Genomic DNA, 57,671 nt, shown 5'->3' on the forward strand with positions numbered 1-57,671 from the left:
CAAAGACAACCAGGATAACAAGGAAAAGCAAAAACAGAAACCTTCTCCAGGAAAAATGACTCCTGAACAAATGAAACAATTGTTGGAAAGTCTTAATAACGAAGAAAAAAAGACGCAAAAGAAAATGAACGTAAAAAAATCGAAAGGGAAAAAAGTAAAACAAGAAAAAGATTGGTAACTCTTATTCGATTTTGAAAAAATAAAGAGCTTAAACGGTCTCAAAATATTATTTTTAAATATGTTTAATACTAAAGAAAATATACATTTTTATTTCTTCTTCATCTTAAGTTGCTTCTCACTGCTGACCTATGCGCAAGAAAACGAGTTAAAGGCAAGCGTAAGTAAAAATAAACTTGGCATTAATCAGAGATTTAGAATTCAATTTACGATTAACAAACAAGGTGGTGATAATTTTAAGGCTCCAAATTTTAAAAATGTAAGTGTAATTGGAGGTCCAAGTCAATCTATAAGCCAATCTTGGATAAACGGTAAACAGACATTTTCGCAATCGTATACCTATATCCTACAACCAAAAAGAAAAGGAGAAATTACCATAGGGCCAGCCACCATCGAGATGGAGGGTAAAATACTAACTTCGAATACCGTAAAAATACTTGTTTTAGATGCAGTTGAAATACCTAAAAACCCAAACGACCCTGATTATATCGCCTCGCAAAATATTCACTTAGTTGCCGAAATATCCAAGGGACAACCCTATGTAGGGGAAGGTGTATATGTAGAGTACCGTTTGTATGTTAGTGAAAACATATCTATTTATGAAAATGGGATAACAGAATCACCGCAATATAATGGCTTCTGGAATCAAGAACTAAATAACCAAGGAGCTTCCGTAAAACAAGGTACATACAACGGTGAGAAATACCGATATGCTGTTTTACACAAAGCACTCCTCATACCAACTAAATCTGGTAAACTAACCATTGACCCCATGAAAATGGATATTATTGTAGGTGTGCCAACAGGGAGATCAGACTTTTTTGGAAATATGGTAGAAAGAAGGGTACGTAAAGAATTTTCTTCTGCAAAAAAGGTAATTAAAGCGAGAGAATTACCGACAGCTAACAAACCCATTGATTTTAGTGGAGCTGTAGGACAATTTTCCTTTGCTGTTGGACTAGATAAAGATGCTTTAAAAGCAAACGAATCTTCTCAAATTTCGGTTACTGTATCTGGTAAAGGTAACTTAAAGCTATTTGAACTGCCAAAAATTGAAACACCAAAAGAATTGGAAGTATACCAACCAGAAAGAAAAGAAAAAGTGAATATTTCCTATGGTGGAATTAGTGGAACAATATCAGACAACTATACTGTGGTTCCAGAATTTAAAGGAAAATATAAAATTCCTGCAGTGACTTTTTCTTATTTTGATCCAAAAGAAGAAAAGTACAAGACCATAACTTCAGAAGACGTATATGTTGATGTACTAGAAGGGAAAGAGATTACTGAGAGCACAAATACCACAGATACTGTTATTAAAAAGAAAGACATAGAAGTTAAAGGAACGAACTTTAGGTACATACAAACTGATTCTTCCTTGGGACCATTGGAGACTGACGATTTTTATAAATCTACATGGTATTTTGTGCTACTACTTTTACCGGTAGTCATCGTACCAATTGTTGTTTTTACACATAGAAAAAAAGAAGAAAGGAATAAAGATATACTTGGAAATAAAAGAAGAAAAGCAGATCGACTAGCTAAAAAATACTTATCGGTGGCTGCAAAACAATTAGGAGATAAAGAACGATTTTACGAATCCCTTGAACGAGCAATGCACAATTATTTGAAAGCAAAACTTAGAGTGGAAACAGCAGACATAAGTAAAGACAAAATTAAAGCAATGCTTGAGAACAAAGCAATTAGCGAGACCAGTATTACCGAATTAATGGAAGTACTAAATAACTGTGAGTTTGCAAGGTATACTCCAATTGACAATTTGATGATGCGTCAGGAATTAGAAAAGGCTCAAAAGGTAATAACCCAATTAGACAAACAATTATGATGAAGTATATTATCCTAATAGCATTAGGGATTTCGAGTATGGCAATTGGACAAGATGTAAACGCCTTGTTTGAAAAAGCAAATCAAGAGTACAAGAACGGTAAATACGAGGATGCACTTTCACTGTATGAAGAAATAGAAGCCACAGGTAAAATTTCATCGGCGCTTTATCACAATATTGGAAATTGTCTGTACAAGATGAACAATGTGCCCGGTAGCATTTATAATTTCGAAACAGCCTTAGCCATAGACCCTGCAAATGATGATGCAAGAAATAATTTAGAAATTGCAAAAAAACTAACATTAGACAGAATTGAAGAACTGCCAAAAAATATCTTCCAAAAATTTCATTCGAAATACATTGCTTCAATATCATATAATTCTTGGGCCTATATATGTATTGTTTTATCCATACTTGCAGGGATATTGTTTATCCTGTATTACTTCGCTGTAAATCCTGCACTAAAGCGATTATATTTTGTGTTGTTTAGCATTAGTGTTCTTTCTCTTTCTGGGACGCTCTACATCACCTCATCACAATTTACTAGCCATAAGAATTCTGTATACGCCATCGTATTTGAAAAGGAAACATCCATAAAAAATGAACCAACACGAAATTCTGAAGAAATATTTTTACTACATGAAGGAACGAAAGTAAAAATTATAGATACGCTTGACGAATGGAGTAAAATTAAACTTGTAGATGGAAAGATAGGGTGGTTGAAAACTTCAGAAGTCAAAGTGATTATATAAAATTTTACTTTTTTTAACAAAAAATTATAAAATAATATATATTTTCACAGAAGTTTATGCGAAAATATATAATTATACATTTTTTAATAACCTCAATTGTTCTTTCAATTGGTATTCCTTCTTATTTAATATTATCTAATATTTCCGAAGATACTACGCATGTATTAGTAGATGCAGATTCGGAAGAAAATGCCGAAGAATTTGAATTAGAAATAGTACAATTTAAAAATGTATTTCCTTTCTTTAAACAAGTGGAATTCTCAGGAGAAACTATATATGTATTTCGCTATTTTTCCTCTATAGATGTTACCCTAGAATCACCCCCGCCAGAACTGTGAGGTATTACAACCTAATTTTTTAGGTCCCATCGCAGTTTTCTATCTGCGCTTTTCGATTATTGAATAGTTATAATAATTTTTTGAATGACAGTAAAAGCTATTCAAAAGCAAGTATCAAATTTATTTAAAAACAATCAACTTTTGAGTTGATAAAACTTAATTTACATGTTTAAGACAATTAAAAATGATTTACCAGCAAGTATAGTGGTATTTTTTGTTGCACTACCCTTATGTCTTGGTATTGCATTAGCCAGTGGCGCACCTTTATTTTCAGGATTAATAGCCGGAATCGTCGGTGGTATCGTAGTAGGAGCATTGAGTGGCTCTAATATAGGAGTTAGTGGCCCTGCAGCAGGATTGGCAGCTATTGTTCTTTCTGCGATAAGTACCTTAGGTGGATATGAAAACTTCTTGGTAGCAGTAGTTATTGGAGGAGTTATTCAAATCATACTGGGCGTTGTAAAAGCCGGTGTTATTGGTTATTACTTTCCATCTTCTGTCATAAAAGGAATGTTAACAGGTATTGGTATTATCATTATCATTAAACAAGTTCCGGTGTTTTTGGATATGATAAAGCAGCTGGTAGTATTTCTATGGAGACCATTAGTCTTGGATCAACCATTGTTGGGGTAGTAGGTTTAGCGATTCTAATTTTATGGGACAGAGTTTTATCCAAAAAAGGTAAAATATTTCAATTGGTACAAGGACCACTAGTTGCAGTAGTGGTTGGAATAGTTTTTTATATGATTACTAAAGACAACGAGGCCTTAGCAATAAATGCAAGTCAATTGGTAAATGTACCCGTACCGGATAGCTTAGATTCTTTTTTAGGACAATTTAGTTTTCCTAACTTCGCAGCAATTGGTAATAAGGATATATGGATTGTTGCTTTTACCATTGCTCTAGTTGCTAGTTTAGAAACACTATTATGTGTAGAGGCAACCGATAAAATAGATCCGAACAAAAATGTAACACCGACCAATAGAGAACTACTAGCTCAGGGAACAGGAAATATACTTTCTGGTATGATCGGAGGACTACCAATTACACAAGTAATTGTTCGAAGTTCTGCTAATATTCAGTCTGGAGGCCGCAGTAAATTATCTGCAATTATCCATGGGTTTTTACTTTTAATTTCGATAATAATAATTCCAAACTTACTAAATAACATTCCGCTTTCAGCCTTAGCTGCAGTACTTTTTATCGTAGGTTATAAATTAGCAAAACCCGCCTTATTTTTTCAAATGTATAAATTGGGGTGGAAACAATTCGTTCCGTTTATTGTTACAATTCTCGGAATCGTGTTCGCAGATTTACTAATAGGAATTGGATTGGGATTATTTGTTGGCATCATCGTTATTTTATACAAAAGCTACCAAAATTCACACTTCTTACACATTGAAGATAAAAGTGATGGCGTTCATAAAATTAAAATGACCCTTGCAGAAGAAGTAACTTTCTTCAACAAAGGAGCTATACTGAAGGAACTTGATAGTCTTCCAAAGAACACTTACCTAGAATTAGACGTTAGAAAAACAAGATATCTAGACAATGATATTATTGAAATATTAGAAGATTTTGCCTTTAAGGCAAAAGAGAGAAATATTAATATAAAATTAAATTCGGAAAGGGGAGTTGTAGAAAACCCCGAAAGCTTTATCGATTTTTTTAAATTGAGACCAAAGACAGCTTAACATGAATTGTTTATGGTCATAGTATACAAAAACTGTATTGCTAGCTACGACTGACAGTACAGTTTTTGTTGATTTATAATGCTTTAAGTTTTATATTGGTAGACACAGTGTTACTCCTAAAGTATAACCTTTATTTATATTGGGTGAACATAAAAGTTAATTCGAAGCGAGAATTGGTCCAATGTTTTAAAATTCAGACACTATTTTACATGTATGCATAAAGCTATACCTAGTAATAAAAACGATAAAAGACCGCAGCTCGTCCAACACTATAAAAGATACCCATAACTTATTTAAAACGTAATCGAAACGAAAAAACAGAGACTTTACAGAGGTACTCAAAAAAATAGTAGCCTTTTCTGTTTTTCCCTGTAATAATAAAAATGAAACATCTATTCACAAATCTTAAAGGAGATTTATTTGGAGGTATTACTGCTGGAATTGTTGCTTTACCATTGGCCTTAGCTTTTGGTGTATCCTCAGGATTAGGGCCTAGTGCTGGTTTATACGGCGCGATATTTATTGCTTTTTTCGCTGCATTATTTGGCGGTACTGCCACGCAAATATCGGGTCCTACAGCACCGATGACTGCAGTAAGTATGGTTTTAATTGGCGGTCTGATCGCTAGTAATGATGGCGACGTAGCCAAAGCATTGCCCGCCATTTTAACGGTTTTTTTATTAGCTGGAATCTTTCAAATAGCCTTAGGTTTATTTGGTCTTGGAAAATACATAAAATACATACCCTATCCGGTCGTATCTGGATTTATGACTGCCATTGGGATTATTATACTTATCACACAAATACTTCCAGCTGTTGGATATTATGCAAAGGAGGATGCAGAACTCGTAGCACAATTTAAACCAAAAGCAAAAGAAATAATCCTAACGAAAATTCTAGAAAAGGAGTCCTCAGAAAACGCACTAGTTTTAGAGGATTTTGAGGCAGCTATTGAAAAAGGAAAAGTTATAACCAACGAAGAGATTCTCAAGGAAAGTAAAACCTTAGCAAACAAAAAAGCATCAGGAGTAGCAGGAACCCTGAACGTATTACCACGAGCATTACAAAATATAAATTGGTTGGAACTACTCTTAGCTATAGGTACGATAGTTATTATTTATGGATTCAAAAAAATCACCACAGCCATACCAAGCACCCTAGTTGCTTTAGTTGTAATGACTTCAATAGCCTTGCTTTTCAATTTACAATATATCCCTATTGAAGAAATACCTGGAGGGTTTCCAATGCCAAACATGAAAATTTTCTCCAGTTTTAGACTAAGCAATATCACACCATATATATTTACAGCTTTGACCTTAGCATTATTAGGAGCCATAGATTCTCTATTGACTTCGGTGGTAGCAGATAACATGACCAAAACAAAACACAAGCCAAACAAAGAACTCATAGGACAAGGTATTGGAAATAGTATTACTGCTATTTTTGGAGGGATTCCTGGAGCAGGAGCAACCATACGAACCGTAGTAAATATAAATGCGGGAGGAAAGACAAAATTATCGGGTATGATTGCAGGAATTGTATTGTTAATTATTCTGCTCGGACTAGGCCCCATAGCCTCTAAAATACCTGCGGCGGTTTTAGCAGGAATCTTGATAACCGTTGGTATTGGAGTTATGGATTACAAAGGATTAAAAGCCATTCCAAAACTACCGAAAGACCTTAAAATTGGCCCGATTCGCTTTAGTTCTGAGGTGGTTATAATGTTCATAGTTATGGTTCTTTCCACATTCTGGAATCTCGTTTATGCAGTTGGAATTGGTCTGGTTATTGCCTCTATATTTTCATGAAAAATTGGCGATATGACGGGCGAACAATCTGGAGTTAAACCACTCAAAGAAACTGCGTGGGAAGATGAAGCATCATTTCCAGAAGCATTGCTCTCAAAAGTCTTCATTAAACACATTAATGGACCATTGTTTTTTGGGTCTACCAGTGATTTTCAGCAATTGATAAAACAAATCCCTGCCACAACAACTACGATTATAATTAGACTAGACAAAATGCAATATATAGATCAATCTGGCTTATACGCCCTAGAAGATGTTCTATTAAACTTAAAAAAAGAAAATAAAACCATACTGTTTGTCAATCTGCAAAGACAACCGAGGAATATGATGGAACGAATCGGAATCCTCCCAAATCTTGTTGGGGAAGAATTCGTGTTTTCTAATTTCCAAAATTGTTTGCAATGGATACAACAGAATAATGCGTATAATTAATAACCTAAAACAATAACGATGAGAAATACAGCGATCTCAAAAGAAGTTCAAAATGCCCTTACTCCGGAGAGTGTATTGGTAGATTTATTAGAAGGAAATGCAAGATACACCAACAACAATGTATCTTCATCTGAAATTACCGAATTGGTAAAACAAACAACAGGAGGGCAATTCCCTAAGGCAGTTATTTTGTCTTGTATTGATTCTCGAGTACCCGTGGAAATGGTTTTCGATCAAACTATTGGAGATGTTTTCGTAGCGCGTGTAGCAGGAAATTTTGAAAACACAGATATTTTAGGTAGCATGGAATATTCGTGTGCCGTAGCAGGAAGCAAATTAGTTTTTGTGTTAGGACATGAAAGTTGCGGTGCTGTTAAAGCTGCCTGTGATGGTGTTCAATTGGGAAATATAACGGCGATGCTAGACAATATTATTCCTGCGGCAAAATTATCAGCAGAACAAGTAGCAGGAGTAACCGATTCTAGCAATAGTGAATTTGTTGCAAAAACAGTTGAAAACAATGTGAAATTGACCATGGACAGAATTCGTCAAAAAAGTGCTATTTTGAAAGACATGGAAAATAAAGGAGAAATCAAGATTGTAGGCGGTGTATATTCTCTAACAACCGGGAAAGTAACCATGCTTTAAAGACACTTACTTGGTAAAGAAAGCAGTATTCTACTCTAGAATACTGCTTTTTATTTATTCAGAAATCTTTACCAACTTAAGATTGGTATTTTGGAACATTACCATACTGTATTCAAAAAATTTAACTGCTACAATAAATCTAACCCTACAACGCAACCATACATTACGAGTAAAGACAAAAAATATTTGCACTGAACTAATCCGACAAACAAATTGCTTTTGAGTATTAAAATTTTCTTCTTTTAACATCGGAACTTCTTTCTTTGTTCTTTAGCCATGTAACACTTTCTATTAATTTCTCTACATAATGAAATTGCAATAATTATTTCAAAAAAGGCAAGAAACTCCTGAATTCTTTGGAGTAATAAAAATAATAGAAATATATTCTAATTACTAAAAGTAGTTGCTACACTCATATAAAATGGAGAGGGCTATTTATCTATACTAAAAGACTCCATCTTGAGCTACTACAATATGCTATACTTCATTAGACTGCATCATTTAGGCCTACTAAAAATTCAAAGCGTAAAGGCTAAGTAATATAGAAATACACTATTCTATGATGCCATGCATCCCTATTTTAAAACTTAATTAAAAAAATAAAACTAGTAACAAAGTTAATTTTAAGAAATCACACTTTTAGTACTCACGTAAAACTCTTCATAAGTTTCTAGAAGACTCATTAAGCCAGAAACTAAATCTTGGGTCTCAATTAAAATACTAAAGTATAAGGTAGTATTCTTAGGACTTGTTTCATCTGTTCGTATACGCTCTACTTGTTTTTCAATAGATTTCGATACCTCTTTTAGAAGTTCCTTTTTATCTTCGATAACTGTTACTAGGCTATCAAAGTCTTTGGTTTCAAAAATTACACCAACATCTTCGAGTATTTTTGATAATTTATTATCAATACTTTTTAAATCTTTTAACTGACCCTTTTTAAGATTTTTATGATTGTTGTTCACGTGTTTATACGTTGCTCTTGAGATATAACTAATAGATTGGGCAACGTCTTGCAAATAACCCAAAATTAATATGTAAAACCTACTTGCCTGAACAGAGGTATCGTCTAAAGATTTTATAAAGTAAAAAACGCCATCTTTCAAACTATCAATCTCTTCATTCAATTTGGTTACGTATTTATCGGTCTTTCTTAATTTAACTAAATCATGATTAGCCAAATCATTTACTACACTAGAATACAATTTATTGATTCGCTTCGCGACACTGGCAATGTGGTCTGAACTTTCATTAATTACACCATTTATAGAGATTAACTCCGCTCTTTCCATAAACACCTGGTTCTTTTCTTCTTTTGCCTTTTTACGATGTCTAATCGTATTTCTACCAATCAATAAACCAACTACAAGAAGTAATATTGGAATCATTACTTTATCAAAACTGATGAGATATGCAACGATTGCAGCCACAATAAATGCCGTAATTGCCGTTAAGAACCAACCTCCTACTACATTGATTACCCCTGCTACTCTATACACCGCACTTTCTCTACCCCAAGCTCTGTCCGCAAGTGAGGTACCCATTGCTACCATAAAAGTAACATAGGTTGTTGAAAGAGGGAGCTTCATAGACGTCGCAATAGAAATTAAAATTCCGGCTACCACCAGATTGACCGAAGCCCTTACCAAATCAAAGGCTGGCATTTCATAGGTTTTATCTTTTGGTAAAGAAATTACTGGTTTTTGAAATTTTGAATCTATGTATTGCAATGTTTCTTTGGGTAATATATATGCGAATCCGGCGTTAATTCCCATGGCCGCTCTTACTACGACTCTGGAAACTGGGTTTGGTTGAAATTTTTCATGCCCTTCTCCTTGCCTTGACAAATCAATACCTGTTTTAATTACATTCCTCGCTTTACTAGAAGTCCACAAGGTAGCAACCATAATTCCTCCTGCTAATAAAAGAAGCCAAACATTCGAAGGAACTTTGTTCGCTAAAATACCCATAGAAAATTCTGTTGCTGCAACCCCTGATACTTCCCAAGCTTGATAAGAATTCCATGCCGCAATTGGTACACCGATAAAATTAACGAGATCATTTCCTGAAAATGCCATTGCTAAAGAAAAAGTTCCTACACCTATGATAAGCTTCAAAATATTAACCTTAAAGACACCAATAAGGAATTGCGACAAGCCACTCCACAACACAAAACTTCCAAGTATAATCCAGGTGGTATTCCCTTCTACTAAATGTTTGATATCTGCATAAAAAGGGGTTCCCTTCATCCCTTTAATTATAATAAAATAGGTAATTGCTGTGATGGCAAACCCTCCAAATAAAGCATGTATATAGGTAGGTCGAGTTTCAAAATTAAAGGAATAAATTAATCGCGAAACAAATTGAACCAAGGCACCAATTGAAAACGCAACCACTACCGAAAGTAAAATTCCATTAATAATTTCTACTGCCTTCTTGTGGTTGATGTAATTCCAAATATCCGAAATGGTTTGTGCCTCGTTTTGAGAAATTTTTATTAAGGAGATACAAACTGCAGCACCGAGTAATTCAAACACAATGGATACCGTCGTAGAGGTTGGCATTCCGAGAGAATTAAAAACATCTAACAATAGAATATCGGTAATCATAACCGCCATAAAAATGAACATAATGTCTTGAAAAACAAACATCCCTGGGTTAAATATTCCTTTTCGTGCCACTTCCATCATACCACTTGAAGTAACCGCACCAAAGAAAACACCAACACTAGCAATTAGCATTATATTTCGAATTTTTATGGCTTTAGAACCGATAGCTGAATTTAAAAAATTCACAGCATCATTACTCACACCAACCACCAAGTCAACGATAGCAAGAATTGCTAGCGCTATCAACATTAAAATGTACGGATCTCCCATTTCTTCTCTCTAATTAAGTTTTGCAAAAGTAACAACATAACCAAAAGGTAATGTTACGTGTATGTTATATTTAACGTAGCGAATATCCTAAATTATCTTGAATTTACAGGTATAAGATAGGTATTTTTTACATGTATTCGTGTAACTTGCTTGGCCCCTCTAAAGCAGTTCTTTTTATTTCCATTAACCCATCTGCATTGGCCTCAAAAAACCATTTCACGAGTGTAATACAATCTTTTTCTATCTCTATGCCTGTAATACATCTCGGATGCACACAACTCCCATCGTTAAAATAAGGTGCCTCGGTTTTTGTAGGAAATCTAGGACGATGCGTATGCCCCGCAATTAGCATTTGGTTATTATTTTGTCTAACCCATGATTGTAATCTTTTCTCTACCTTTATTAGCTCTCTATGGTTTTGGGCAGGGCTTGTAGGATCCTTTATTCCAATTATTTGTAAAGGTCGCCAAAGATAACGGACTAAAAATTTACTTAACTTCCAAAAAATATAGTTAAAAGGATCTGCCTGATGCCCGTGTAAAAGAAAAATAGATTTACCGTCTTCTCTCGTTAAAGTAATTGCTTCCGAAAAGTCGAGATTGGGCATGAGCTCTTTTTTCTGATCCTCGGCACTATCAAAATAAAAATCAAAATTCTTTTCTATGGCCTTCTTTTTTCGGTATTTCATATCATGGTTACCCCATATGAAATGTAATCTACCCTTGTCATGGAATTGTTTCAACAGAAGATATATATCCTTATTTGCATTAAAAATATCTGCAAAGTTATTTTCCCATAACTCGTCACCATCTCCAAGCTCTACATAGGTAAATTCTTTCTCCAAATAACTAGATAATGCAAAATGATAAATGGCACGGTTTCGAGAAAAATCGTCCGCAAAGCTATTATCTCCTCGATGACAATCGGAAAACAAGATAAATTTAGAATCTTCTTTAAGTTCTATTTTTTTTGCCTGTAAAAAAGCGCGAGTTATTCGCTTTGCTGAAGTCATTTCCTAAAATTTAATACCTTTCAAATATCTAGAAAATTATACGAATAACAATCTAAATATTAGTAAATAAAAAAGCCGAGTTGGTAGTAACTCGGCTTCTTTTCTATGAAAAATAAATTTACTTTGCTATTACGCGAATATTATCAATCTCAAATGTTGCTGCACCTACTCCAGAAGAAACATACTTAAATGCGATAAATAAGTTACCTCCTGCTGCTGCTGACACGTCTTGTTCACCAGAATCAGTCCAAGAAGACCAACTACCTGTATTCGTATCTAAAGTTGGGTTTAGCTTAGTCCAGGTATTGGTTGCATCATTAGGATTTCCACCATTGTAATTGGTAGAATAATACACTTCAATATCTAGTCCTGAATATCGCTTTACGCTATCAAAAGTAAATACAACATCTCCCAATACATTAGATAAATCAATAGCCTTAGTAATTAACCAATCTTCATTGTCTTGTGGTCCTCTATTAAACCCGGAGATCTTTGCACTAGGTGCCGGATTTCCAAAACTAACAATTTCCCAAGCTTCGTCTCCTTCCACATCCTGAATAGTCCATTGGTCAAAGTTATTGGCGGAGAAATTTTCTTCGAATAATGGATCACATCTATTTCCCGTAAAATCTAAATCTCGTGTATCTCTAATGAAAAGCTGTAAGTCGTTTCTATAGGTGCCAACTACAGCAGTTAAGGTCCCTTTCGCCTCTGGCATAGACTCCGCTTTAAAATCAGAGAAGCCACTATTACGCATAATTATAGTAGTATTGTCTGCACAACTCTTTAGAATTCTATTTACAGAAAACGTATTATCTATATTTGCATAAGTCTGCCCTTTTTCCTGCGTTTGAATATCCTGCAACTGAATAAGCATGCATATGTGATTTTCATTGATGTCATTAATACTTGCTAGCTCTCGAGGAACTAAAGTAGCGACTTCCGAAGAACGTAAAATATGCTCTTTGAAGGCAGTTACTGAAATTCGCTCTACATCCGATCCATTAATTTGCCCAATTTCTAAAACTCCATTGTTCTCGTGCATCGCTAAACCTAAAAGCTTCACATACACTTTTCTCCCTACTTCATAAAAAGTGTATAAATCTGTAGCGTCAACGGCTATTTGAATAGCAGCAGTTGGATCTTCTGGTTTGTCTTGAATATTTAAAACTTTGTACATATTACCTGCTTCATCACTAGAAACAACGTACCCCTCAAAAACCATCTCTCCACCATTATTTACTTCACTAAAATCAACAACACCAAACCCCGGATAAGCATCTTTGATCGACTGAAGGGTATTGGTAACAGTAACATCTGGCTCTTCAACGTTTACATCCGGAAGGCTATAATCGTTGTTATCTACGCACGCATTAGCAATTACCATTATAAATGCTAAAAATGCAATTCTAAAAATATTTTTTGTTTTCATTTTTATTAATACTTAGTATTATACTTTTACTTAAAATCTTATATATACATTCATGAAATATGTGGTACCTCTGCCATACCAATATTTATTTCCAAAAACAGGTGTATCCAAATCAGCATCTGCTTTATCCGTTCTGTAATTTGCATTTCTACCTTGTTCAAAACCTCCTGACTTGTACTTATGGTTTAAAATATTATTGATACTCGCGAAAAATCCAACATAATAATCCCCAATTTTCCACGATTTCCCCCCTACGGCATTTACAACGACATAATTATCAAATTGTTCTTGTGCAAGTAATTCTCTTGCAATTTCTGGATCGTAGTCTGCAAATTGTTGTCCGTCTGAATCTAGCGCATAATTTTCTGTTCTCTTTAAAGGAGCAATATCTACATAGGTCTCGTCTAAATAATTGGCAGTTGCACCAATCCACCAATAATCCGGATCGCGATATTCAAAACCAAAAGAATAGGATTTCTGTGGTCCTGAAGCTACTTTATAGTCTTTTAAATAACTTGTCGTTGGCATCAATGCAAAACCTGCATCAGAAGTTAAGTAAATATTAGGATTGTTATTATAGGTATACTGTCCAATATTTGCCGCACCGCGTAACTTTATCGTTGGTGTTACTTGTGCCTCTAAACCAATCTCTACACCAAAATGTTGCTTATCAACACCCGTTAATACTTCCTGAACAAAAGCACTACTATCTCCTCCTACACCATCCGCAAAGAAAAAGGAAATTTCAGTCGCATCTGAAATTCCTGTGTAGTATCCGGTAAGTTTTGCCTGAATAATCGGTGATCGTAAAATATAACTAGCATCAAATGCCATTACTTTCTCGCTTGTAATGTCTAAAACAACATCGTTGTTTTCACGTGGATTTGAGAATGAATTTCTTAGAGTAGGTGCTTTGGTTAAGTACCCTCCATTGAAATCTAATAAATGACGTCCTGAAATTTTATAGGTAAAACCGGCTTTTGCGCCAAAATTCGTAAAGTCTAACTTCTCTGATTTACCAAAAGAGGTATCAGCGAAAGAGCCGTTTTGGTATAAGCCCTCTCTTTGGTGTGTTGTTCTTGAAACATCTCCTGCAAGATAAAAATCAAATTTGTTGTATTTAAATTGTACCTGTAAAAAAGCGTTATAAATATCTGAATTAAAATCATAATTGTAAGCAAATCGATCGCCCTCAGTAACAATTCTATTGGGGTTTCTTAAGTCACTTTGCTTTTGCTCTTGTGTTGCTCCAAAAGTGTCTACATCCAGAAAACCAGAACCTCCTAATAAATCCAATACATTCGCAAAATTTTCCGACTTTACTTGCATGTATTGTACTTTACCATTTAAAGTTATATTATCATTTAGTTCAGAAGATACAATAACGTTTGCGGTAAGCTGCTTGCTATCGGTTCTATCTTCGTAAAGGATATATTTTGAATTTGTGCTTTCTGTTCCAGAGAGGTTTTGACGAATCATTTCGTCCCAATCTAACTGTCCATCATTTAAAAACTGCTGTAATAATTCGTATTCGTTTCCAGTACCATTACCCAAAGCATAACTAGGTAGTTTTTGATAATAGGTTGGATCTGGATTAGAACCACCACCAATAGGAATACCATCCACCAATCGTGCCCCATTATTGTTAATTCTACTGTTACCCATCTTTCCAAACTGGTACGAAAAATTGGAAGAAATCTCGGTGTTTTCCGAAACGTTCCAGTAGTGGTTTAACATAATTATTGGTTCGTAAATGCTACGCACACGAGAATTTCTCATTTTTCCATTCTGATAGCCCCAGTACGGATTGTACTTGATATCCTTTAAATCGTAAACTTCTTGGGTGTTTGGAGAATTTTTACCCCTTTCATTTTCGGCCGCAATTAGCGTTAAATTCAAACTATGCTTGTCATTAAAAACCTTCTCCAATGAAGCAAATATAGAATTCGCATCGTAAAAAGTTCCATCAACATAACCTTCATTACCAGATCTTCTACTTCCGGAAACTGCAACTGCCCATCCCTTCTCCATAAGTCCTGAAGTGTAGGTCCCCGTAATACGGTTAACATAACTTCTATTCGAAGCAGCATAAGATATTCTGGTTCCTTCACTATACTCCGATGCTCGTGTACTAATATTCGTAGATCCTAAAACACCGCCAAAAGTATAATTAGATGGGGTAAGCCCATTACTAAACTCTTGATTTCGTAAAACATCATTTAAACCACCCCAATTACTCCATTGCGGGCGACCATTGTAGAGCTTATTCATCTCTACACCATTAATTAAAACTTTTCCATTCTCAGAATCTACTCCACGGATACGATAAAACGAACCGCCCCACTCAAAAGCAGCAGTTCTTAAATAAACGTCTCTTGATGCTTGCAACAAGCCAGATATATTGTCTGCTGCACTGGTATCATCATTTAATTCATCATCTGTAAGCGTAATCGTGCTTAAATCCTGATCTTCGGAGAGATCTTCGTACATCATAATAATGCCTAAATCAATAATTTCTCCTGACATTTGTACCGGAAAATTTTGCATTTCATAACCTTCCAACGAAACCACTACAAATTGCCTTCCATTAGGTATATTATTTAATGTAAAAGCACCATTAAGATCTGTTAATACTGCAATTTCATTGTCTTTAATACTAACAGAAACATTTTGTAAAGGATTTTCGGAATCGCCATTAATAACGATACCTTTTACAATTTTTTGGGCTCTCATACTCAAACTAAGTACCAAAAACACAAACAATGTTTCTTTAAAATTTCTCATAACATATTGGTTCTAACTATTATTCTTACTCCCTTTCAAATTAATTTGAAAAGGGCGTAAAAACTACGAAAAAAGAAGGGTTTCAATATTAAATTATTGTTATACATAACACAAAACAAGATTTTAAGTTTAATTTTTCTATTATTTTTGCATAATTAAATTTTAATAGATGAAGAAAATTATTTCACTTTTTGTGCTAAGCATATTACTGACAAATGGTTATGCACAAGAGCAACAAGGCAACTATAAAATTAGGACTGCTGCTTTTTACAATTTAGAGAACTTGTTTGATACCGTTAACGATACGGAAAAAAACGACGAGGCCAGTCCTATTATGGAAATGGAAGGAGATAAAGAAAAAGTTTACTGGGATAAAATAGAAAAACTCAGTTCCGTTATAAGTCAAATAGGAAAAGAGAAAGCAAATACGAGCCCTGCGATTTTAGGTGTTGCTGAAATTGAAAACAAAAAAGTTTTAGAAGATCTTGCCACATCAGAGAATTTAAAGAGCAAACGCTATGAAATCATTCATTTCGACTCCCCAGATAAGCGAGGAATTGACGTGGCTTTATTGTACCAACCACGCTATTTTAAACCAATTCACTTTGAGGCTTTTAATCCTAATATTTATTCACAAAATCGCAAAGTTTACACCAGAGATATCCTACTAGTTTCTGGTTATTTAGACGATGAATTAATTCACGTAATTGTAAATCATTGGCCTTCCAGAAGAGGTGGGGAGGCAAAAAGTAGACCTTCTAGAGAAAAGGCAGCCTATAAAGTCACGCAAATTATTGAAAAGATAAAAGAAAGCGACCCTAACCCTAAGGTTTTAATTATGGGAGATTTCAATGACGACCCTAATAACTCAAGCTTTAAGACAGTATTAAAGACAAAAGCTAAAAAGAGTGATGTGGAAGATGGTGACATTTATAACCCTTATGAAAACATGTTTCGAAGAGGTATGAATACCTTAGTATACCGGGATAACATAAACTTATTTGATCAAATTCTTATAACCTCTCCCTTACTAAATAAAAATAAAAAAGAGTTTTCAAGTTATAAAATGTTTAAAGCTATGATTTTTAACAAACGTTTTATAACGCAGAAAAAAGGACGATTCAAAGGATATCCATTTCGGAGCTTCTCCTACGGGAAATACACTGGTGGATATAGCGATCACTACCCTGTTTATACCTATTTGATTAAAGAAAAATAAAATTAAGAGCTTGCTGGGCAAGCTCTTTTAATTTTTACATAAATCATTTAAGTAATTATTCATTCGAATTTGAAATAAAGTTCCTCGCATTAAATCTTCAATTTGACTGAGCTCCTCATAGGAAACGGCCATGCTAACTTTATTTGACGGAGTTTGCAGTAATACAGACCTACATTCTTTTGACGTATTGCAGCCTTTACATTGTTTTTGTACTTTGGCATCCGCTATTTTATCTATAAAAACTTCCATTTCTTCTTCGCTTAGATGAAATCCAGTATCTCTAAAGATTATCTGTGTTAAGTTGGTTTTAATATCTTTCCATCGAAAGGAAATTCCAATAGTGTTATCGTAAATTTTATGTATGCTCTCCATAATCAATTGAATTGTCGAGCAAATATAATCAATTTAGAATAATTCTAAATAGTTATCTGATATCTTTCAATTCTAATTGCATTGAAGTATTCCCATTCCATGTATTTTCACTCAGTGAGTATACAATATCAAAATCATTTGCAACAATGGCTAACTTAGTACCTAGTCCGAATCCAATGGCACCAAAGGTACGCTTCTCGGCACCGTAAAATAGATTTAATTTCAAATGACTTTTATCACTGCCAACTTGCTTTCCAAAACCATTATCTCTAACATTTTCGGTCATAAAAACAGGCTTTCTATTTTCAGGTCCGAAAGGCTCCATTTGTTTCAAAATTCTATAAAACTTTGGAGTGATATCCGATAACTCGATAATAGCATCAACACATATCTCTGGGGTTTGTAACTCCTTTGGTATAGATTTAGACACCACGGCTTCAAATTTACTCTTAAAAGAAGCATAGTTCTCTGGGGCTATAGTAAGACCAGCTGCATATTTGTGTCCTCCGAACTGCTCGATAAACTCCGAACATTCTTCCAGAGCATTGTAGACGTCAAAACCTTTTACTGACCGAGCAGATGCCGCAAGTTTATCTCCACTTTTTGTAAAAACTAAAGTAGGCCTATAGTAAGTTTCTATTAGTCTTGAAGCAACAATACCTATTACACCTTTGTGCCAAGTTTCATCGCAAACTACCGTAGTAAATCGATATTCCTCGTTATTTTTTTTATTTGTTGCAGGGCGGCAGCCGTCATTTTACGATCCAAATCTTTCCTACTAGTATTGTACTCTTCAATTTTTTTCGCCTCTAATTTAGCAGTTTCCAAATCTAACTCGGTTAATAGACTTACCGCAAAATTACCGTGCATAATTCTTCCGGCTGCATTAATCCTTGGAGCAATCATAAACACAACATCCGTAATGGTAAATTCTTGTTTTTGCACCTGATGCAACAACGCTTTTATACCATTTCGAGGATTGGTATTAATCACTTGTAATCCATAGAAAGCAAGAATTCTATTTTCCCCTGTAATTGGAACAATATCTGCTGCAATAGCCGTTGCGACAAGATCTAGATAAGGGATTAGGTCTTCTTGGGTTCTACCTTTATCTCGATGCAATCCTTGAATTAATTTAAAACCAACTCCACAACCACACAATTCAGTATACGGATAGGTACAATCCTCCTGCTTAGGATTTAATACAGCAACAGCATCTGGTACTTTTGAGCCAGGCTTGTGATGATCACAGATAATAAAATCAATATTGTACTTTTTGGCGTAAGCAACCTTATCTATTGCCTTAATTCCACAATCTAAAGCAATTATAAGCTGTATATCGTTGTCTCGCGCAAAGTCAATACTTTCATACGACACTCCATACCCCTCTTTATACCGGTCCGGAATATAGGTAGCAATATTGGTATATTCTTCCTTCAAATAAGATGCAAGTAACGAAACCGCCGTAGTCCCATCGACGTCATAGTCGCCGAAGATTAATATATTTTGATTCTTGCGAATCGCAAAATTAATTCTTTCTACAGCTAAGCGCATCCCTTTCATTAAAAATGGATCGTGTAAATCTGACAAAGAAGGTCTAAAAAAAGATTTTGCTTTTTCGTAAGAGTCGATACCTCTTTGCACCAATAGTGTAGCCAAAGTAGTATCCACTCCTAAAACACGCTTCAACGCATCGATATTTTCCGCTGCTGGTTTATCTTTAAATACCCAACGCATAGCTACTCTTCAATCTTAATTATTATGAAAATGAACCGCTATTTCAACTGCTGCAAACTGTCTAAACATCTCCATAACTCCACAATACTTTTCCACGGATAACGCGACTATTTTATGTAATTTATCTTCAGGCAAGTTTGTTCCATAAAAATGATAGTCAACAAAAACTTTATCGTAAAATTTGGGATGTTCTTCCGTGAGATTTCCTGTTACCTCTATCATAAAGTCATCTAACGAAACTCTCATTTTTGGTAGTAAAGAGACTACATCCAAACCAGAACATCCTGCTAAAGAAGAGAGCATCATCGCTTTTGGGCTTAGCCCTTCCCCATCTCCCCCGTTGGCTACAGAGGTGTCCATCAGCACTTTATGTCCACTTGGGTTATCCGACTCAAACTGCATATTTTTTTTCCAAATGGTTTTAACTTTATTATTTGTCATATTTTACTTAATTTTATAGGTTTTATTAAGCCGAAACTAACATATTGGCTTCATAATTCAATAGTTTGTATCTACAAACTTACAGTAAATAAACATTAATAAAAACTAAAAACAAACAACAATGGCATTAGTAACACCATTAGCTGCAGATCACGATCAAGAAACTAAAGAATTAGCAGCATTCTTTAATGAAACACTTGGGTTTTGCCCTAACTCTGTATTAACTATGCAATATCGTCCTGCAATCTCAAAAGCTTTTATTAACCTAAATAAAGCGGTTATGGCAAACGAAGGGAGGGTTACCTCTGCACTTAAAAGAATGATTGCATGGGTTTCGAGTAATGCAACAGGATGCAGGTATTGCCAAGCACATGCAATTCGAGCTGCAGAACGATATGGTGCCGAACAAGAACAATTGGACAATATATGGGAATACAAAACACATCCTGCTTTTAGTGACGCAGAACGAATTGCACTAGATTTTTCCCTTGCTGCAAGTCAGGTTCCAAACATGGTAGATGATACTATGAAAGAAGAATTATACAAGCACTGGAACGAGGGAGAAATTGTAGAAATGCTGGGGGTAATCTCGTTATTTGGCTACTTGAACAGGTGGAATGATTCCATGGGCACAAGCCTTGAAGAGGGCGCTGTTGAGAGTGGAGAATTATACCTTTCTAAAAACGGCTGGAACAAAGGTAAGCATGTTTAAAAAAATGTAATTGTGTATTTGTAAAAGAAGTTCTCTCTAAAAAGAGAGGGCTTCTTAATTGGAAAAAACTAAACAACAACACGCCTGATGCGTTGCGACAAAGCTGTTAATATTTCATAGGAAATCGTCTCGCACTGTTGCGCCATATACTCGACTTGTTCTTGTGTATGGAATATAATTACCTCATCTCCCTCACGACATGGAACTTTAGAAACATCTACCATAATCATATCCATACAAACATTTCCAAGTATTGCTGCGGGTTGACCATTTACAAATACAACCCCCTTTTTATTCCCTAATTTCCTTGAAATCCCATCTGCATGTCCTATTGGAATGGTTGCACTTTTAGTCGGCCTGCTAGCTACAAAAGCTCTGTTGTAGCCAATTGTTTCCCCTGGTCCAATAGTGTTAATTTGAGAAATTACAGACTTTAATGTAAGTATGCTCTTAAGCTGTGCTGTTTCTTTTGGATCGTTCCCAAAACCGTATAAACCAATACCTAAACGAACCATGTCAAACTGGGCTTTAGCGTAATTGACTATTCCGGAGGTATTGAGAATATGCAACATCGGTTGGTATCCTAAATGTTTATACATCTGCTGCACGATATAGGCAAAATTATTTATTTGACCTATTGTAAATTCGTGCTCGTTAGCATCTTCACTTGCTGCTAAATGAGAAAATAAGGACTGCACCTTAATATTATTAGATTTTTTAATAGCAGCCAAAATAGCGGGTATGTCTTCATGCGAAAATCCAAGCCTATTTAAACCGGTATTAAATTTAAGGTGGATTGGATAATGCAATAAAGGTTTCTTGTCTGCTAGCTCTAAAAAAGCATCCAAAATTCGGAAAGTGTACAAATTAGGCTCTAACTTATACCTAATAATACTTTCCAAATTATCTATCTGTGGATGCAGAACCAATATAGGTGTGCTTATACCGGCCTCTCGTAGAGCGATTCCTTCACTCGCATAAGCAACTGCAAAATACGATACGTGATCTTGCACTATTTTAGCAATCGCAACAGATGTAGTTCCGTAACCAAAAGCCTTAACTACAACAAGTATTTTGGTATTAGCCGCTAATTTTTGCTTAAAGTAGTTTAAGTTGTGTAATACTGCCTTTTGGTCAATCTCTAAGACTGTTACATGTTCATTCTTCATTATCCCTTTTTACTTTTTCTTCTGCAGAACCTTGTCTCGCTTTAAAATAAGCCGCTCTACTTAAAGGCTCATATTCTTGGGTTTCTCCCAAAAGAACTAGGTCTTCACCACTGGCCTTTCGAAAACTATAGTTAGCCAAATTACCGGTACGCGTACAAACAGCATGCACTTTTGTTACGTACTCTGCAGTAGCCATCAAAGCAGGCATCGGGCCAAAAGGATTTCCTTTAAAATCCATATCTAATCCGGCCACAATTACCCGTATCCCTCTGTTTGCCAAATCATTGCAAACTGCTACGATTTCATCGTCAAAGAATTGCGCTTCATCAATACCAACTACATCTACATCAGTGGCTAACAATCGTATATTAGAAGAGGCAGGAACTGGAGTAGATCTAATTCTAGTTTCGTTATGAGAAACTACCTCCTCGTCATCGTATCTGATATCAACAGTTGGCTTAAATATTTCCACCCTCTGTTTCGCAAATTTTGCACGTCTTAAGCGTCTGATTAATTCTTCTGTTTTACCAGAAAACATAGAACCACAAATTACCTCAATCCATCCAAATTGTTCTGTATGATTTACTGTATTTTCAAGAAACATTTCGTAATTTTAAACGCTTTTACTGATATTTGTCTTACTTTCGGTTGAAAGAGCAAATTTATTAAAATTAAATAGCATTATTTAAAAAGAGAGAACAACTTATGCACAAAAAATTAGCAGCAGACCTAACTAGTTTAGCACATAGCATACTACAGATGAAAAACAAGGAAGATGTGTTAGGCCTAAAAGAGAAAGCATATGAGGTATACGAAAAATTAACTGTTTTAGCTTATGTGGATGAATATCTTTCAACTACACCTAATACTTCGGTTACCAAAGAGGAGCTAATTGAAAAAATTATAGATGCTGAAAACAAAAAAAAATTAGCACAGAATAATGCAATAAAAGAAGAAAGTACTACTTCCTCCCAATCAATCCAAAAGGAAACGGAAATGCCTAAGGATACGAAGGAGGTCGAAAATTCTGTGCAGAAACCATTGGAGTTAGACAATGAAGACGATATGCCATCGAATATCTCGAAAGAAAAAATTAGCAAAGAGAAACAAGGCATAGAGGCAAACTCGAGCACCGAAGAGATTGAAGAACAACCTTTCGATGCCTTAGAGGAATTAATGTTCGGCGATTCAAAAAACCTCAAAAATGATGTTAGCGATGTAGGAGAACGAAAGTCACCCACATTAGACGATGAGTTAAAAGATACCCTACCTGTTGATGTAATGGCGAATCTTTTTGAAAAAGCATCACCAGTAAAATCTTTAAATGACCAATTACAAAAAACTATCCAAATAGGGCTAAATGATAGAATTGCCTTTGTAAAACATCTATTCGAGGGTAATCAAAATGATTTCAACAGGGTTATTTCTCAGTTAAATACCTTTAAAACGGAAAAGGAAGCAAAAAAGTTTATTAGTAAAATGGTAAAACCAGATTACGAATGGTCTACCAAAGAAGCATATGAAGAAAGACTGATAGAAATAATCGAAAGACGTTTTTCCTAAATGAATTCTAAAATCGAAGTCATACATACACATTTTCATAACCGAAGAACAGGGGTTACACGAAGTATTGAAAACATAATTCCGTTTTTACAAAAATATTGTAACGTGCATTTATACGGCTATAGCATAGCGGGAAAAATACTTGGTAAAAAGAATTTTAAAAAAATTATTTTTTCAAAAAACACCTCTATAGTGCATTGTCACAGAAATAATGAAATTGTAAAAATGCTGTTTTTTAGACTACTTGGAGCAAAATTTAAACTGGTTACAACCAGACATGCTGCAACAAAACCGTCTGCATTAACCTTATTTCTATTGCGAAAATCAGACGCCGTAGTCACGCTTACAAACGCCATGAGTGAGCAACTGCAAATGCCCAACAAAAAAATTCCGCACGGCGTAAATACAGACGTTTTTCAAAAAAAGACGTTACTATTTCTACTATAACGGAGGAAAACTTTATTTTGTGTGCCGGAAGAATTCGAGAGGATAAAGGGCAAGAAATATTGGTAAAAGCAAGTATTGATCTTTTAAAAAATAATAAAAATTGGGCTCTAGCCATCGTAGGTAAAGTTGATGACTTCGAATTTTTAAAGGTACTGCAAGACCTAATAGTAAGGAACAGCATTTCCACTCAAGTATATTTTATCGATGAAACTTTAGATATAGTCTCGTATTATCAAGCCTCTAAAATTGTAGTTGTTCCTTCCTTTACAGAAGGCTTTTCATTAGTATGCGCAGAAGCTATGGCCTGTGGAAAAACTGTAATAGCCACAAAAAATGTCGGAATTCATTCGCAAATTATACAAAACAGACACTCGGGGTATTTATTTGATGTGGGAAATAGTCAAGAATTAGCGTCTATTTTAAAAGACTTAATCACTACTAAACTACCTTATGTCGGTATTAATGCTGAAAGTGAAATTAATAACAATTGGAGTTCCAAGATCGAAGCAAAGGCATTGTATAATTTGTACCGAGAACTCCTTTAAAACAGCTTTAAGGAAAACGCATAATTAAGAGCTTTTTCTCCTTTCCAATAAATACCTTAGCACCACTAGGGCTATTGTAAAAGACTTTCAATTTTAAATAAATAATATTAAGTTACCACGGTATAGTGGATATTTCCTTAAAATTCTAAAAATAAGTACGGTGAAAATGAAATTGCATTAAATGCGATTGCTAAAAAATACTCTAATGTCTTTTGCGTATTAGATGAAGGATCTTTTATCCAAGAATTACAAGAATTGTAAGATAATGGTTATGACCGCTGTGAAGAGGACGAGGATGAACATTTAGCTATCCTGTATGCAACACCTATGGGCTGGATATGGAGAGTTGTAGATCAAAATTCAGAAGATGTTCTTTCTCCACAACGCTTAACCAAACAATACCACCAAGATTACGAAGTTTTCTCGTATTCCTTCATTGACTATCTAGTTACAAATATTTCAAGGAGTAGGTTGCTAGCTTTGAAACTATGATTAACAAAATAGTAATCGTTTATATTTTCGATTCCTACAGTTGTATACACTACAAAAAAAGGCGCTTAATAGCGCCTTTTTGGGTTTGGTATTTCTATTTTAATTTTTTCTTTACAGCTACTTCCGTGTAGGCTTCGATAGTATCTCCTTCTTTGATATCATTATATCCCTTAACTTGAAGACCACAATCGTATCCTTTTTTCACTTCTTTAACGTCATCTTTGAATCGTTTTAAAGAAGCTAATAAACCATCATGAACCACGATACCATCTCTAATAATTCGAATTTTAGAATCTCTAGTTATTTTTCCGGTCATTACCATACAACCTGCAATGTTTCCAATTTTAGAAATCTTGTAAACCTCTCTAATTTCTACATTACCGAGTACTTCTTCTTTCATTTCCGGAGAAAGCATTCCCTCCATTGCATCTTTAAGATCGTTTATAGCATCGTAAATGATAGAATATGTTCTTATATCTACTTCCTCTCTATCTGCAACGGTTCTAGCGTTTCCTTGTGGTCTAACATTAAAACCTACAATAATCGCATCGGAAGCGGAAGCTAACAATACATCCGACTCGGTAATTGCACCTACGCCTTTGTGTAATATATTAACTTGAATTTCCTCTGTCGAAAGCTTTTGGAAAGAGTCTGTCAATGCCTCTACAGAACCATCAACGTCTCCTTTTAATATGATATTTAACTCTTTAAAATCTCCAAGTGCAATACGACGACCTATCTCGTCTAGGGTAAGTGTTTTCTGTGTTCTTACCGATTGTTCTCGTTGTAATTGTGATCGTTTTGCAGCTATTTGCTTTGCTTCACGTTCGTCATCGAATACACTAAATTTATCTCCTGCTTGTGGAGCACCATCAAGCCCTAGAATAGAAACTGGGGTAGACGGTCCGGCAACTTTAACTTTGTTTCCTTTATCATCAAACATCGCTCTTACCTTTCCACTGTGTTTACCAGCGAGTAAATAATCTCCTATTTTAAGTGTACCTGCTTGTACAAGGATGGTAGAAACATATCCTCTACCTTTATCTAATAGGGCTTCAACTACAGCACCATTGGCATTTTTATTAGGATTTGCTTTTAACTCTAATACTTCTGCCTCTAGCAATACTTTTTCTAACAACTCGTCAACACCTTGCCCTGTTTTAGCGGAGATTTCTTGCGATTGAATGTTTCCTCCCCAATCCTCTACTAGTAAATTCATAGCAGATAATTGCGTTTTGATATTATCCGGATTCGCATTCGGTTTATCAATTTTATTTATTGCAAAAATAATAGGAACCCCAGCTGCTTGTGCATGAGAAATTGCCTCTTTAGTTTGTGGCATAACATCGTCATCTGCAGCTACTACAATAATTACCAAATCTGTCACCTGGGCACCACGAGCACGCATGGCGGTAAAGGCCTCGTGTCCGGGAGTGTCCAAAAATGCAATCTTTTGATCTCCCACACTAACAGAGTATGCACCAATATGCTGTGTGATACCTCCTGATTCTCCATCAATTACATTCGCTTTACGAATGTAATCAAGCAAGGAAGTTTTACCGTGATCTACATGTCCCATTACAGTAATGATCGGAGCACGAGTGATTAAATCTTCCGGATTGTCTTGCACTTCTTCAATAGACTCCTCTACTTCTGCACCAACAAATTCTACCGTATAGTTGAATTCTTCCGCAACAATTGCAAGCGTTTCCGCGTCCAAACGTTGGTTCATTGTTACCATCATTCCCAACATCATACAAGAAGATATAATATTGGTAACCGGTACGTCCATCATGGTAGCAACTTCACTTACAGTAACAAACTCCGTTACTTTTAGTACTTTACTTTCTGCTTGCGCTGCCTGTAAATCTTTTTCAACTTGTTGACGGTGTTGGTCTCTTTTATCTCTTCGATACTTTGCACCTTTACCTTTGCTAGATTTACCCTGTAATTTTTCAAGAGTTTCTCTAACTTGTTTCTGAATTTGTGCTTCTGTTAATTCTTCTTTTTGAACAACAGGTCTACGTCCTCGTTGTCCGCCTCGGTTTTGACCACCTCTGTTAGGGCCACCTGTTCTGTTTTGTCCTGGACCACGATTATTGCCTTGTCCGGAAGGTCTTGAAGTATTTCCTGTCCCTGCCGTATTCGGTTTTACAATTCGTTTACGCTTTTTCTTATCTCCATCTTTGCCTACTCCACCAGATTTTGCTTCAGGTTTCTTCTTTTTAGGTCTTTCAAATTGCTTTAAATCAATTTTCTGACCAGTAATCTTAGGGCCGTCTAGTTTTTTATACTGTGTTTTGAGTTTTTCTGCAGTTTCTGCGGTTACCTCAGTGGCTTTTTCAACTGGTTTTGACTTTTCAGCTTTCTTAACTCTTTCAGAATTACTTTGCGCTACCGCTTTATCAATTTCTTTTTTAGAGACAGAACTTTTATTCATGTCGTCTGCACTTTGTGAAGTTTGCGAATTTGGAACTTCTGTTTCCTTTTTGACTTCGGCTACTTTATCTTGACTTTCAGTCGAAGAAACAAGGGGCTTTTCTTTTTTATCCTGTACAGTTTCGTTGGTAACTGACTGTTCTTTTTCGTCCTTAGCCTCTTGTTTAACCTCTTTATCTGCTATCTCAGAAGTAGTCTCTTCAACAGGCTTTTCAACAACATCCTCTCCAGTATTGATGTCAATTTTACCTACTGTTTTAAGTTCTAATTTTGCTGATTTGGCTTTTAAAACCTCTTGCTTTTTAGCTTCATCTTCTATGCGTTTCCTCTCTTGCTTAGCCTCAAGCTCAAGTCGAATTGCTTCTTTTTCCTTTCGCTTCTCCTCACTTACCTCTTTCGACGCAACCTTCTTAGATTTATCTGTTTGGAAACCATCAAGAAGAATCTGATACTCTGCATCAGAAATCTTTGTTGTAGGACGTGCCTCCACTTCGTAACCCTTTTTAGCTAAGTGTTCTACAGCTCTATCTAAAGAGATGTTTAATTCTCTTAAAACCTTGTTTAGTCTTAATTTGTTGCCTTCAGCCATAAATTATTTTATTCTATTTTTTTAAAAAACACACTTTATAAAAAACTTATAGTTATGTTCTTTTTCTATATTTTTATAAAGTATTTTGTACGTTTAAAGGTACAAGATAATTCAGCTTATGCTTCGAATTCTTCTCTTAAAATTCGCTGCACGTCTAATATTGTTTCTTCTTCTAAGTCGGTTCTTTGCACTAACATTGAAACATCTTTTTCAATAACACTCTTTGCGGTGTCTAAACCGATCTTTTTAAACTCGTCGATTACCCAAGCTTCGATTTCATCAGAAAATTCTGTCAATTCAACATCCTCTTCTTCTAAACCTTCTCTCTGTACGTCTATCTCATAACCTGTTAGTTCACTTGCTAAACGAATGTTAACTCCTGAGCGTCCGATAGCTTTAGATACTTCTTCTGGTTTTAACAAAACGTTCACTCTCCCTTTTTTACCGCCTTTTTCTTCCTCGTACTTCTTGATATCAACAGAAACTACCTTTGCAGGACTCAAGGCTCTTGAAATGTAAAGTTGTTCGTTTTTAGTATAGTTGATTACATCGATATTTTCGTTCCCTAACTCTCTTACAATACTGTGAATACGAGACCCTTTAACTCCAACACAAGCACCTACAGGATCAATACGATCATCGTATGAATCTACGGCTATTTTCGCTTTATCTCCAGGAATCCTAGCTACGCCCTCTATAGTAATTAGACCGTCAAAAACTTCTGGAATTTCCTGCTCAAACAATTTTACTAAAAACTTTGGAGCTGTCCTAGACAATATAATCGTCGGCTTATTACCGCGTAATTCTACAGATTTAATAACGCCTCTAACAGTATCTCCTTTTCTAAAAAAGTCCGATCTAATTTGCTCACTTTTTGGCAATACTATTTCATTCCCTTCATCATCTAATAAAATCACTGCATTATGACGGATGTGATGCACTTCTGCACTGTAAATATCGCCTTCTAAATCTTTAAATTGCTTGAAGATATTCGTACTGTCGTGTTCGTGTATTTTAGAAATAAGATTTTGACGTAAGGCAAGAATTGCTCTTCTTCCAAGATCTACTAATTTTACCTCTTCAGAAACGTCTTCTCCTATTTCAAAATCCGGTTCAATTTTTCTTGCTTCCGCTAATTCGATTTCTTCGTTGTCATCTTCAGACATCCCATCGGCAACAACCACTCTATTTCTCCAAATTTCCAAATCCCCTTTATCCGGATTTATAATAATGTCAAAATTTTCATCCGATCCGAATCTACGTTTTAAAGCAGCTCTAAAAACTTCTTCTAGAATAGACATAAGTGTTACCCTGTCAATACTTTTATTATCTTTAAATTCTGAAAACGATTCGATTAACGCAATATTTTCCATCTCACTATCTTAAATTAAAATATAATCTTCACTTTAGCTTCTTTAATATCTTCATACCGCAATGTTTTTGACTTCTCTACAGTATGTTTTCCCTTACCTATTGGTTTAGGTTCTCTAACCTTCCATTGTAAAGTTATGGTATCTTCTGTCACCTCAGACAAGGTACCTTCAAAATCTTCTACTTCAGTTTTAACCTTTAGTATTCTATTAATGTTCTTTTTATACTGACGTTTGTTTTGGAGTGGATGTGCGATATCAGGAGTTGTAACCTCAAGAGAAAAATCTTCTTCTTCACGATCGAGATTGTGTTCTATATTCCTACTAATGCGCACACATTCGCTCAAGGGCACCCCTTGGTCTCCGTCTACAATTACTTTAATTTTACTGTTTGCTAAAAATTGCAAATCAATCAAAAAAAGTGATTGGTTTAAGTCTAAGGCCTCGTGTAATAAATCTTTAACTTTTTCCTGATTCATTTTAGGTATAAAAAGAGGGGACAAATGTCCCCCTCATCAATAACTCTTTTAAATTCTGTGCAAATATAGCAACTATTAACCAAACACACAAATTGGTTTTCTTTATTTTTTTCGTATATTTAAGTGTAAATCCCTCTTAATTTTTAATGATTCCTTATGAAAAATATCTTGATTCCAATTGATTTCTCCAAACATTCAAAATACGCCTGTTCCCTAGCCTCAAAAATAGCAAAAAAAACACATGCTAACGTGCACTTGCTACACATGGTTGAACTACCAACAGGAATTATAGACATGGGCTCTGGAAATAATTTTAGCATTCCAGAAAGCATGCTGTACATTCGAAAAGTTAAAGACAATTTATTGGATCTGAAAAAGAAATACTTTACAGAGATTTCTGAGGTAAAACACGCTATTCGGTTTCAAAACCCTTTTCAAGGAATTAAAGACTATTGCACAAAATTCAACATTGACCTGATCGTTATGGGCTCAAGAGGTCATACAGCATTGGAAGAAATAATCATTGGTTCCAATACCGAAAAAACAGTGCGAAGTATGGATATCCCAGTCTTAGTAACCAAAAAAGAAAATACAGATTTTAAATTTAAAAGAATCGTTTTTGCTTCTTCTTTTGATAGCCACGAAAACAAAGCCTTTTCAAAATTTGTTACGTTTGCCAAGTATTTTAAATCAAAAGTCTATTTGCTTAAAATAAATACGCCTCAAGTCTTTGAAAGCACGGCTATATCGAAGAAAAAAATAGAGACCTTTACAGAAAAATATGATCTGGAAAACTATTCGATTTGTATCTACAGTGACACTTCCGTAGAAAAAGGAATTCTAAATTTCTCGGAAGAAAAAAAAGTGGATTTAATCTCCTTAGCAACCCACGGAAGAAGCGGCCTTTCTCGATTTTTTAACGAAAGTATTTCTCTAAGTCTTTCGAAAAATGAACTAAAACCAGTATTGACCTATAAAATCTGATTTCAACTTTCAACAATTGCAATAACCACCTTATGTCGGCTAAGTATAATCACCGAATAATTGGCCTTATTTTGCAAAGAGTTGATTTTGATCCTTGAACGCTTTAAATTCTAGGGCGTTGTTTTCCGGGTCGAGAAAGAACATCGTCGCTTGCTCCCCTACTTGTCCCTTAAAACGGATGTAGGGCTCCACAATAAATGCGATATTTCTTGCCTTCAAATTTTCCGAAAGTTTTATCCATTCCTCCCATGATAAAACGACACCAAAATGAGGAACTGGAATATCTTTCCCATCTACAAAATTAGTACTTGTATTTTCCCTGGTCTCTGGTGCAGATTTTTCATGAATAACTAATTGATGTCCAAAGAAATTAAAATCGACCCAATGTGCGGCACTCCTACCCTCATCACATCCAAGAACATCCTTATAAAAAGCTCTACATATCTCTAAATTGTTTACGGGTATGGCTAAATGAAATGGATGCATATATTCTACTTTTTTAAGCATAATTACAAAGAAAGACAAATATAAAAAATAACCTCTACAACCAAAATATGATCGCGGCTACAAATTGAGCGCTTACGATTTTTCAGAACCAAAATATACTTCTTATACGGTAGGTTTTTCAAAGCAAAAAAAGACAGTAATTTTACTAACTGTCTTTCGTATAATTTACTTCAATTCATTAATCGATTCTCATTTTTAATCCTCGGTAAAATCTTGTAAATTAAAATTGATTGGAAAACTGAAACTCACATTGGCTGTCACATTATTATGTGATCCAGGAACAAATTCAGGTAATAATTTGATTACCCTAACTGCTTCTTCTTGCAATAGTTCACTTAAATCTGGCCCTTTGGTTTTAATATCTTCGATAGTCCCTTGTTTTGTTATGATAAAACTTACCCAAACATCACCTTCTACTTTCTGATGTAAAGCCTTTTTAGGGTATACTATATTCGAAATCAAATGACTTTCCATTTGAGAATTAAAGCAGTTTACTACATCATTAGTGCTAGAAACACATTCCTTAAATTGGGGTATTTGTTCAACATCATTAAAGGGAATGGTTATATTTGACTTTTTATTTAAAATAACAGCATTCACTGCTAATACCGATTTTTTAACATCAAACAACTCCAGCGCATGCAGTTTATTTAAAGTGTCAAACGAGACTATATCAGCCTTTTCTAATTCCGACAGAGAGATTGCTCTCTGTGAGATTAAACTTCGTCTCTTTTGTCTATTTCTATTCGAAACCACAATAACTTTAGACGAATTTTTCAATGTTCCATTTTTAGGAACAGCATTTCCTACCACCGAACACTTGGATATATTAGAAACCTCATTAAGCTCGGAATCCTCCTCTTCGGAAGTACATATCTCTTGCGCAAAAATCATATTTACGAAAAAGAAACCACATAAAATTAGCATTAATTTTTTCATAACATTAGTAGAATTTCTGTAACTACAAAAGACGACAAAACAACAACAGCTATTGTAAAATGTTGTTATAGGCGTATTGTACGCATGTGAAATTTTAATAAAATTACAGTAATTAGTTCTCAGTGCTGAGAACTACGAAATGTAAACTAAGCTAATCTTTAGGTTTGGTTTGTAAATAGGAATACTTTTTACAAATTCATAGGGTATGTTTGTCATTATTTTGGGGGATTAAAATGTTAATAACTAGGCCTTCTTGCCTTTTGGATTTTTACCAAATATAATAAAAATTATTCACAAGGATAAACCACGGCAATGATTTCACCATCATAAACCGTTAAAATCCCCTAATCTATTCGTGATATAAGAAATCATTATACGGAAATCTCTGTATGTGAATACTTTTTACGGCATCGTATACGACGTCTTTAAATTCCTCCAAATTACGCTTATCCAAAGCAGAAATAAACACACTATTTTGCCGCAAATCATTCATCCAAGTCTTCTTCCAATCCTCTAAAGTATAATGAGCTTTGGTCTTTTCCGTTAACAAATCATCTTCCTCTATAATTTGATGGGTGTAACCGTCTATTTTATTAAAAACCATAATAGTTGGTTTGTTAGCACTATCAATTTCACTCAAGATTTTATGAACCGATGCAATATGATCTTCAAAATTTGGGTGGGTGATATCCACAACATGTAAAAGTAAGTCTGCTTCTCTAACCTCGTCTAGAGTCGACTTAAAAGATTCAACCAATTGCGTAGGTAGCTTTCTGATAAAACCTACCGTATCGGTCATCAAAAAAGGAATATTTTTGATAACAACCTTTCTAACCGTGGTATCTAATGTTGCAAATAATTTATTTTCAGCAAAAACATCACTTTTACTGATGACATTCATCAAAGTAGATTTACCAACATTGGTATAACCAACCAAGGCCACCCGAACCATCTTTCCCCTATTTTTTCTTTGCACAGCCATTTGTTTGTCAATGGTTGTTAATTTTTTCTTTAACAGGGTGATTTTATCTCTAATAATTCGCCTATCGGTCTCAATTTCTGTTTCTCCAGGACCACGCATACCGATACCTCCTTTTTGCTTGTCTAAGTGTGTCCATAGACGAGTTAATCTTGGAAGTAAATATTGGTATTGGGCCAATTCTACTTGTGTTTTTGCAGAACTAGTTTGTGCTCGTTTGGCAAAAATATCGAGGATAAGATTGGTCCTATCCAGAATTTTACAGTCCAAAACCTTCTCAATATTTCGCAATTGTGCAGGCGACAATTCATCGTCGAAAATTGCGGTACCAATATCGTGTACATTTATATACGCTTTTACATCGTCTAATTTTCCGGAACCTAAAAATGTTTTGGGGTTTGGTTTTTCTAACTTTTGCACAAAACGCTTTACCGCAGTACCTCCTGCGGTGGCAGTTAAAAACTCTAACTCATCGAGGTATTCTTCAGACTTTTCCTCATCTTGCGTTTGGGTAATAATACCTATTAAAACCGCTTTTTCTGATATCGCTTTTCTTGTTTCTATCATATGCAGCAAAAGTACAAAATATTAAGACGTACCTCTCTACTAAGATTTACATTTTATATCAAGAAAACAGTTCAAAAAATATAAAAAACACCCCAAATTAGTGGGGTTGTTTAATTAATTTTTGTGATTTCTAGAAAACCGAAGAGGAACTTTATAGACCTCTATTTCTTTTAATTGTTTAACATTTACTTTTTTGTAATTTAGTTTTTGCTTGATAAAACTGCAAATTTCAGTATTTGAACATTGAATGTCTACAATAACGATCTCACTTTTTTTATTTATAACGAATACAACTGTTGTGCTAAGTTCTTCCTCAATGGTAAAATTTGTTTTTCCTAAAAGTTTTACAATAGTAGATCTCATTTCCCTCTTTTCAGGGTTTTCATTAGTTCCAAATGCAGTTACACTAAGGAGTAATGGCAGAATAAATAAAAATAATTTTCTCATTTTTTTAAATTTTATAGGATTTATTTTAGTGAATTTGTATGATTAAATTCTATACAAATATGATAAAACACTGTTCTTCAACAAACAAAAAAATATTACTAAAATATTGCAAAGAGGTTATGTTTTTGTAATTCGATACTCTATTTATATTCGCTTCATATTGCATACTGTATATCGCAGCTGTAAAAAGTATGGAATTTAATCGCCTTGTTCGGCCATATTTTTCGAATTCTTTTACAAAAAATAGAATTTAATGATAAAAACATAGAATTGCACGTTATGAATATGTTGCTATAGTTTGTAACTTGTGCAAAATTTAGCTGTACTAATGTGTGAAAATAAAAACAACAACCTCCTTACTGTAGCATTTTATAATGTAGAAAATTTGTTTGACACAAAAAATGACCCGTATACCAATGATAATGAATTTACTGCTACAGGGAAATTACACTGGACGAAAAGAAAATATCTTAGAAAATTAAAAAATATTTCCTCTATCGTATCGCTAATAGGAACCAATAGCACAGCTACACCTCCTGCAATTATAGGATTGGCTGAGGTTGAAAACGCAGAAGTTTTACAAGATTTAACAGCACATCCGAATTTAATAGAGCATCGGTATAAATTTATACATTTTGAGTCTTTGGACGAACGAGGTATGGACGTGGCTTTGTTATATAAATATGACTCGTTTACCGTACTGTCCTCTAAAACACATGCCTTTCATTTTTACGACGAAGACGGCACACGAGACTATACCAGAGATCTATTAGAAGTTAAAGGTGTTTTGCATGGTGATTTAGTTTATATACTCGTAAATCATTGGCAATCGAGGCTAGAGGGCAAGGCAAAAACAAACGCAAGACGTGTCGAAGCCGCTACTTTTGTGCGACAAAAAATACAAGAAATAAAAGCAAATGAAAAAGCAGATCCAAAATTCATTATAATGGGCGATTTTAACGATGACCCCTCTAGTGAAAGTATAAAAGATTATTTGGTAAAAGAAGACTTTTTTAATCCGATGGAAGACTTACACCAGAGAAATTCTGGATCTCTAAACTACTATGGTAGATGGCATTTATTTGATCAAATCATTTTATCTAGAAATTTTTTTAATGAAAAAAGTAGTCTTGCATTTCAAAAAGCTAGTATTTTTAAAAAGCCTTGGATGAAAATTCAAAAAGGAAAATATAAAGGAAGCCCTCTGCGAACTTACATAGGTCCATGGTATAAAGGTGGTTATTCCGACCATTTTCCAGTGTACGTAACATTTGAGAAAAAATAAAGCTTTTAGAAATATCTAAAAGCTTTATTGCGTTATTTATTATCTATTTTTTACTTATTCAACAGTTACAGATTTAGCTAAATTTCTTGGTTGGTCTACATTTTTACCAAGCATCACTGCAATGTGATACGATAAAAGTTGTAATGGAATTGTTGTTAATAAAGGTGTAAAAGCTTCGTCAGTATCTGGTATTTCTATAACGTGATCGGCAATTTCTCTAACCGTTACATCTCCTTCTGTTACGATAGCAACAATCTTACCACTTCTCGATTTTATTTCTTGAATATTACTAACTACTTTTTCATAGTGCCCTTTACTTGTTGCAATAACAAAAACAGGCATATTTTCGTCAATTAAAGCAATAGGGCCATGCTTCATCTCTGCAGCAGGATAACCCTCTGCGTGGATGTAAGAAATCTCTTTTAATTTCAGTGCTCCTTCCAAAGCAACCGGGAAATTAAATCCCCTACCCAAATACAAACAATTTGTAGCTTCTTTATATACATCAGCGATATCACGTACCAGAGGGTCTATAGCCAATAACTTCTCCACCTGATTCGGAATCTGTTGTAAGGCTTGTAAGTACCCGTTGATTGTGGAAGTAGATAAGGTTCCTTTTGCTTGTGCTAATTTTAATGTAATTAAAGAAAGAACTGTTATTTGCGTTGTAAATGCTTTTGTTGAAGCAACTCCAATTTCTGGTCCTGCGTGGGTATATGCTCCCGCGTGGGTCTCTCTCGAGATCGAAGAACCAACGACATTACAAACACCAAAAACAAATGCTCCTTTAGACTTTGCTAATTTAATAGCAGCAAGCGTATCTGCAGTTTCGCCCGATTGTGAAATCGCAATAACAACATCTTTCGAGGTGATTATAGGGTTTCGATACCTAAATTCAGAGGCGTATTCTACCTCGACAGGGATTCTTGCCATGTCTTCGAAAAGATACTCTCCAACCAATCCTGCATGCCATGATGTCCCGCAGGCTACAATAATTATTCGGTCTGCATTTAAAAACTTAGATAAATTATCATCAACCCCTGCCATACGAATTACTCCTTCGTTAGCTAGCATTCTACCTCTATACGTATCGACAATCGCTTTAGGCTGCTCGTGTATTTCCTTCAGCATAAAGTGGTCGTAACCTCCTTTTTCTATTTGCTCTAAATTTAATTGAAGTTCTTGAATAGTGGCATCAATTTCCTTATCATTATCAATTTTTCGAACTTTTATACCCTTATCTTTTTTTATAATAGCAAGTTCTCCATCTTCTAAATAAATTGCATTTTTAGTATACTCTATAAATGGAGACGCATCAGACGCTACAAAAAACTCCTCGTTCTTATCGCCAACTCCAATCGCTATTGGACTTCCTAATTTAGCAACGACCAATTCGTTTGGTTTTGTCTTGTCAAAAACGGCAATTGCGTAAGCTCCAATAACATTAGTAAGCGCTAATTGTACAGCCTTACCTAACTTACAGCCCTCTGTTTTCTTAACTTCCTCTATTAAATTAATTAATACCTCAGTATCGGTATCACTGTGAAAAGTATATCCTCGAGCAACTAATTCTTTCTTGAGAGTATCGTAATTTTCGATTATACCATTATGAACGATAACTAAATCTCCAGACTGCGAAAAATGTGGATGGGAATTTACATCGTTTGGCACACCATGGGTAGCCCATCTGGTGTGACCTATTCCTATTTTCCCTTCCTTTTTTGCTCCATCACTAGAAACAATAGCCTCAAGATCAAATACTTTACCTTTGGTTTTAGACAATTGTATTTGCTCTCCGTCATAAACCATGATACCAGCACTATCATATCCTCGATATTCTAGTCGTTTTAAACCATTAATAACAATAGGATAAGCATCTCTGTACCCTATATACCCCGTTATTCCACACATAATAATTTTTTGTTTTTTCTATTTTCTCTCTGAATATGTTAAGCGTAACACCGCTCTTTTGGTTCCATGAGACTGTTCGTCGTTATTTAACAAAGTAACCCCTCTAGGATTCCAATTATAGGTTGATACATTAATATTTAAAACCCCATTCGTTGTTGGATCATCTGTGGGATTGTAAACTTTTAAAATTAAGGGATTATTATCTGATGAATTACCGTTTATCACATTCGCTATATGGTCCGTAATTCTAAACGAATAATTCTCAGGATTATCTTGTTCATCCAACAACAAATTACCTCCGTAATAATCTGGTTCTCTGTAAGTATCTGAAAGTTGGATTGGGCTATCTTCTGCATCAGTTGTGTAAAGCAATAAATTTTGTGGCAAAATATACGAATTTGGGTTAACTGTTTGATTAACATAAAAGTTCAACATTGCATCATTAACCAACAAACCGAGGTTATTATTTGTTTCATCCTTAATAGAAGCTAACTCTTGTAGATCCAAATAACCGTCTTGGTTAGAATCTTTGTCTTGATGAATTAAAATAGGGTTTTCTGAATCTTCTTGTTTAATCTTTTCTAGACTAACGCCTTTAATTTTTATAGAAGCCATAGTACCTGCAGTTCCTTGTATTAGAAAATTATTATCTGGAGGAGGAGTAGTAGCAGGGGACATCGCATAAATACTATTTTTCACACCTGCTAAGGGAAAAGAATATTTTGAAGGTACCGTGTCTTTGTGCGTTAAAACGTCTTCTCCCTCTTTTATTTCTTGTCTTGTTATGGTGTAATAAAAATCAACACTTGCTTGACCTAATAGGGTTAAAGGGACCATGGAACCATCTTCCCCTTGCGCCTTTACTATAATACCTCTAAAATAATCCTTAAAAAGTTCCTCTGATGAAAATTCAGTGTCATAGAATTTATCCCAAAACAATTCTTTCATTGTTTCTATTTGCAAAGGAATAGCTAAAAACGGACCCGTAACAGGTTCTAATTTTTCTTCTGTTTTAAAAGTTGAACCGTTTGCATGATGCCTCGTTACAACAAGCATTGTATCTACTGCCCTTGGTTCTAAAAAAACTTCTTCACTTAAAATGTTTCCTTGCAAATAATTGTAGTTGGAGGGAAAAGAATTACTTTGTGATGGATCGTTTGGATCTAGACTATTTAAAAATGTTTCACTTTGATATACCGTTAAATTAACAGGTTTTAAAGTATCACCCAAAATAGAATCCAATTTAAATTTTGGTTGCCTATCATCATAAAAACCAATATTGGTTGCAGTATATGGTAGTTTTAAAATAACTTGATCTAGAATAAATGTTGAATCAATTTTTAGGCTTTGAACTGTTTCATTTTCAGCAGGAGAAACATCTTTCGTTTTTAGGTTACTTGCAAGACCTAATTGGGAAATGAATGATCCTTCAATTTTTTTGTAATCGCCACTATTATACACACCAAGCCAGTATTCTGAAATCGTAGTACCTATATTATCTGCTCGTACGCTTTCTAAATCAACCTCTTCAATCTCAATTTCTAAATCTATTTGATTAGTTAAAAATTTATTATTGTCAACAATATTAGTTGCTATATCACTAAAATCTTCTTCACACGAAATTAAGGTAGTCAAACATAAAATGCTTAGACTAAGAACACCTATCTTCTTCATCATTGTTTTTATTCGCTTAATTCTAAAACATTTTCTTTATAAAATTCCAAATAGGCTTCTGTCAAGTTTTCTTCCGACTGAAACTCTAATACTTTAGTGTCTCCATTAGAAATATAAGATTCTATTTCTTTGGGTAAAACAGCGCTTCCCTTTACAATAGCATCAGAGTTATCAATGGCACTTTTAAGAATGTTAATATAGTTTGGTGTTTCAAATGTAGCAGCTTCTTTTTCACTGATTTTATCAAAACGAACTTTTGTAGCAAGTTCTTGGTTGAGTTCTCCATCAAATCCATTATTGTATAGTGAAGTAACAATTTTACTTTCTGTAAACAATGGTTCTTCTTTGTAGAATTCTCTCAGGTAAAGAGGCAATAAAGACGCTAACCATCCGTGAACGTGAATAATATCTGGAGCCCAATTTAATTTTTTAACTGTTTCGACAACTCCTTTCGCAAAGAAAATCATGCGCTCGTCGTTATCGTTAAAAAGGGTATCGTCTTCATCGGAATACACTGCTTTACGTTTAAAATACTCATCATTATCAATAAAGTAAACTTGCATTCTCTCTTTTGGAATGGATGCCACTTTAATAATTAAAGGCATATCCATATCATTGATAATAAGATTCATACCAGACAAGCGAATAACCTCATGTAATTGATGTCTACGCTCATTAATCACACCAAAACGAGGCATAAAAATACGGGTTTGAACTCCTTTTGAATGCGCTTGTTTTGCAACATTAAATGCTGTTGACGATAATTCTGTTTCTGGTAAATAAGGGGTTACCTCTGAGGAAACATATAATATTCTCTTATCCTTCATTGAATCGAACTCTTTTATATAAAGTTGCAAAAGTACGAATTTTTATGCTAAAATGATGTTAAATTGCTAATTTTGCTCGTTTTCAATTCGAATGTGATGGATATTTTTAAAACAAAAACTGCTTTACGAGCTACTTTAACAAAATATAAAAAAGAGCATAAAACTATTGGTTTTGTGCCTACGATGGGGGCCCTTCATGATGGCCACCTATCCCTTGTTAGAAAATCAAAAGAAGAAAATGACATAACTGTGGTTAGTATATTTGTAAATCCTACGCAATTTGACAATAAAAAAGATTTAGAAAAATATCCAAAAACCTTTAATAAAGATTGCAATCTTCTCGAAAGTGTAGGTTGTGACATTCTGTATTACCCAACTACTCAAGACATTTATGAAGGTGAATTGGCGGCGGAAAAATTCAGTTTTAATGGTTTAGAATTTCAAATGGAGGGTAAGCATAGAGAAGGACATTTTGATGGTGTTGGAACCATCGTGAAAAAATTGTTTAAAATAACCGAACCAAACAAGGCGTATTTCGGAAGAAAAAGATTTCAGCAATTGCAAATAGTAAAACAACTCGTAAACCAAGAAAAAATCCCTGTGACCATTAAAGGACAGCCTATTTTAAGGGAGAAAGATGGTTTGGCTATGAGCTCAAGAAATGCTCGTTTAACTAGAGAACACCGAGAAATTGCGCCTTTGATATACAAAACTTTACAAGAGGTACAACAACGATTCCCTTACGAAACCATTCAAAATCTAAACCAATGGGTGCAGGAAGTTTTCGAAAAAGAACCATTATTGCAGTTGGAGTATTTTTGTATTGCGGATACAAGTAATTTACAGACAGTGCAAAAAAAAGAGCTCCATCAGAAGTACCGTGCTTTCATAGCAGTATTTGCGGGAGATATTCGACTGATAGACAATATTTCGCTTCAATAAAATTTATAAAATAAAAGATTAATAGGTAAAAACATTTATTTTTGTAATATGTTAGTTCAAGTAGTAAAATCTAAAATCCACCGGGTAAAAGTTACTGGTGCGGATTTAAATTATATTGGAAGTATCACCATAGATGAAGATTTAATGGATGCAGCTGGTATTATTGAAGGAGAAAGAGTTCAAATAGTTAACAACAATAACGGGGAACGACTAGAAACATACGCCATACCTGGGCCAAGAGGGAGTGGAGAAATCACGCTTAACGGAGCTGCAGCTAGAAGAGTGCAGCGCGGTGATGTATTGATACTTATTGTTTACGCGTTTATGGAACTAGAGGAAGCAAAAAATTTTAAGCCAAAACTCGTTTTTCCTAACGAGTCCGATAATACATTAGGTTAACATTGGATGTGAAAAAGATTTTAAAAATTGCGATTCCCCTAGGATTAGGTGGTTTTTTGGTTTGGTACTCCTTTACTATCGTTCCTCCTAAGGAGCTATTGGAGTATTTTAAAGGTGCTAACTATTCTTGGGTATTTTTGGGGTTATTCTTCGGATTATTAAGCCATCTATCCAGAGCTTATCGATGGAAATACCTCCTCGAACCAATGGGCTACAAACCCGATTTTTTAAACAGTGTTATGGCTGTTTTAGTTGCCTACCTAGTTAATATTTTTATCCCGAGAGGAGGGGAAGTATCCAGAGCTGCGGTAATGGCCAACTATGAAAAAATACCATTTGAAAAAGGTTTTGGCACTATCGTAGCAGAACGAATTGCAGATTTAGTAATGATGCTAATCGTTATTTTAATTACTCTTTTTTTTCAATTTGACTTTATTTACAATCTAGTAGTAGAAAATTTCGATCCTGTTAAAATATTCTTAGCGATTACCGCTTTAACAATAGGGATATTCTTGTTTAAAAGGTATCTAAAAAATGCAACTACAGGCATAGGTTTTAAATTAAAAAATTTCTTGCTCAGTCTATCGGAGGGAGTAACGAGTATTTTCAAGATGAAAAACAAATGGCCCTTTATTTTACACACTATTTTTATTTGGGTAATGTACGTAGCAATGTTTTGGGCAACGGTTCCAGCTATTGAGGGCTTAACAGTTCCATTTGGAGGAGTTTTAGTTGGCTTTCTTGCCGGTGGTTTTGCCATTGCAGCTACCAATGGAGGATTAGGAGCATACCCAGCTGCCGTAGGAGCAGCTTTAACACTTTTTGGAATCGCCAGCAAAACCGCTGTTGCCTTTGGAAGCGTTATGTGGGCTGCACAAACGGCAATGATTATTATTTTTGGAGGATTGGCGTTTTTACTCTTGCCTGTCTACAATAAAAATAAATAGTTTTCTTTTCTTTGTAAGTAAATCCGATGCTTTCTATGGCTAAAATAAAAACTACTTTTTTTGTCAAAATTGCGGTACACAACATGCAAAATGGACAGGGCAATGTTCTGTTTGTAAGGAATGGAATACCATTGTAGAGGAAGTAATTCAAAAAGAAGAAAAAAGGAATTGGAAAACCAAACCGCAAAAGCAAACACTTAGCTCCACTCCGTTGCGAATTGCAGACATAACTTTAAATGCTGAAGAACGAATCCCAACTACCAATAAAGAACTGGATACTGTTTTGGGAGGTGGAATTGTAAAAGGAGCAGTTGTTTTACTCGGGGGAGAACCCGGAATAGGTAAATCTACGTTGCTTTTGCAAGTAGCGTTAAAAATAAGGCAAAAAGTACTTTATGTTTCTGGAGAGGAAAGTCAATCACAAATAAAAATGCGTGCAGAACGACTGGAGGAACTACATTCAAATTGTTTGATTTTAACGGAGACAAATACGCAAAAAATATTTAAAACTATTGAAGAAATTCAACCAGAAATTTTAGTAATAGACTCTATTCAAACTTTGCATACTAATGCCATTGAAGCATCTCCTGGTAGCATATCACAAATTCGAGAAACCTCAGCAGAATTAATCAAATTTGCCAAAGAAACAGCCACTCCAGTATTATTGATAGGACACATAAATAAGGAAGGACATATTGCAGGACCAAAGATTTTAGAACATATGGTAGATGTTGTTTTACAATTTGAAGGTGACAGAAACCATACCTACCGTATATTACGATCGCAAAAAAATAGATTTGGGTCTACTGCAGAATTAGGAATCTACGAAATGTTGTCGAATGGATTACGGGAAGTCGCAAACCCTTCAGAACTATTAATTTCAAAGAAAGATGCAGATTTGAGTGGAACTGCAATTGCATCTACTTTGGAAGGAATACGACCTCTGATGATTGAAATCCAAGCTTTAGTAAGCACAGCAGTATACGGAACCCCACAAAGAACAACTACCGGCTATAACTTAAAAAGGCTTCATATGATTCTGGCAGTGCTTGAGAAAAGAGCTGGTTTCAAATTAGGCGCAAAAGATGTTTTTTTAAATGTCACTGGTGGAATCCATGTAGACGATCCTGCAATAGATTTAGCTGTCGTTGCTGCTATCTTATCCTCTAACCAAGATTTACCAATTAACCCAAATGTTTGTTTTGCAGCAGAAGTAGGTTTGGCAGGGGAAATAAGACCTGTTTCAAAAATCGACCAGCGTATCATAGAGGCAGAAAAACTCGGCTACAAAACTATGGTGACCTCTAAGTACAATAAAATATCCTCTCGAGAAACCAACATTAAAATTTTACTTGTAACTAAAATTGAAGAGGCTTTTGCCACACTTTTTGCCGAATAATTAGCTGGAAAAATACGAATTTTATTGGGTCAGTTCTATCAATGTAGCTCTGTAGGCCGATAACAACTTTGATTTGGATATAAATCCAACATACTTTTTATCTTCCACAACAGGTAAATTCCAAGCATCACTTTTCTTGAATTTTTTCATTACTGTTTCTGTAGTATCCTCACTAAAAATTACAGCTGGAGCCTGCTTCATCAAAACCTGAATGGTTAACGTGTCGTATAATTCTTGATCAAACATTAAAGGTCGGATATCATCTAGTAATACAATACCTAAAAAATGCTCTTGATCGTCGATAACTGGAAAAATATTTCGAGAAGATTTAGCTACTGCAGATTTTAGCATTTCACCCAAGGTCATGTTTGGATGTATGGGCACAAAATTATTTTCAATTAATGTATCCATATGCAATAGTAGCATCACGTTTTTGTCTTTATCGTGTGTAATCAATTCTCCACGTTTTGCCAATTCGTAAGTATAAATAGAATTGGACACGAAATACTTAGTTATGGCAAAAGAAATCGCAACAACTAACATTAAAGGAACAAATAATTCATATCCTCCAGTAATTTCAGCTATTAAAAAAATTGCTGTTAATGGTGCGTGTAGCACCCCTGCCATAAGACCACTCATACCAATTAATGTAAAGTTGCTTTCAGAAACATTACCGCCAAAGGCATTGATAATTTTTGCAAAAACATTTCCAAGAGAACTGCCCATAACCAAAGTAGGAATAAAAATTCCACCGACACCACCTGCTGCAAAAGTAGTAGTCATGGCTATTGCTTTAAATATTGTGATGAGCAACAAAAACACAATCACCATCCAAATGTTATCTAAATTTATAGTATATGGTATCGCTTCAAGAACCTTTACCGCATCGTCCTCTAACAAGTTATTAATAATGTCATAACCTTCACCGTATAGCGGTGGTAAAAAATACAACATCGTGCCAATTGCAATCGAACCTACTATCAACCTATAAAACTTGCTTTTAAACCGAGTAAAGAATCGTATAATTTTAAAATATATCTTAGAAAAATAAACGGAAGCTACCCCTGTACCGATTCCTAACAAAACATAATAGAATGTCTCGGTTATTACAAATTGATCTTTCAATTCAAATCCCAATAAGACATCTTGTCCTAAAAAAAAATACGAAGTAATTACCGCAGATACAGAGGCCAAAAGTAAAGGAACTAAAGAAGCGAAAGCAAGGTCTAAACTAAAAATTTCAACGGCAAAAATAATGGCTGCAACCGGAGCCTTAAACATCGACGACATAGCTCCTGCAGTGGCACAGCCTATAAGAAGCATTCTTGTTTTAGTTGGCATTTTAAACAATTGAGAGATTGTAGACCCTAATGCAGTACCTGTACTCACAGCAGGTCCTTGTAACCCTGCTGAACCACCAAATCCTACTGTTATCGGAGCAGTAAGCAATGATGCATATATCTTATACTTTTCAATGATTCCACTTCGCATAGCAATAGCATGTAATGTGGAAGGTATGCCATGGCCAATTTCTTTCTTGATTACTTTATTTCGGAGATAATACACTAAGAAAAGGCCTATGACAGGGAAAATAAAATACAAAGAATGGTGTATGTCTTTGATAAATTTACCCTCTAGTACAGACTGGAAGAAATAGGTTAGATTTTTTAGTAAAAGTGTTCCGATTCCGGCTAAGAAACCAACCAAAATACTTAAAAAGTACACAAATTGTCTTTCAGAAATTGCTTTGTATCTCCAAACAAGTAGATTTTTAACTATTTTTTTTGTCTTTATCATCGAGTTACAAATACATTACTATTCTTGCCTTAAAAAATATACAAAGAATAAATGTAAGTAATACTATCCAAAATACAGAGCAAATCGGATTTATTTCAAAAAAATAGAAGGTGTTTTTAGAAAAATTAAAGTGGTTTAACAACACCCACCTCCATCGTAATGAAAAGTGGACTCGCTAACAAAAATATCTTCTCTTCCCAACTGAAGCAGTGCATTGGCTGTTTTATCACAAATTGCTAATGGTTGATTTTGCAGTAATGTATGCCCTTTATTATCATCAAAATACTTCTCTTCGCCGAAGTAAATAGCGGCTTTTCCTGTAAAAACGCACGGACCATCGGATGGCATAGGATCTTTAATTGCAGCCACCTCAATCGACTCAATAAAGAGTAGTGATTTTGTAGGGTACGTTTTTGGATCTAGTATTCGATATGGCTTCCTAGCTCTGATCTCAATCGTACCAAAACCAGCATCTGTAAGCATTTTTACATACTCCGCAATGGGTAAACTACCACTCAAACACAAGGCGCGTAAACGCGCATCATTACGAAGTTCTTCACTCATTGGTTGTTCACAAGTAGGGTCGCTCATTACCAATCTACCGTGTGGCTTTAAAACGCGATACATTTCAGCAATTGCCTTTTTAAGGTCGTCCTTTTTGAAAATATTAAAAAGACAATTTTGCGCAGCAACATCTATAGAATTATCGGCTACAGGAAGGTGTAATGCATCTCCTTTTCGCAAAGTCACAAAATCACGTTTAAACCAAGGATTTTCTTTTTCAGCTACTTTAAAATTTTGTTTTGATGCTGCTAACATTTCATCCACCACATCGATACCAATCACTCCCGATGTTTGTCTGGAAAAATATGCGAATTGTAACAGCTCCATACCTCCTCCTACACCAACATAGAGAATTTTTGGGCTATTGGTTAAATCACGAGCATGTACAGTGGAACCACATCCATAATTCATTTCTTGCATGATTTTAGGTATCTTTAACCCTGGTAATTCCCATATGGGGTTTGTGGTACAGCACAAGCCAACCTCAGGGGTTAATGCAGCTTTTTTATATATGTCCTTAGTGGTTTCTAAATAACTCATATCATCACAAAATTAGTGCAATTAAAATTTAAAGTGAAGCTATTAAATCTCTGAATAACGCAATCATTTTTGGTTCCGCTTGTCCTGCCACAGCAATTATTTCTTGAATGTTTACTGGTTTTAAATTTTTGGGATCACATTCATCGGTTAATACAGAAATAGCTGCGCAAGGTAGCTGAAGGTGTTTTGCTACAATAACCTCAGGTACAGTGCTCATACCGACAGCGTCTACTTCTAAAATTTGCAGCATTCTATACTCTGCCCTTGTTTCCAACTGCGGTCCTACAACACTAGCATAGACCCCTTCTTTTAAATCTATAGCATTCGCTATCGCAATAGCCTTCAATTTATCGTTCAAGCATTTGGAATAAGGTTCTAACATATCCGCAAATAAGTCTCCAAAGTTACTGGCTCCCTTAAATGCTAACGGAGAACCTCCTTGCAGATTAAGATGATCTTCTAGCAACATTAAATCTCCCTTTTTATAGGCTGTATTAATAGCACCTGCCGCATTAGAAATCAACAAATTTTTTACCCCTAATTGATGCATAGTTCGTATTCCATAAGTAACTTCCCACAAGTCATACCCTTCATACAAATGAAATCTACCAGACATCACAAGAACTTTTTTACCTGCTATTGAACCGTATATAAGTCGACCAGAGTGAAACGCCACAGTTGCCTGGGGAAAGTTTGGAATATCGGCATAAGCGACCTCTATTTCTATAGAAATTTCATGCAGAAACTTCCCTAAACCCGTTCCTAATACGATGCCTATCTCGGGGCTATTAATTCCTTTGTTTTGCAGATACTTTTTCGTAGCTTCTAGTTGTTCTATTCTGTTCATTACAGTTTTATTTATAAAATTTATCAAACAATTTAATGTCTTTAATATCTTCAAAAACATCAATATCGTTTAAAGGCTCGAGCAAATGTACAGAAAGCCCTTCTAAATCTTTTAATGTTTCTTCATATACGGAAGTGGAACCCCAATTTTTATTTCTAAAAATATTTGGTATATGATTTTTGCAACCCAATAAGTAATATCCCCCATCTTTTGCAGGCCCTATTACTGTATCATGGCTGTTCAGTTGCTCAAAAGCTTCTGTAAGATGTATTTCTTGAAGATCTAGTAAGTCGCTACCAATCACAACAACCTTAGAATATCCTTTTGCAAAAGCATTTTTAAACGCAATATCCATTCGTGCTCCAAGATGCGTTCCAATTTGCACATATTTCTGATATGAAGTAGGCTCCCAAATATCATTTTCCTCAATTTCCTCAGAATAATAAACGGCCTTATCAAATGTAGACGCTTGGGTTATCGATTTTGTATGTTCTAGTAGGAACTGATAGATATGTAGAGCAGGAACGGTACCTATAGATTTTGCCAAACGTGTTTTTACTCTTCCTAGCTTTGGATTTCGAGTAAAAATTAACAGTAAATTTTTAGCCATTACAGAGATTAAAATAAAGATTGTTACTTATTTTTAAAAGGATACAATTCTTGGTTTACAAAGTCTTTGGGAAAATTTTCATCTCCCGGAAAACCAAGTTCAATATCTCTTCCACTGAAGGGAATATAGTTTGTTTTAAAAATATAATCCCATAGACTTAAGGTAATACCAAAATTAACTCCTCTCTTTTTTGCATTAGGCAGGTGTTTTGCATGATGCCATATATGCATTTTAGGATTGTTAAAAACGTACTTTAAAACTCCGTAATCCCAATTGATATTGGCGTGATTTAAGTGACCTATAACAATGGTGAAAAAGTGAACGATTGCGACATCTTGCGGTGTATAACCACCTAATATAGCTAAGGCAATATACTTTATAGAATTATACACCACAGGTTCCATCCAGTGGTATCGAAGATGGGCTGCAAACCCCATTTCCTTTACCGAGTGATGTATTTTATGGAAGTTCCATAAAAAGGAAGTTTATGCAACATAATATGGGTGCACCATTGCACAAAATCTAGTACGATAAAAAAGACCAACAACTGAAAAAAATAAGACATCGCGCTTACATCAAATACTTTAAAACTTTGTACGGATAAACCAAATACCCCTAAAATATCATTGAAAAATTGGGCTGCGGTGTTTGATAGCGCAATTAAAACAAGTAAGTTTAAAAGAAAAAAATTGAAAAACATATAGAAAAAATCAAGCCAAAAATCTTTTCTAAAGATGGATTGGTTTTTCGCCAAGGAAAAACTAGTTCGAGAACCCAAACTACCAAAGAAATAAGCAACAAGCCATAGAAATAATTATCCCATTGAATTTGAAACAAAACCGATTCTTTGAGATAGTTCCAATACCCACTGTAGGAATTTTGTATTATTTCTATGTATTTACGCATATTAAAAAATACTAAATATAGCTTATTTCGAAGATAAAAACTACTACTTAGGTCGTCAAAATCGCCTCTAAATTACAAAAGCCGTTGAGTGAAAACTTAGCGGCTTTTGTATGAGATTATAGATTTTTATTTTTTGTTATTTTCTTTAATATATTTTTCAAGCGCCATTGTCATCGATGGAGTTTCCGGAGTCGGAGCGGCGATGTCTACACGTAAATCACGATCTTTAACCGCTTTTATAGTAGAATTTCCAAATACGGCAATACGCGTATCGTTTTGTTTAAAATCTGGAAAATTCTTGAATAAACTATCAATACCCGATGGGCTAAAGAAAACTAATATATCGTAAAATACGTTTTCTAAATCCGATAAATCACTAACTACCGTACGATATAAATCCGCACGCTTCCAGTCTACTCCCAATTTATCTAGTTCATTGGGAATTAAAGCCTTCAACTTATCTGAGGATGGTAGTAAAAATTTTTCGGTTTTGTGTTTTTTAATTAATTTTGATAATTCAGGAAATGTTCTATTCCCTACGTAAATTTTACGTTTCCTGTACACTACGTACTTCTGTAAATAATATGCCACTGCCTCTGATTGGCAAAAATATTTCATATCATCTGGCACCGTGAATCGCATCTCTTCCGCAATTCTAAAAAAATGATCAACAGCATTTCTACTTGTAAGAATGATGGCGGAAAAGTTATTAAGATCAATTTTCTGGGTTCTAACTTCCTTTACAGGAATACCTTCTACATGAATAAATGAGCGAAAATCAATTTTTACTTTTTGTTTTTCAGCCAAATCGAAGTAAGGAGAAGTTTCGGTTTTAGGGGCAGGTTGAGACACTAAAATAGTTTTCACTTTCATAAAATTTATCTTTACGTTGTTGTTGTTTTATAAAGAAGCAATAGCGGTGCTATTTCAAGAGTGCAAAAGTACAAAATAAAATAAAACAACTTACTTATAAGCAACCTTTTATTGTTAATGAAAATTAAAAAGGTTCTACAACCGAGTAGAAGTCCAAAATACACGAGTAGAAAAGTAATGTTTGAATAGGTGTATTGGTATACAATTAACGCTGGTAACATCCATAATGCCAACGTTACTAAATAGCCATATTTTAATCTAGAAAAGTAATCTAAATACTCTTGTATTCCAAGAATTTTCATCAAGCAGATATCTACAAAATACTTTAGCACATAAATAATTAAAATAGCTAAGGAAATTTTAAAAAAAGAAATAAATCCTTGGAGCGGACCGTTAAAGTGTTCTAAAATTTCATAACAAAACAAAGATAGTGTAGTAACACCTAAAACAAAAAAAACCATATTGGAGTAGGTAAGTATTGGGCTGTTTTCTGTATTTTTTTTCTTAAAAAAGCCTACGGTAAAAAAAGCAGTAGTGTAATTGTGTAACTCGTTAGCGTTTATTAGTTTGAGAATCGCTAACATTGCAATAACGAATAAGATTACCAAGGTACACCAGGTATCATCACTTTTTATTAGTTCAATAGCTTGCAAATTGTTCTTTCTTGCTTCGGTTAATTAACACAAAATTAGTGATAAATTAGTGTATATTTGCCCTAATTTAGTATAAATATGATGTCAGACAGCTTAGTTATAATACCAACTTACAACGAAAGAGAAAATATTGAAAGTATTGTAAGGACCGTGTTCCAACTCAAAAAGCAATTTCACATATTGGTTGTTGATGATAGTTCACCCGATGGCACTACTGACATTGTTAGAGCCCTTCAAAAAGAATATAAAGAACAATTGTTTTTGGAGGTTCGCGCAGGAAAAAAAGGTTTAGGAACAGCCTATATCCATGGTTTTCAATGGGCGTTAAGCAGGAATTATGCGTATGTAATAGAAATGGATGCTGATTTTTCGCACAATCCAGAAGATCTACCGAGGTTATACCATGCGTGTAAAGTAGAAGGTGCTGATGTTTCGGTGGGGTCGAGGTATTCTGTCGGTGTAAATGTTGTTAACTGGCCAATGCACCGAGTACTTTTATCCTATTTTGCCTCCAAATATGTTCGAATGATCACCGGTATACCAATACACGACACTACTGCTGGCTTTGTTTGTTGGAAGAGAGAGGTACTAGAAAAAATAAAACTAGATCATGTAAAATTTGTTGGTTATGCTTTTCAAATTGAAATGAAATACAAAGCTTGGAAACATGGCTTTAATATCAAAGAGGTATCTGTAATTTTTACAGATAGAACAAAAGGCGAATCTAAAATGAGCGGAAGTATTGTATCAGAAGCTTTCTTTGGAGTTATTAAAATGAGAATAAACGGTTTACCTAGATAATATGCAATCGTACTTGATAAAAAACGCAAACATCGTTAACGAAAATACTATTTTTTATGGGGATGTTTTAATAGAAAACAAAATCATTAAAAAAGTAGCTTCGAGCATTACGGCTGAAGAGGCTATTGTAATTGATGCAAAAGGAAAACACCTACTACCTGGCATGATCGATGACCAAGTTCACTTTAGAGAGCCAGGGCTAACACATAAAGCCAATATAGCTTCAGAGAGTAAGGCTGCCATAGCGGGAGGAATCACTTCGTTCATTGAGATGCCCAATACAGTTCCGCAAGCAACAACACAAGAATTGCTAGAAGATAAATTCGAAATAGCGAAGAAAACATCGTACGCAAATTATTCTTTCATGTTCGGTGGTACGAATGATAATCTTGACGAATTACTAAAAACAGACCCTAAAAAGGTCGCCGGGATTAAATTATTTCTAGGTTCCTCTACAGGAAACATGTTGGTAGACAACCAAGAGGTATTAGAAAAAATCTTTTCCTCTACAAAAATGCTAATTTCTGTACACTGTGAGGATGAAGAAACCATTCGCAGCAACACCGCCCAATTCAAGGAAAAATATGGAGATGCAATTCCAATAAAATACCATCCAGAAATACGAAGCGAAGAAGCTTGTTATTTATCTTCTTCAAAAGCTATTGCTCTTGCAAAGAAAACCGGAGCAAGACTGCACGTGTTTCACTTGTCTACCGAAAAAGAAACCCATTTATTTAGAAATGACATTCCACTTGAGGATAAACAAATAACAGCAGAAGTTTGTGTACACCACCTTTGGTTTACAGATGCAGACTACGAAAAGAAAGGTACCCATATTAAATGGAATCCAGCGGTAAAAGGTGAAAAAGACAGAGCCGGTCTTTGGAAGGCTTTATTAGACGATAGAATTGATATAATTGCAACCGACCATGCCCCGCATACTCTTGAAGAGAAGGATAATGTGTATACCAAAGCCCCTAGTGGAGGACCTTTAGTACAGCATGCAGTAATTGCTATTTTAGAAAAAGTAAAAGAGGGAGTACTCACGATAGAAAAGGCTGTAGAAAAAATGTGTCACAACCCTGCAAAACTTTTTAAAGTGAATAAAAGAGGGTTCATCAAAGAGGGTTACTTTGCCGACCTTGTTTTGGTAGATCTCCACAAATCTTGGACGGTTAATAAAGATAATATTCTATACAAATGTGGTTGGTCTCCTTTTGAGGAGCAAAAATTCTCCTCTACCATCACCCATACCTTTGTGAATGGTAATTTAATGTATAATCTGGGACATTTTAATGAGGAAATTAAAGGAGAAAGACTAGAATTTAATCGCTAATGAAAAAAGTTATCTATTTTTTTTTGGTTTGGTGTTTAGTAGGCTGCACTAGTAACACAATTTTCGAGAAACCCAAAGATCTTATTCCAAGGGATACCATGATCAGTCTTTTAACAGACATGTATTTGGCATCGTCAGCAAAAAACAAAGAAAATAAATTTTCAAAGAAAAAAATCAATTACATGTACCTTGTCAATGAAAAATATAACATTGACACGCTTCGTTTTGATGCAAGCAACAACTATTACGTTTCAAAAGTAGACGAATACGCGAGCATCCTTAAAAAAGTGAAACAAAACATTGATAGTTTAGAACGTGTATACAAGGGAGAAAAATTAAAAAGAGACTCTTTGAAAAGAATTAAAAATACACGTACTTTTGAACTAATCCCTGACTCCTTAAAAAACAAACTAAAACGTAAAGGTATTGACAAGGAAGCGAAAACTGATTATAAATAGTAATTTTCACAAACTTCTTGAATTGCTTTTGTAACAGGGGTAAATATAAAATTGATTTCCTCCGTTATTTTTCTAGAAGAATATCGATTGACATTGTGTACTGATTTGGCAGAATTTTTTGTAAGTATTGGTTGTCTATTCATTAATTTAGATACCACCCAATCGAATCTCCAAAAAACACTTGTTACAAAAGACCCTATTTTTATGCTTGGCTTTTGCTTACCAAGAGCCTCTGCAATGATCGAAAACACTTCTCTAAATGATAAGTTTTCTGAAACCAAGATAAACCTTTGGTTTTTTACGGATGACTCCGCTAATAAAATCATTGCTTTAACTACATCTTTCACAGAGACAAAACCAGTAACACCCTCGGTATAAAACCGAAGTCCTTTATCTACTTGTCGCACTAGTTTTCCAGAGCCTTCCTCCCAAAATCCACTACCTAAAATCACGCCGGGATTTACAATTACTACGGGAATACCCTCCTGACTGGCACGCCATACTTCCATTTCTGCACCGTATTTTGTGATTGCATAACCGTGATTATCGTCAGTATCTGACCACTCGTTTTCTTCGGTAATAATTTTATCTTCAACCGCATCACCAACTGCTGCTATCGAACTTACAAAACACAACTTTTTAACACTGTTGTGAATACAAAAATTCACAATATTTGCAGTACCGCATATATTGACACTTCGCATTTGCTTGTAGTCATCCGGATTAAAAGAAACTAAGGCTGCACAGTGGTATACCTGAATAATGGGAAACGAAAAGACAAGTTCGAGTGATGGAATATCTGTAATATCGGCCTGAACCCATTGAATCTTATTAAAAAGAGCGGTAAAATTCTCTGTGTAGTAGGCAAAGACATTTGCTGTTTTTTCTAGGCGATTTTTAGTCCGATAGATAGCCACAATTGCATCATTTTCCTTTGCTAAATGATACAATAAATGTGCTCCAACCAAACCTGTTCCACCAGTGACTAAAATCATACTACGAAAATAGAATTTTTTTAGCTTATAAATGTATCTTTGTTTCTTTAAAATGGTGAAATATGGCTCATAATTTAGTTGAAGAATTACGCTGGCGCGGAATGATTCATGATATAATGCCCGGAACAGAGGAGCAATTAGAAAAAGAAATGACAACTGCCTATATTGGCTTTGATCCAACCTCAGATTCCTTGCACATAGGGAGTTTAGTTCCGATAATTTTATTAGTACATCTTCATAAAGCTGGGCATAGACCTATTGCTTTAGTTGGAGGAGCAACCGGTATGATTGGCGACCCCTCTGGGAAATCAGATGAACGAAATCTTTTAAATGAAGAAATGCTTGCTAAAAATGTTGCTGGTATTAAAAAAACGCTAGCTAGATTTTTAAACTTTGAAGGTTCGGAGGCCAATACTCCTATTTTAGTTAATAATTTCGATTGGATGAAAAACTTTTCCTTCATTGAATTTGCGAGAGATGTAGGCAAAAGAATAACAGTAAATTACATGATGGCTAAAGATTCTGTAAAAAAACGAATTTCTGGAGAGTCAGGAGGAGGTATGAGTTTTACAGAGTTTACATACCAACTAATTCAAGGATACGACTTTTACCATCTGCACAAAACATACGATTGTAAATTACAAATGGGAGGGTCAGATCAATGGGGTAATATCACTACAGGAACAGAGCTGGTTCGAAGAATGAATGTTGGAGAGGAAGCAAAAGCATTCGCAGCAACCTGTCCTTTAATCACCAAAGCAGATGGGTCTAAATTTGGAAAATCAGAGGGCGGAAATGTTTGGCTAGATGCCGAAAAAACTTCCGTGTACAAGTTCTATCAATTTTGGCTTAATACCTCAGACGTAGATGCTGAAAAATACATCAAAATATTTACATTTTTATCTCGAAAAGAGATTAGTACTTTAATTGAAGAACACAAAAAAGCCCCTCATCTTAGAGTATTACAGAAAAGATTAGCAGAAGAAATTACGACTTTCGTACATTCTAGAGAGTTATTAGATAAAGCCATTACAGCATCAAATATTTTATTCGGAAAATCAACTGCTAGTGATTTAAAAAGCCTAGATGAGCAAACGTTTTTGGATGTTTTTGCTGGAGTTCCGCAAGCGGTTTTATCTGTTGAGGAAATTGAAGAGGGTATCGATATGATTGGCGCACTATCGGCTAAAACTAGTTTTTTAAAATCAAATGGAGATGCACGAAGGGCGCTAAAGGAAAATTCTATCGCTGTAAATAAAGAGAAGGTTAAAGAAGACTTTGTTATAACAAAAGAAAACCTGATCGCTAACCAATACGTTCTGTTACAAAGAGGAAGAAAAAACTACTTTTTATTAAAAATAGAAAGCAACTAAGAAACTGCTTTTAGTTTATAAACTAAAGGGCATCGCTTGCAGTTGATGCCTTTTTTTGATATTTATTACAACACTTACTCTTAGGTTTAATACAGCTAGAGGAACACGTGGTGGTGCATATACTTTCCTTTTTTTCAAGCTCTAAAGAGACCCCATTGGCAACATTATTTTTGTCTTGGTAAAAAACAATCATTCTATCGTCTAAAAAAATTCTTTGCAAATATAGGTTTTTTATTTAGAACAAATTAAAATAATTCGTTATATTTCACATTAATAGGATTTTAATAGCAAATAAGGTTCTTATCTGATGTAATAATACTGATTTAACCGTAAGGATTTATATTTTTATGGACTATTATTTTATTAAACTAAATTTTTAAATCAATGAAAAAATTACTCCTAACATTCGTTATTGTATGTTTATCGTTAACTTCTTCTTTATCTGCTCAAAATTTTGCAGGTTTAGACAAGAGTCCAATGGATGCGGCGGCATTTCCATCTAGCTATAGGGTATCCGATAAAACAGTAAAAATAATATACAGCCGTCCGCAATTAAAGAACAGAAGTATTTCTAAACTTGCACCTTCTGGGAAAATATGGAGAACGGGAGCAAATGAAGCACCTGAAATTACATTTTATACCGACGTTAATTTTGGAGGAAAAGCAGTAAAGGCCGGAACTTATACGCTATTTACGATTCCGGGAGATAAAGAATGGACTATTATTTTGAGCACTGCTAAAAACGTTTGGGGGTCTTATTTCTACAAAGAAAGTGAAGATGTTGTTCGCGTACAGGGAACTGTTTCAAATCTTGCCAAAAAAGTAGAGGCATTTTCTATAAGTTTTGATGGAAAAAACGAAGATTTCAATATGTTTATGGGATGGGGTAATACTTTAATAACTGTACCCATTAAAGAGTAGTGTATTTAGGGTTACTCCCATAAATCATAGTCAAAAATTAACAATAGCCAAAAGCATAGTTACAATATGTAATGCTTTTGGCTTTTTTTAAAGTGCAATTTTTAATCGACAAAACAATAGGAACCTAAAGAAAAAATACTATATTTAGTACCCTAAAAAGGGTATTCTCTACTACAAAACGCTTATACCCATAATACCAACACTTATACCTTAAAAAGGTACGCATAAGTAATTTATATCCATTAAAGGCTCTTTTGACAGTAGCTTAAGGTTTCAAAAAAAATTACTACTTATGCTAAGCACACCCCCCCACAAAAAGAAAAGTTAAGCACTTTACAAAAAGAATTTGAACTAAAAATTAGTCAATTTGAAAACCCAACCCAAAACAACGTTGACAATCTACTACTAGAAACCCAGATTGATAAAATGCAACTTGTATATCTTTCCGGACACTACGTAATTAACAACCAAGAATCTAAAGGTTTTGTTCTATAAACACCACCAATTACAAGTTTGAAGTACAGGTTAAAAACAAAGTTTTCATGGTTAAAATACCAGTAATAAACATTTCGGTCTCTATAGATGGCAAAAGTTCCAAAGAATTTACTTTTGAGGAAGTAACTTTCTACAGAGACAACCTTGTTATAGATGGGTATTTGGATATAAATTTCTCTCGAAAATATAATATTGGTAAAATAGTCTCATTTTCTGGTACCATTCAAACACAAAATGAAAAGAAATTTATTACCGGGGCTACCTATTTTAACTCGGTTCCTCTGAAGGCATTTTCAGGTACTTACAGAGAACTTACTGGTTTTACGGTTGGTAACCACATCATGCGCATCACAGATTCCTCTTTGGTGTTTGATTTTGGTAATGGACCTGTTGAAATTACCGAATACATCTACAAGCCGTCGGTATGTACACTAGAATTTTACAAACCAAGAAGTTTAGAAAAATTTGAAGTTATTTTAGGTTTGTCTGGAAACTCCGGTTTAGCTTGTAATATATTGAGTAAACACAGAACGCGATTTGCAGTTACTATTCCTATGAAAATTTAGATTACTACATGTAAAAAATCTCCAATTATAAGCAGAAATGAAGCTGTATTTAATTGGAGATTTTTCTTGCAATTTTATTGCCATAAACTTTACGAACGGTTGAGGTTAAAAAAAATACATCGACTAGTAAAATACTACATACTATCACTTTTAACGAAAAGAAATCGACCTCAAACACACGTTAGAGGTTGTTTTTCTATGCTTTAGCGATGCATTATTTTTCAAAGTATAACGAAAATTTATAAGCGGTATCAAAGCAATTACTACAATTTTTAGGTATGGGTAATAGATAATTTATTTAGTAGGACAAAATAAGCACCTAAAGAACATATTTTTATTAGAAAAACACAGGAGCAAGATTTAAATTATTGTACTGCTAAAAATTAAATAGCTTCCTTTAAAGTATCTAAAAACTGTACATATCCTTTATTCTTTCGGATACCTATTTAAGTCTTTATGTTGCCAAAGTAGATTTACAATACTCCATTTTCCATCTAATTTTATCAAGTGTAAATATTCCACCCAGTTGTCGGAAATTAATTTAACATTGGCTACTCTGTTGTAGATATCAAGAATCCGTACTTGGTCGTTAGGCTGCGGCGGGAACTTGGTATTTGCCTTGTTCCAAGAAGTTGCAAATGCAAGCATTTGAGCTTTCGTCGTCGGTACAGCAACCTCCTTTTTAAGTGTTCTACTCCATCCTATGGTAACCTTTTTAAGACTATCATTCATCACCTCCTCCATGAGTTTTGG

At 34.7% G+C, this 57,671-nt stretch carries 49 protein-coding genes and 5 pseudogenes (2 of these 54 cut by a window edge); 25 read left to right on the top strand and 29 right to left on the bottom strand.

Features of this window, described 5'->3' with window-relative positions; all coding sequences use genetic code 11:
* The 7 genes and pseudogenes from BSU00_RS06250 to BSU00_RS06280 form a co-directional block, all read left to right on the top strand.
* Nucleotides 1–178: the 3' end of a tetratricopeptide repeat protein gene (locus BSU00_RS06250; protein ID WP_233188615.1), read on the top strand. The gene continues 725 nt to the left of window position 1, outside the view; only the last 178 of its 903 coding nucleotides appear in the window; its start codon lies beyond the left edge, outside the window; it ends in the stop codon at nucleotides 176–178.
* A gap of 60 nt (nucleotides 179–238) precedes the next feature.
* The gene (locus BSU00_RS06255; RefSeq protein WP_105003612.1) at nucleotides 239–2,023 is read left to right on the top strand and encodes a BatD family protein; all 1,785 of its coding nucleotides are present in this window, start codon (nucleotides 239–241) and stop codon (nucleotides 2,021–2,023) included.
* Nucleotides 2,020–2,775 carry an SH3 domain-containing protein gene (locus BSU00_RS06260; protein WP_146104811.1) on the top strand — a complete coding sequence of 252 codons (756 nt, stop codon included), beginning with the start codon at nucleotides 2,020–2,022 and terminating at the stop codon, nucleotides 2,773–2,775. The genes BSU00_RS06255 and BSU00_RS06260 overlap by 4 nt, the downstream gene beginning before the upstream one ends.
* Nucleotides 2,776–2,831: 56 nt before the next feature.
* Entirely contained in the window at nucleotides 2,832–3,113 is a 282-nt protein-coding gene (locus BSU00_RS06265) for a hypothetical protein (protein ID WP_105003614.1), read from the top strand.
* Nucleotides 3,114–3,278: 165 nt separating this feature from the next.
* Nucleotides 3,279–4,807 (top strand): annotated as a pseudogene (locus BSU00_RS06270) (SulP family inorganic anion transporter).
* A gap of 383 nt (nucleotides 4,808–5,190) precedes the next feature.
* Nucleotides 5,191–7,047: pseudogene (locus BSU00_RS06275) on the top strand (SulP family inorganic anion transporter).
* A gap of 18 nt (nucleotides 7,048–7,065) precedes the next feature.
* A complete protein-coding gene (locus tag BSU00_RS06280; RefSeq protein ID WP_105003615.1) occupies nucleotides 7,066–7,695 on the top strand; it encodes a carbonic anhydrase family protein in 630 nt (209 codons plus the stop codon).
* A gap of 623 nt (nucleotides 7,696–8,318) precedes the next feature.
* Here the strand turns inward: BSU00_RS06280 and BSU00_RS06285 are convergent.
* From BSU00_RS06285 to BSU00_RS06300, 4 genes are all read right to left on the bottom strand, one after another.
* The gene (locus BSU00_RS06285) at nucleotides 8,319–10,574 is read right to left on the bottom strand and encodes an inorganic phosphate transporter (protein WP_105003616.1); all 2,256 of its coding nucleotides are present in this window, start codon (nucleotides 10,572–10,574) and stop codon (nucleotides 8,319–8,321) included.
* Between the two features lie 127 nt (nucleotides 10,575–10,701).
* Nucleotides 10,702–11,586 (bottom strand): metallophosphoesterase, encoded by an 885-nt coding sequence (locus BSU00_RS06290; RefSeq protein ID WP_105003617.1) that lies wholly within the window; start codon nucleotides 11,584–11,586, stop codon nucleotides 10,702–10,704.
* Nucleotides 11,587–11,704: 118 nt separating this feature from the next.
* The gene (locus BSU00_RS06295) at nucleotides 11,705–13,018 is read right to left on the bottom strand and encodes a DUF5689 domain-containing protein (protein ID WP_105003618.1); all 1,314 of its coding nucleotides are present in this window, start codon (nucleotides 13,016–13,018) and stop codon (nucleotides 11,705–11,707) included.
* A 30-nt stretch (nucleotides 13,019–13,048) separates the two neighbouring features.
* Nucleotides 13,049–15,751 carry a carboxypeptidase-like regulatory domain-containing protein gene (locus BSU00_RS06300; RefSeq protein WP_105003619.1) on the bottom strand — a complete coding sequence of 901 codons (2,703 nt, stop codon included), beginning with the start codon at nucleotides 15,749–15,751 and terminating at the stop codon, nucleotides 13,049–13,051.
* A 220-nt stretch (nucleotides 15,752–15,971) separates the two neighbouring features.
* On the opposite strand from BSU00_RS06300, the gene BSU00_RS06305 reads away from it, so the two are divergent.
* Entirely contained in the window at nucleotides 15,972–17,021 is a 1,050-nt protein-coding gene (locus BSU00_RS06305) for an endonuclease (protein ID WP_105003620.1), read from the top strand.
* Nucleotides 17,022–17,048: 27 nt separating this feature from the next.
* On the opposite strand, the gene BSU00_RS06310 is transcribed toward BSU00_RS06305, so the two are convergent.
* The 3 genes and pseudogenes from BSU00_RS06310 to BSU00_RS06320 all read right to left on the bottom strand — a co-directional run bounded on the left by BSU00_RS06310 (nucleotide 17,049) and on the right by BSU00_RS06320 (nucleotide 19,571).
* Nucleotides 17,049–17,393 carry a hypothetical protein gene (locus tag BSU00_RS06310; protein WP_105003621.1) on the bottom strand — a complete coding sequence of 115 codons (345 nt, stop codon included), beginning with the start codon at nucleotides 17,391–17,393 and terminating at the stop codon, nucleotides 17,049–17,051.
* Between the two features lie 52 nt (nucleotides 17,394–17,445).
* A pseudogene (recJ, locus tag BSU00_RS06315) lies at nucleotides 17,446–19,130 on the bottom strand (single-stranded-DNA-specific exonuclease RecJ).
* A 15-nt stretch (nucleotides 19,131–19,145) separates the two neighbouring features.
* Nucleotides 19,146–19,571, bottom strand: a complete 426-nt coding sequence (locus BSU00_RS06320) for an OsmC family protein (RefSeq protein WP_105003622.1) — start codon at nucleotides 19,569–19,571, stop codon at nucleotides 19,146–19,148.
* A 121-nt stretch (nucleotides 19,572–19,692) separates the two neighbouring features.
* Here BSU00_RS06320 and BSU00_RS06325 point away from each other — a divergent pair, with 121 nt between their 5' ends.
* Nucleotides 19,693–20,283, top strand: a complete 591-nt coding sequence (locus BSU00_RS06325; protein WP_105003623.1) for a carboxymuconolactone decarboxylase family protein — start codon at nucleotides 19,693–19,695, stop codon at nucleotides 20,281–20,283.
* A gap of 68 nt (nucleotides 20,284–20,351) precedes the next feature.
* On the opposite strand, the gene alr is transcribed toward BSU00_RS06325, so the two are convergent.
* Nucleotides 20,352–21,452 carry an alanine racemase gene (alr, locus tag BSU00_RS06330; protein WP_105003624.1) on the bottom strand — a complete coding sequence of 367 codons (1,101 nt, stop codon included), beginning with the start codon at nucleotides 21,450–21,452 and terminating at the stop codon, nucleotides 20,352–20,354.
* Entirely contained in the window at nucleotides 21,442–22,056 is a 615-nt protein-coding gene (locus BSU00_RS06335; RefSeq protein WP_105003625.1) for a thymidine kinase, read from the bottom strand. Before BSU00_RS06335 ends, alr begins: the two co-directional genes overlap by 11 nt.
* Nucleotides 22,057–22,157: 101 nt before the next feature.
* Between BSU00_RS06335 and BSU00_RS06340 the strand changes: the two genes are divergently transcribed.
* The 4 genes from BSU00_RS06340 (at nucleotide 22,158) to BSU00_RS13250 (ending at nucleotide 24,499) form a co-directional block, all read left to right on the top strand.
* On the top strand, nucleotides 22,158–23,015 hold the full coding sequence (locus tag BSU00_RS06340) for a hypothetical protein (RefSeq protein ID WP_105003626.1): 858 nt from the start codon (nucleotides 22,158–22,160) through the stop codon (nucleotides 23,013–23,015).
* A complete protein-coding gene (locus tag BSU00_RS13240) occupies nucleotides 23,016–23,462 on the top strand; it encodes a hypothetical protein (protein WP_233188616.1) in 447 nt (148 codons plus the stop codon).
* 17 nt (nucleotides 23,463–23,479) lie between these two features.
* Nucleotides 23,480–24,007: a glycosyltransferase gene (locus BSU00_RS13245; RefSeq protein ID WP_233188617.1), complete on the top strand. Its 528-nt coding sequence runs from the start codon at nucleotides 23,480–23,482 to the stop codon at nucleotides 24,005–24,007.
* 327 nt (nucleotides 24,008–24,334) lie between these two features.
* Complete coding sequence (locus BSU00_RS13250; RefSeq protein ID WP_233188618.1) at nucleotides 24,335–24,499, top strand: hypothetical protein; 165 nt, start codon at nucleotides 24,335–24,337, stop codon at nucleotides 24,497–24,499.
* Nucleotides 24,500–24,593: 94 nt separating this feature from the next.
* On the opposite strand, the gene infB is transcribed toward BSU00_RS13250, so the two are convergent.
* The 3 genes from infB to rimP all read right to left on the bottom strand — a co-directional run bounded on the left by infB (nucleotide 24,594) and on the right by rimP (nucleotide 29,376).
* Nucleotides 24,594–27,527 carry a translation initiation factor IF-2 gene (gene infB, locus BSU00_RS06350; RefSeq protein ID WP_105003627.1) on the bottom strand — a complete coding sequence of 978 codons (2,934 nt, stop codon included), beginning with the start codon at nucleotides 27,525–27,527 and terminating at the stop codon, nucleotides 24,594–24,596.
* Between the two features lie 116 nt (nucleotides 27,528–27,643).
* A complete protein-coding gene (nusA, locus tag BSU00_RS06355; protein WP_105003628.1) occupies nucleotides 27,644–28,900 on the bottom strand; it encodes a transcription termination factor NusA in 1,257 nt (418 codons plus the stop codon).
* Nucleotides 28,901–28,914: 14 nt separating this feature from the next.
* Nucleotides 28,915–29,376 (bottom strand): ribosome assembly cofactor RimP, encoded by a 462-nt coding sequence (gene rimP / locus BSU00_RS06360; RefSeq protein WP_105003629.1) that lies wholly within the window; start codon nucleotides 29,374–29,376, stop codon nucleotides 28,915–28,917.
* A gap of 156 nt (nucleotides 29,377–29,532) precedes the next feature.
* Between rimP and BSU00_RS06365 the strand changes: the two genes are divergently transcribed.
* Nucleotides 29,533–30,360 (top strand): universal stress protein, encoded by an 828-nt coding sequence (locus BSU00_RS06365; RefSeq protein WP_105003630.1) that lies wholly within the window; start codon nucleotides 29,533–29,535, stop codon nucleotides 30,358–30,360.
* Between the two features lie 66 nt (nucleotides 30,361–30,426).
* Here the strand turns inward: BSU00_RS06365 and BSU00_RS06370 are convergent, their stop codons facing one another.
* From BSU00_RS06370 to BSU00_RS06385, 4 genes are all read right to left on the bottom strand, one after another.
* Nucleotides 30,427–30,867, bottom strand: coding sequence for a VOC family protein (locus tag BSU00_RS06370; protein WP_199176767.1), 441 nt, complete (start codon nucleotides 30,865–30,867; stop codon nucleotides 30,427–30,429).
* Nucleotides 30,868–31,062: 195 nt separating this feature from the next.
* Nucleotides 31,063–31,806 carry an energy transducer TonB gene (locus BSU00_RS06375; RefSeq protein WP_105003631.1) on the bottom strand — a complete coding sequence of 248 codons (744 nt, stop codon included), beginning with the start codon at nucleotides 31,804–31,806 and terminating at the stop codon, nucleotides 31,063–31,065.
* A 349-nt stretch (nucleotides 31,807–32,155) separates the two neighbouring features.
* A complete protein-coding gene (hflX, locus tag BSU00_RS06380) occupies nucleotides 32,156–33,352 on the bottom strand; it encodes a GTPase HflX (protein ID WP_105003632.1) in 1,197 nt (398 codons plus the stop codon).
* Between the two features lie 114 nt (nucleotides 33,353–33,466).
* Nucleotides 33,467–33,799 carry a hypothetical protein gene (locus tag BSU00_RS06385; RefSeq protein ID WP_105003633.1) on the bottom strand — a complete coding sequence of 111 codons (333 nt, stop codon included), beginning with the start codon at nucleotides 33,797–33,799 and terminating at the stop codon, nucleotides 33,467–33,469.
* A gap of 328 nt (nucleotides 33,800–34,127) precedes the next feature.
* Between BSU00_RS06385 and BSU00_RS06390 the strand changes: the two genes are divergently transcribed.
* Nucleotides 34,128–35,084, top strand: a complete 957-nt coding sequence (locus tag BSU00_RS06390) for an endonuclease/exonuclease/phosphatase family protein (protein ID WP_105003634.1) — start codon at nucleotides 34,128–34,130, stop codon at nucleotides 35,082–35,084.
* Nucleotides 35,085–35,138: 54 nt separating this feature from the next.
* On the opposite strand, the gene glmS is transcribed toward BSU00_RS06390, so the two are convergent.
* Genes glmS through BSU00_RS06405 form a run of 3 tightly spaced genes read right to left on the bottom strand, consistent with a single transcriptional unit; the run spans nucleotide 35,139 to nucleotide 39,496 of the window.
* The gene (glmS, locus tag BSU00_RS06395; protein WP_105003635.1) at nucleotides 35,139–36,995 is read right to left on the bottom strand and encodes a glutamine--fructose-6-phosphate transaminase (isomerizing); all 1,857 of its coding nucleotides are present in this window, start codon (nucleotides 36,993–36,995) and stop codon (nucleotides 35,139–35,141) included.
* 18 nt (nucleotides 36,996–37,013) lie between these two features.
* Nucleotides 37,014–38,672: a DUF4270 family protein gene (locus BSU00_RS06400; protein WP_105003636.1), complete on the bottom strand. Its 1,659-nt coding sequence runs from the start codon at nucleotides 38,670–38,672 to the stop codon at nucleotides 37,014–37,016.
* Nucleotides 38,673–38,677: 5 nt separating this feature from the next.
* The gene (locus tag BSU00_RS06405; RefSeq protein ID WP_105003637.1) at nucleotides 38,678–39,496 is read right to left on the bottom strand and encodes a glycogen/starch synthase; all 819 of its coding nucleotides are present in this window, start codon (nucleotides 39,494–39,496) and stop codon (nucleotides 38,678–38,680) included.
* Nucleotides 39,497–39,592: 96 nt separating this feature from the next.
* Here BSU00_RS06405 and panC point away from each other — a divergent pair, with 96 nt between their 5' ends.
* From panC to radA, 4 genes and pseudogenes are all read left to right on the top strand, one after another.
* Nucleotides 39,593–40,438 (top strand): pantoate--beta-alanine ligase, encoded by an 846-nt coding sequence (panC, locus tag BSU00_RS06410; RefSeq protein WP_105003638.1) that lies wholly within the window; start codon nucleotides 39,593–39,595, stop codon nucleotides 40,436–40,438.
* A gap of 48 nt (nucleotides 40,439–40,486) precedes the next feature.
* Nucleotides 40,487–40,837, top strand: a complete 351-nt coding sequence (gene panD, locus BSU00_RS06415; RefSeq protein WP_105003639.1) for an aspartate 1-decarboxylase — start codon at nucleotides 40,487–40,489, stop codon at nucleotides 40,835–40,837.
* 2 nt (nucleotides 40,838–40,839) lie between these two features.
* Nucleotides 40,840–41,784: a lysylphosphatidylglycerol synthase transmembrane domain-containing protein gene (locus tag BSU00_RS06420; RefSeq protein ID WP_105003640.1), complete on the top strand. Its 945-nt coding sequence runs from the start codon at nucleotides 40,840–40,842 to the stop codon at nucleotides 41,782–41,784.
* Between the two features lie 35 nt (nucleotides 41,785–41,819).
* Nucleotides 41,820–43,183 (top strand): annotated as a pseudogene (gene radA, locus BSU00_RS06425) (DNA repair protein RadA).
* 21 nt (nucleotides 43,184–43,204) lie between these two features.
* Here the strand turns inward: radA and BSU00_RS06430 are convergent.
* From BSU00_RS06430 to BSU00_RS06460, 7 genes and pseudogenes are all read right to left on the bottom strand, one after another.
* On the bottom strand, nucleotides 43,205–44,980 hold the full coding sequence (locus tag BSU00_RS06430; protein WP_105003641.1) for a chloride channel protein: 1,776 nt from the start codon (nucleotides 44,978–44,980) through the stop codon (nucleotides 43,205–43,207).
* Between the two features lie 135 nt (nucleotides 44,981–45,115).
* Nucleotides 45,116–46,084 carry an arsenosugar biosynthesis arsenite methyltransferase ArsM gene (gene arsM / locus BSU00_RS06435; RefSeq protein WP_105003642.1) on the bottom strand — a complete coding sequence of 323 codons (969 nt, stop codon included), beginning with the start codon at nucleotides 46,082–46,084 and terminating at the stop codon, nucleotides 45,116–45,118.
* A gap of 28 nt (nucleotides 46,085–46,112) precedes the next feature.
* Entirely contained in the window at nucleotides 46,113–46,931 is an 819-nt protein-coding gene (locus tag BSU00_RS06440) for a purine-nucleoside phosphorylase (protein ID WP_105003927.1), read from the bottom strand.
* Nucleotides 46,932–46,938: 7 nt separating this feature from the next.
* Nucleotides 46,939–47,541 (bottom strand): TIGR04282 family arsenosugar biosynthesis glycosyltransferase, encoded by a 603-nt coding sequence (locus BSU00_RS06445; RefSeq protein WP_105003643.1) that lies wholly within the window; start codon nucleotides 47,539–47,541, stop codon nucleotides 46,939–46,941.
* A 23-nt stretch (nucleotides 47,542–47,564) separates the two neighbouring features.
* Nucleotides 47,565–48,447, bottom strand: a pseudogene (locus BSU00_RS06450) (sterol desaturase family protein).
* A 126-nt stretch (nucleotides 48,448–48,573) separates the two neighbouring features.
* Nucleotides 48,574–49,320 carry a uroporphyrinogen-III synthase gene (locus tag BSU00_RS06455; RefSeq protein ID WP_105003644.1) on the bottom strand — a complete coding sequence of 249 codons (747 nt, stop codon included), beginning with the start codon at nucleotides 49,318–49,320 and terminating at the stop codon, nucleotides 48,574–48,576.
* An 11-nt stretch (nucleotides 49,321–49,331) separates the two neighbouring features.
* Nucleotides 49,332–49,973: a DUF4271 domain-containing protein gene (locus BSU00_RS06460; protein ID WP_105003645.1), complete on the bottom strand. Its 642-nt coding sequence runs from the start codon at nucleotides 49,971–49,973 to the stop codon at nucleotides 49,332–49,334.
* Between the two features lie 81 nt (nucleotides 49,974–50,054).
* On the opposite strand from BSU00_RS06460, the gene BSU00_RS06465 reads away from it, so the two are divergent.
* From BSU00_RS06465 to BSU00_RS06475, 3 genes are read left to right on the top strand one after another with little or no spacing between them, the layout of a single operon-like run.
* Nucleotides 50,055–50,774, top strand: coding sequence for a polyprenol monophosphomannose synthase (locus BSU00_RS06465; RefSeq protein ID WP_105003646.1), 720 nt, complete (start codon nucleotides 50,055–50,057; stop codon nucleotides 50,772–50,774).
* A 1-nt stretch (nucleotide 50,775) separates the two neighbouring features.
* Nucleotides 50,776–52,110 carry a dihydroorotase gene (locus BSU00_RS06470; protein ID WP_105003647.1) on the top strand — a complete coding sequence of 445 codons (1,335 nt, stop codon included), beginning with the start codon at nucleotides 50,776–50,778 and terminating at the stop codon, nucleotides 52,108–52,110.
* Nucleotides 52,110–52,568 (top strand): DUF4296 domain-containing protein, encoded by a 459-nt coding sequence (locus tag BSU00_RS06475; protein WP_105003648.1) that lies wholly within the window; start codon nucleotides 52,110–52,112, stop codon nucleotides 52,566–52,568. Before BSU00_RS06470 ends, BSU00_RS06475 begins: the two co-directional genes overlap by 1 nt.
* Here BSU00_RS06475 and BSU00_RS06480 read toward each other — a convergent pair.
* Nucleotides 52,559–53,563 (bottom strand): NAD-dependent epimerase/dehydratase family protein, encoded by a 1,005-nt coding sequence (locus tag BSU00_RS06480; protein ID WP_105003649.1) that lies wholly within the window; start codon nucleotides 53,561–53,563, stop codon nucleotides 52,559–52,561. The two genes, BSU00_RS06475 and BSU00_RS06480, sit on opposite strands and share 10 nt — an antisense overlap.
* 62 nt (nucleotides 53,564–53,625) lie before the next feature.
* Here BSU00_RS06480 and tyrS point away from each other — a divergent pair, with 62 nt between their 5' ends.
* A complete protein-coding gene (gene tyrS, locus BSU00_RS06485; protein ID WP_105003650.1) occupies nucleotides 53,626–54,936 on the top strand; it encodes a tyrosine--tRNA ligase in 1,311 nt (436 codons plus the stop codon).
* 22 nt (nucleotides 54,937–54,958) lie between these two features.
* Here the strand turns inward: tyrS and BSU00_RS06490 are convergent, their stop codons facing one another.
* Entirely contained in the window at nucleotides 54,959–55,156 is a 198-nt protein-coding gene (locus BSU00_RS06490; protein WP_105003651.1) for a hypothetical protein, read from the bottom strand.
* Between the two features lie 164 nt (nucleotides 55,157–55,320).
* Here BSU00_RS06490 and BSU00_RS06495 point away from each other — a divergent pair, with 164 nt between their 5' ends.
* Entirely contained in the window at nucleotides 55,321–55,857 is a 537-nt protein-coding gene (locus BSU00_RS06495; RefSeq protein WP_105003652.1) for a DUF2911 domain-containing protein, read from the top strand.
* Between the two features lie 542 nt (nucleotides 55,858–56,399).
* Complete coding sequence (locus BSU00_RS06500) at nucleotides 56,400–56,918, top strand: hypothetical protein (RefSeq protein WP_105003653.1); 519 nt, start codon at nucleotides 56,400–56,402, stop codon at nucleotides 56,916–56,918.
* A 426-nt stretch (nucleotides 56,919–57,344) separates the two neighbouring features.
* Here the strand turns inward: BSU00_RS06500 and BSU00_RS06505 are convergent, their stop codons facing one another.
* Nucleotides 57,345–57,671 carry the 3' portion of a nuclear transport factor 2 family protein gene (locus BSU00_RS06505; RefSeq protein ID WP_105003654.1) on the bottom strand. It continues 939 nt past the right edge of the window, so only the last 327 of its 1,266 coding nucleotides appear in the window; the start codon falls outside the window, past its right edge; it ends in the stop codon at nucleotides 57,345–57,347.

Source organism: Tenacibaculum sp. SG-28 (genome assembly GCF_002954385.1).
In the GTDB taxonomy this organism is placed as follows: domain Bacteria; phylum Bacteroidota; class Bacteroidia; order Flavobacteriales; family Flavobacteriaceae; genus Polaribacter.

Coding starts and splice junctions, on each gene's coding strand:
- BSU00_RS06255 (WP_105003612.1), top strand. CDS start 239: ATGTTTAATACTAAAGAAAATATACATTTTTATTTCTTCTTCATCTTA.
- BSU00_RS06260 (WP_146104811.1), top strand. CDS start 2,020: ATGATGAAGTATATTATCCTAATAGCATTAGGGATTTCGAGTATGGCA.
- BSU00_RS06265 (WP_105003614.1), top strand. CDS start 2,832: ATGCGAAAATATATAATTATACATTTTTTAATAACCTCAATTGTTCTT.
- BSU00_RS06280 (WP_105003615.1), top strand. CDS start 7,066: ATGAGAAATACAGCGATCTCAAAAGAAGTTCAAAATGCCCTTACTCCG.
- BSU00_RS06285 (WP_105003616.1), bottom strand. CDS start 10,574: ATGGGAGATCCGTACATTTTAATGTTGATAGCGCTAGCAATTCTTGCT.
- BSU00_RS06290 (WP_105003617.1), bottom strand. CDS start 11,586: ATGACTTCAGCAAAGCGAATAACTCGCGCTTTTTTACAGGCAAAAAAA.
- BSU00_RS06295 (WP_105003618.1), bottom strand. CDS start 13,018: ATGAAAACAAAAAATATTTTTAGAATTGCATTTTTAGCATTTATAATG.
- BSU00_RS06300 (WP_105003619.1), bottom strand. CDS start 15,751: ATGAGAGCCCAAAAAATTGTAAAAGGTATCGTTATTAATGGCGATTCC.
- BSU00_RS06305 (WP_105003620.1), top strand. CDS start 15,972: ATGAAGAAAATTATTTCACTTTTTGTGCTAAGCATATTACTGACAAAT.
- BSU00_RS06310 (WP_105003621.1), bottom strand. CDS start 17,393: ATGGAGAGCATACATAAAATTTACGATAACACTATTGGAATTTCCTTT.
- BSU00_RS06320 (WP_105003622.1), bottom strand. CDS start 19,571: ATGACAAATAATAAAGTTAAAACCATTTGGAAAAAAAATATGCAGTTT.
- BSU00_RS06325 (WP_105003623.1), top strand. CDS start 19,693: ATGGCATTAGTAACACCATTAGCTGCAGATCACGATCAAGAAACTAAA.
- alr (WP_105003624.1), bottom strand. CDS start 21,452: ATGAAGAATGAACATGTAACAGTCTTAGAGATTGACCAAAAGGCAGTA.
- BSU00_RS06335 (WP_105003625.1), bottom strand. CDS start 22,056: ATGTTTCTTGAAAATACAGTAAATCATACAGAACAATTTGGATGGATT.
- BSU00_RS06340 (WP_105003626.1), top strand. CDS start 22,158: ATGCACAAAAAATTAGCAGCAGACCTAACTAGTTTAGCACATAGCATA.
- BSU00_RS13240 (WP_233188616.1), top strand. CDS start 23,016: ATGAATTCTAAAATCGAAGTCATACATACACATTTTCATAACCGAAGA.
- BSU00_RS13250 (WP_233188618.1), top strand. CDS start 24,335: ATGGGCTGGATATGGAGAGTTGTAGATCAAAATTCAGAAGATGTTCTT.
- infB (WP_105003627.1), bottom strand. CDS start 27,527: ATGGCTGAAGGCAACAAATTAAGACTAAACAAGGTTTTAAGAGAATTA.
- nusA (WP_105003628.1), bottom strand. CDS start 28,900: ATGGAAAATATTGCGTTAATCGAATCGTTTTCAGAATTTAAAGATAAT.
- rimP (WP_105003629.1), bottom strand. CDS start 29,376: ATGAATCAGGAAAAAGTTAAAGATTTATTACACGAGGCCTTAGACTTA.
- BSU00_RS06365 (WP_105003630.1), top strand. CDS start 29,533: ATGAAAAATATCTTGATTCCAATTGATTTCTCCAAACATTCAAAATAC.
- BSU00_RS06370 (WP_199176767.1), bottom strand. CDS start 30,867: ATGCTTAAAAAAGTAGAATATATGCATCCATTTCATTTAGCCATACCC.
- BSU00_RS06375 (WP_105003631.1), bottom strand. CDS start 31,806: ATGAAAAAATTAATGCTAATTTTATGTGGTTTCTTTTTCGTAAATATG.
- hflX (WP_105003632.1), bottom strand. CDS start 33,352: ATGATAGAAACAAGAAAAGCGATATCAGAAAAAGCGGTTTTAATAGGT.
- BSU00_RS06385 (WP_105003633.1), bottom strand. CDS start 33,799: ATGAGAAAATTATTTTTATTTATTCTGCCATTACTCCTTAGTGTAACT.
- BSU00_RS06390 (WP_105003634.1), top strand. CDS start 34,128: ATGTGTGAAAATAAAAACAACAACCTCCTTACTGTAGCATTTTATAAT.
- glmS (WP_105003635.1), bottom strand. CDS start 36,995: ATGTGTGGAATAACGGGGTATATAGGGTACAGAGATGCTTATCCTATT.
- BSU00_RS06400 (WP_105003636.1), bottom strand. CDS start 38,672: ATGATGAAGAAGATAGGTGTTCTTAGTCTAAGCATTTTATGTTTGACT.
- BSU00_RS06405 (WP_105003637.1), bottom strand. CDS start 39,496: ATGAAGGATAAGAGAATATTATATGTTTCCTCAGAGGTAACCCCTTAT.
- panC (WP_105003638.1), top strand. CDS start 39,593: ATGGATATTTTTAAAACAAAAACTGCTTTACGAGCTACTTTAACAAAA.
- panD (WP_105003639.1), top strand. CDS start 40,487: ATGTTAGTTCAAGTAGTAAAATCTAAAATCCACCGGGTAAAAGTTACT.
- BSU00_RS06430 (WP_105003641.1), bottom strand. CDS start 44,980: ATGATAAAGACAAAAAAAATAGTTAAAAATCTACTTGTTTGGAGATAC.
- arsM (WP_105003642.1), bottom strand. CDS start 46,084: ATGAGTTATTTAGAAACCACTAAGGACATATATAAAAAAGCTGCATTA.
- BSU00_RS06440 (WP_105003927.1), bottom strand. CDS start 46,931: ATGAACAGAATAGAACAACTAGAAGCTACGAAAAAGTATCTGCAAAAC.
- BSU00_RS06445 (WP_105003643.1), bottom strand. CDS start 47,541: ATGGCTAAAAATTTACTGTTAATTTTTACTCGAAATCCAAAGCTAGGA.
- BSU00_RS06455 (WP_105003644.1), bottom strand. CDS start 49,320: ATGAAAGTGAAAACTATTTTAGTGTCTCAACCTGCCCCTAAAACCGAA.
- BSU00_RS06465 (WP_105003646.1), top strand. CDS start 50,055: ATGTCAGACAGCTTAGTTATAATACCAACTTACAACGAAAGAGAAAAT.
- BSU00_RS06470 (WP_105003647.1), top strand. CDS start 50,776: ATGCAATCGTACTTGATAAAAAACGCAAACATCGTTAACGAAAATACT.
- BSU00_RS06475 (WP_105003648.1), top strand. CDS start 52,110: ATGAAAAAAGTTATCTATTTTTTTTTGGTTTGGTGTTTAGTAGGCTGC.
- BSU00_RS06480 (WP_105003649.1), bottom strand. CDS start 53,563: ATGATTTTAGTCACTGGTGGAACAGGTTTGGTTGGAGCACATTTATTG.
- tyrS (WP_105003650.1), top strand. CDS start 53,626: ATGGCTCATAATTTAGTTGAAGAATTACGCTGGCGCGGAATGATTCAT.
- BSU00_RS06495 (WP_105003652.1), top strand. CDS start 55,321: ATGAAAAAATTACTCCTAACATTCGTTATTGTATGTTTATCGTTAACT.
- BSU00_RS06500 (WP_105003653.1), top strand. CDS start 56,400: ATGGTTAAAATACCAGTAATAAACATTTCGGTCTCTATAGATGGCAAA.